Raw genomic sequence first — 54,380 nt, forward strand, 5'->3', positions numbered from 1 at the left:
ACCACGGGCTCACCCCTGAGGGCGTACGTCACCGGGGCCACCAGGGGAGAGGGCCAGGCCGGATCGCCGACCCAGCGGCCCGGCAGCGTCGGGTACACCGTGGCGGGCGGATGGGAGTCGCTGACGTACGAGCGCAGGAGCGGCTCGGACATGATCCCGGTCTCGGTGCCCTTGAGCCAGTGGTCCCACCAGCGCAGCGTCTCCTGGAGGAAGCCGATCGCCGGGCCGGGCGGCAGCCCCCGGTCGGGGTACTGGTGCGACCACGGCCCGACGATCCCCCGTACGCGGTCGGCCGGGAGGTGTTCCGCCAGGCGCAGGACCGTGTCCCGGTACGGGTCGTGCCAGCCGCCGACCGCGAGCACCGCCGCCCGGATCGCCGAGTAGTCCTCGCACACGCTGCCGCGGCGCCAGTGGTCGTCCCTCGTCTGGTGCGCCAGCCAGGTGTGCAGGAACGGATCGACGGTCTCCAGTCGTTTGATCCACAGGTCGTGCCAGACCTCGCCCGCGTACACCGGATCCGGCGGGCGGGAGACGAACGTGAGCATGGTCGCCGCCCACGCGTGCATGTCGACGGCGAGCACGGAACCACCCATGTAGTGCACATCGTTGTCATAGCGGTCGTCCGTCGAGCAGACCGTGACGACCGCCTTGAGCGGCTCGGGCGCGAGGGCCGCGATCTGGAGGGAGTTGAAGCCGCCCCAGGAGATGCCGAACATGCCGACCTTTCCGGAGCACCAGGGCCGGGCGGCGAGCCAGTTGACGACCTCGACCCCGTCGGCCAGCTCCGTCGGCGAGTACTCGTCACCGGGCATGCCCTCGGAGTTGCCGTGCCCCCGGATGTCCACGCGTACGGACGCGTAGCCGTGCCCCGCGTACCAGGGGTGGCGCTGCCAGTCACGCGGGGCCGTCCAGTCGGTCAGGCGGTAGGGCAGGTATTCGAGCAGGGCCGGTACGGGTTCGTCGGTGAGCGGGCGCCACACGCGCGCGTAGAGCTTGGTTCCGTCCGGGAGGGGAACGCGGATGTCCTCGTGAGTCGTCTCGTAGGGGAAGGACGTACGGATGCGCATGGCGGTGACCTCCAGGGCCTGTGGGGTCTCAGTGGACCGGGTGCATCGTGCGGCGCAGCCAGGGCGCGGAGGCGATCACGAGCAGGCCCGCGGCGACGGCGATCGCGCCGTTGACGCCGAAGTAGGCGGGCTTGGAGACGTCGTCGTAGAGCTTCACGGTCTGGGCCTGGATGCCGTTGGCGAGGGCCAGCGAGAGGAACCAGAGGGACATCGTCTGGCTGGCGAAGGCCCGCGGGGCGAGCTTGGTGGTGGCCGACATGCCGGAGGTCTCCAGGAGGATGTCGCCGAGCCCCAGCAGGAAGTACGAGCCGACGATCCACCAGGCCGACATCAGGTAGTCGTCGTTGTCGTGGCCCGAGGTCGGCAGCACCATCAGGAGGAAGGACAGGCCTCCCAGCACCACCCCGAACGCGATCTTGTTGGAGGCGTGCGGCTGGCTGTGCCCCATCCGCACCCACAGCGCGGCCACGACCGGGGCGAGCGCCACCTCGAAGGCGCCCAGGGCGGACGCGTACCAGCCGGCGGGGAAGTCGAAGCCGAGGATCGTCGTCTCGGCGTTCGACGCGGCCAGCAGCATCATCGTCGAGTACGCCTGGAAGAGGATGAAGTTGAAGACCGTGGAGGCCAGGAACAGCACGATGTACGGGCGCAGCCGGCCCCGTTCCCCGGGAGTCACCCGGGGACTCCTGAACATCACCGCGAAGTAGACCACCGGCGCGATCACCGAGATCAGGGTCAGCAGGTCCACGAAGCGGCCCATGGTCAGCCATCCGGCGGCGGCCAGCAGGACCGCGAGGACGGCCACGGCCAGCAGGCCGAGGACGATCAGGCGGACGGCCCTGCGCATGGCCGCCGGCGGCAGCGCGAACTCGGCCGCGTTCCTGCGTCCGGCCAGGTGACGGCGGCCCGCGACGTACTGGATCAGGCCGAAGGTCATACCGACCGCGGCCGCCGAGAAGCCCCAGTGCCAGCCCTGGTGGTCGCCGAGCCAGCCGGTGATCAGCGGACCCGCGAAGGCGCCGATGTTGATCGCCATGTAGTACACGGCGAAACCGGCGTCGCGGCGGTCGTCGTCGGTGCGGTAGAGCTTGCCGACCATGGTGGCGACATTCGGCTTCAGCAGGCCCGTGCCCGCGCTGATCAGGCCGAGTCCCGCCCAGGTCATGGCCGCGGTGGGCACCGCCATCGCGTAGTGGCCGCAGGCGATCAGGACACCACCCCACAGGACCGCCCGGTACGAGCCGAGGATGCGGTCGGCCAGCCAGCCGCCGGCCACCGAGACCAGATAGACCAGCGTCCCGTACGCGGCCGAGACGGACGCGGCCGTTCCGGCGGACATTCCCATGCCGCCGTGGGCCACCGTGTCCGCGAAGTACAGGACGAGGATCGCCTGCATCCCCAGGAACGAGAACCGCTCCCAGACCTCCAGGCCCGAGAGGGTGAGCAGGCCCCTCGGCTGGCCGAAGAAGGCATGGTCGTCGGCGGGGTCCGAGCGAGGGCCACCGGGTTCCGGATCGGGCTCCGGATCGGGGTCGGACTCGATCGTGTCGCGGGACAAGGAGCATCACTTCCTGAAAAATGGCTCGCTTTCAGGACGTACCGCATGTGTCGTCCGTACCGGATGTATCAGTCTTATCGGCAGATCAAGAACATACCTTCCGTGATCGGATACCGCCCGGCTGGGGGCGGGGGGCAAAAGGGGGCAGGTGGAGCGTGTCAGGCAGGGTGGTGGCAGGTGACGGGCGGGCGCTCACTGTGATCGAAAGGCGACCGGATACGCTGACTTGAGTGCCAGCAGCGACACATCGACAAACACCCACAGCATCCGCAGCACCTGTAGTACCCAGCAGGCCCAGCACACTCAGAGCATCCAGACACCGCCGCTGAGAGCGTCAGCAGACAGGAGACCCTCGTGACCGTCGTCGGGCCGTTCGGGCTGAGCGTGCGGGACCAGGCTCTCGAAGCCGATGTCCAGGCCGGATTGGCGGCTGTCGAGGAGGGACTGCTCGAGGCCACCAAGAGCGAGGTCCCGTTCATCACGGAGGCCGCGCAGCACCTCGTGCGCGCGGGCGGCAAGCGGTTCCGGCCGCTGCTCGTGACGCTCGCCGCGCAGTTCGGTGACCCGTACGCGCCGGGTGTCGTGCCCTCGGCCGTGGTCGTCGAGCTGACGCACCTCGCCACGCTGTACCACGACGACGTGATGGACGAGGCGGACGTGCGCCGCGGAGTGCCCAGCGCCAACAGCCGCTGGGGCAACTCGGTCGCGGTCCTCACCGGCGACTTCCTCTTCGCGCGGGCCTCGCACATACTGGCCGACCTCGGCCCCGAGGCCGTACGCATCCAGGCGGAGGCGTTCGAGCGGCTGGTCACCGGCCAGATCCTGGAGACGGCGGGGCCGCGCGACGGGCGTGACCCGATCGACCACTACATGGACGTGCTCAGCGGCAAGACCGGCTCGCTGATCGCCGTGGCCGGACGATTCGGCGCGATGATGTCGGGCGCCGACGAGACGGTCGTCGACGTGCTGACGCAGTACGGCGAGCGGCTCGGTGTCGCCTTCCAGCTCGCCGACGACGTGCTGGACATCGCCAGCGACTCGCGCGAGTCCGGCAAGACGCCGGGCACCGATCTGCGCGAGGGCATCCCGACGATGCCCGTGCTGCGGCTGCGCGAGCGCGTGGAGCGGCTGGGGCTCGCCGAGGACATCGCGCTGTCGGAGCTGCTCGCCTCGGACCTGTCCGACGACGCGCGGCACGCCGAGGCGTTGGCCAGGCTGCGGGTGCACCCGGCCCTGGACCAGGCCCGCCGCGACACCGTGCGGTACGCGGAGGACGCCCGCGCGACGCTGGCCCCGCTCCCTGAGTGCGACGCGAAGGCGGCGCTGGTGGAGCTGTGCGACGCGGTGGTCCACCGAGCGGGCTGACCTGCGCGTCTCCCCGTTTTTCCGCGGGGTCCCCGCGGATTCTTCCCCAAGATCCCTTTTGTGTGTGACGCAGGTCACATCTCTGGAATGAGTCCAATCTAGGATCCGTTCCGTAGTTCATGCACAGAAGCTGATGCAGGGGGCATCAGCGGAACTACGGGGAGAAAAAAGAATCATGGGGACGATTGTTACGTTCGCACAGCGTCGTAAGAGCCTCGTCATGACCGGCGTCGCGGTGGCCACCGCGGCCGGAGTCGCCGCCGCCGTCATCCCGGCGGTCGCCGACAGTGGGAGCTCCGGCAAGGGTTCGAGCGCGAGCGCGGGCCACTCGGGGCACGGGGACCGGTCCATCGAGGTACAGAGCGGCGCTCTCGCCGGCGGCAGTGGCGGCACCATCCTCGCCGCGAGCCTGAACGGTGCCAACGAGGTGCCGGTGCAGGGCGGCCCCGCCGTCGGTGACAAGGACGGCGCGGCGCTCCAGTTCGTCAAGGTCAAGGGGGACAAGGTGTCCGTCGCCGTCAAGTGGCGCGGCACCGGCAAGCCGACTCTGCTCCACATCCACCAGGGCGCCAAGGGGGTAAACGGCGGTATCAAGGTCGACTTCACCAAGCTGCTCGACAACGCCAAGGGCCGCAAGGTCACCGGCACGGTCAAGGTCAAGGACGCCGCACTGCTCGGGCAGCTGAAGGCCGACCCGGGCGGCTTCTACGCCAATCTGCACACCGCCGAGTTCCCGGGCGGAGCCGTCCGCGGCCAGCTCCACAAGGTCACGACGAACTTCGACTTCCGGCACGCGCTGAACAACTTCCAGGCGTCCGTCATCAAGGGCAAGCAGATCTACGAGTGCAAGAAGGCGGCCGACGGCACCACGTCCTTCGCCCAGCGTGACGTGGCCGCCGTGCTCGGCGGTCCCATCGCGCACTCGTTCGTGAAGCCCAACTCGGGTACTCCGCAGTGGATCGCGCCCGACCGCAGCGCGGTCACCGGCGCGCTGATCTCCAAGACCCCGAACGGCGACAAGAACATCCCCGAACTGGACCTCAGGGCCACGCAGTCCGGCAAGCACCGGGGGCTGCTCGCGGGCACCGCGGAGATCCTGCGGCTGAACACCGTGGGCGGGGTGGCTCCGGCCGGGTCCTGCAAGGTGGGCAAGATCGTGGGAGTTCCGTACGGGGCGGACTACGTGTTCGTGAACCGGTGAACAGCCCGCTGACCACCGGCTGATCCGCCGGATCCGAAAGCGCTCCACCCGGATCCGAAAGCGCTCCACCCAGAACCGGCAGCGATCCACCCGGATCTGAAAGGGTTTCACCCGGCTCCGGCGAGATACACGGACGGCGTCTTCCCCGCACGACCCCTACGGGTCGGGGGAGGCGCCGTCCACCCATGTCATACCGCAGGTGTACACGGAGTTGGCTCCGAGGTCTGACGCTTTCCGCCGGCCGATTTGGTCAGATTGGACACACCACTTCACAGGAGTTCGGGTGACAATGGCGGCCAGGGGTGGACGAGTGCATCAGCCGCCGACAACGGAGGTAGGGCACACATGGCACCGTACGAAGCCGACGACAACACGAACGAGGACCTGCGCACCGGCCGACGCAAAGCCGCTCGGTACGTCGTCCCCGTCGCGGTGCTGGGGGTGGCGGCCGCGACCATCGGGCTCGTCCCGGCGTTCGCCGGTTCCGGCGACCCGGACCTGCCGGACATCACCGCCCAGCAGCTCATCGAGAAGATCGCGGCGTCGGACGTACAGCAGCTGTCCGGCACGGTGAAGATCAGCACGGACCTCGGCCTGCCGAACCTCGGCGGTCTGGAGAGCAGCCTCGGCGGCGGGATGGCCGGAGGCGGCGACGACTCGGGTTCCTCCGCGGACCCGTCGTCCAAGCTGCTTGAACTGGCGTCCGGTACGCACACGTTGCGGGTCGCGTCCGACGGCGAGGACAAGCAGAAGCTCTCACTGCTCGACAAGGCCGCCGAGTACAGCGTGATCCACAACGGCGACGAGGTGTGGGCGTACGACAGCGCTTCGAACGAGGCGTACCACATGAAGGACTCCTCCGGCGCCGCCGAGAAGGGGACGAAGGGCAAGTCCGACGATGTGCCGGCCACGCCCAAGGAACTGGCCGACGAGGCACTGAAGGCGGCCGACGACACCACATCCGTGACCGTCGACGGCACGGTGCAGGTCGCGGGCCGTGACGCCTACAAGCTGCTGATCAAGCCCAAGGCGTCCGGTTCGACGGTCGGCGCGATCTCCATCGCGGTGGACTCGAAGACCGGTCTGCCCCTGAAGTTCACGCTGACCCCGGCGAGCGGCGGCGCGGCCGTCATCGACGCGGGCTTCACCAAGGTCGACTTCTCCAAGCCGGCCGCGTCCACCTTCGACTTCAGCCCGCCCAAGGGCACGAAGGTCACCGAGGGCGACGAGGCGAAGTCCGAGGGCCCGGCGGACCGGGCGAAGCCCAACGGCGGCGAGGACCTGGACAAGGAGTTCCAGGGCCTGAACGTCATCGGTGAGGGCTGGAGCTCGATAGCCCAGTTCGACACCGGCGGCGAGGGCATGCCGTCGGAGTCCTCCGGCGCGGGTGACGCGGGCCGCTTCCTCGACTCGCTGGGCGACCACGTGACCGGCAAGTTCGGCTCGGGCACGGTCTTCTCGACCCGCCTGGTCAACGCGCTCATCACGGACGACGGCAAGGTCTACGCGGGCGCGGTCACCAAGGACGCGCTGGTGAAGGCGGCCAACGCGGCGAAGTAGCGCACGCGGTCCCGGAGCCCCATGTGGGAAAGGCGAAGTGAGGGAGTCGATGGCGGAACTGTCCACCGCGGACGGGGACATGGCAGGTGAGCGCGGCACGGCCGACGCGGGTGACACCGCGGAGGCCGGTCACACGGCGAAGGCCGGTGACACGGTGGCGGACGCGGCAGCGACCGCGGACACGGGTGACACCGTGATCGCCACCCGCGCCCTCACCAAGCGCTACCGCGGCGGACAGCTCGCCGTCGACGGCCTCGACCTGGCCGTCCCGGCGGGCAGCGTCTTCGGCTTCCTCGGGCCGAACGGCTCCGGCAAGACGACCACCATCAGAATGCTGATGGGCCTGATCGAGCCGACGTCCGGCACGGCGCGCGTGCTGGGGCAGCCCATGCCGCGCGCCACGAGCACCGTGCTGCCGCACGTCGGCGCGCTCATCGAGGGACCGGCTCTCTACGGCTTCCTCTCCGGCCGCGACAACCTCCTGCGCTACGACTCGGCCGACCCGACCGCCGACCCGCGCACCCGGCGTACGCGCGTCGCGGCCGCGCTCGACCGTGTCGGCCTGACGGCGGCCGCGGGCAAGAAGGCGAAGGCGTACTCCCTGGGGATGAAGCAGCGGCTCGGGCTCGCGGCCGCGCTGCTGCAGCCCCGCCGACTGCTGGTGCTGGACGAGCCGACCAATGGGCTCGACCCGCAGGGGATGCGGGAAATCCGTTCCCTGGTGCGGGAGTTGGCGTCGGACGGCACCACCGTCTTCCTCTCCTCGCATCTGCTGGACGAGATCGAGCAGGTGTGCACGCACGTGGCGGTGATGGCCCAGGGGCGGCTGATCACCCAGGGGCCGGTGGCCGACCTGGCGGCGGGCGCGCGCGGCCGGCTCGTCGTGACGACACCGGATCCGGGCGACGCGGCCCGGGTGCTGAAGGAACAGGGCATGACCGATGTCGTGGTCGCCGAGGACCGGGTGACCGCCGAGCCACCGGACCGCGAGCTCGCCGAGGTGAACGCGGCGCTGGTGAAGGCGGGCGTCCGCGTCCGGGGATTCGGGGTCGAGCGGGCCTCGCTGGAGGACGCGTTCGTGGCACTCACGGGGGAGGGATTCGATGTCGCGGGCTGAGCTCACCGAGCCGCCGGCCCAGGCCGCGAAGGCAGCCCTCGGCGCACGTACGCCGACCCCGCTGTGGACCCTCGGCCTGCTGCGCAACGAACTGGGGACCACACTCCGGCGGTGGCGGACGATCGCGCTGCTCGGTGTGCTGGCCGCGGTGCCGGTGCTGGTCGGGATCGCGGTGAAGATCGAGACGAGTGACGGATCGTCGGCCGGAGGCGGCGGAGGCGAGGGCCCCGCCTTCATCGCGCAGATCACCAACAACGGACTGTTCCTGGTCTTCACCGCACTGGCCGCCACCCTGCCGTTCTTCCTGCCGATGGCGGTCGGCGTCGTCGCGGGAGACGCGATAGCGGGCGAGGCCAACGCGGGGACACTGCGCTATCTGCTGGTCGCCCCGGCCGGCCGGACCCGCCTGCTGATCACCAAGTACGCGACCACGCTGGCCTTCTGTGTCATCGCGACCCTCGTGGTGGCGACCTCGGCGCTCATCGTGGGCGCGCTCCTGTTCCCACTGGGCGAGCTGACGACGATCTCCGGCACGCGGATCAGTTTCGGCGAGGGGCTAGGGCGGGCGCTGCTGATCGCCCTCGCCGTCGCCGCGTCACTGATCGGGATCGCGGCCCTCGGCCTGTTCGTCTCGACCCTGACGAACAGCGGGATCGCGGCGATGGCGACGACCGTCGGCCTGCTCATCACCGTGCAGATCCTGGACCAGATCCCCCAGCTCCACGCGATACAGCCGTACTTCTTCTCGCACTACTGGCTGTCCTTCGCCGACCTCATGCGCGACCCGGTCTACTGGGACGACCTGATACGCAACCTGCAGCTCCAGGGGCTGTACGCGGCGGTGTTCGGCGCGGCCGCGTGGGCGCGGTTCACGGCGAAGGACATCACCGCGTAGGCCACACCGCCGCCCCGGACCTCAGCTGTCGTACGGGAAGCGGGCGAGCGGGGGCTCCTGCGCGAAGAACGTCTTGGCGCGGGTCAGGGCGGCGGAGTCGGTCAGGACGTCACCGGGCTTGCTGCCGTTGCCGAGCAGGACACCTCCGAACCGCATCCCCATGTACGCGGCCGAGTGGTTGAGCGTGCCGATCAGCGGGTCGGCGACCTCTTCCTCCTCGTGCGCGAGGGCGGTGACGCCCCACAGCGTGCGTCCGGCCATCGTCTGCTTGAAGTCGAGCCCGGGGGTGCGCAGCCAGCCCGACCAGTAGTCCAGGTAGCGCTTGGTGTGCGCGGACAGGGAGTACCAGTACAGCGGGGAGGCGATGACGATGTCCGTCGCCGCGAGCGTGGCGTCGAGCAGCAGGGCCGTGTTGTCGCCGGACGGCCGGACATGGTCGCTGTCGTGGCGCAGGTCCTCGAAGTCGGGCACCGGATGTTCGGTGAGACTCAGCCAGCGCTGTGTGACGTCGGCCGGCAGCTGTTCCGCGGCCTTGCGGGCCAGCAGCTCGGTGTTGCCGCTGTCTCGGGCGCTGCCCAGGAGGAAGAGGAAGTGGCGGGTCATGAGCGGCTCCGTCATGGAAGGCGTACGACGACTGCATGCGTACGCAGTATATGCACACGCATGCAGTCATCGGCTACCCCGGAGATCGGGCCGCGGCGGGCCGGAGCCGTCCGGAGCCGTCCGGAGCGGATCCGGCTACTCCGAGAGCTCCCAGACCGCGTACGCCAGTGCGTCGCTGTTCCGGTTCAGGGCGGTGTCGTTGATGTTCGACGTCGTGTCGCACGAGGAGTGGTAGCAGCGGTCGAACGACTGGCCCGCGGTGCCGCCCCACTTGGCGGCCTGGGCCGCGGACTTGGTGTTGCTGGCGCCGGTGAAGAGGCCGCCGACGGGGATGCCCGCGCTCTTGAAGGGGGCGTGGTCCGAGCGGCCGTCGCCCTCGGTCTCGATCTCGGTGGCGACGCCGAGGCCCGCGTAGAAGTCCTTGAAGGTCTTCTCGATGGCCGGGTCGTCGTCGTAGACGAAGTAGCCGGGGTTCGGCGACCCGATCATGTCGAAGTTGAGGTAGCCGCTGATCTTGGCGCGGTTGGCGGTGGAGAGGTTGTTGACGTAGTAGCGCGAGCCGACCAGGCCCAGTTCCTCCGCTCCCCACCAGGCGAACCGCAGATGCTTTGTGGGCTGGTACTGGGCGCGGGACACGGCGAGCGCGGCTTCCAGTACGGCGGCCGAGCCCGAGCCGTTGTCGTTGATGCCGGCCCCCGAGGTGACGCTGTCGAGGTGGGAGCCCGCCATGACGACCTGGTTGGCGTCGCCGCCGGGCCAGTCGGCGATCAGGTTGTAGCCGACGCGGCCGGAGGCGGTGAACTGCTGGATGGTCGTGGTGAATCCGGCCGCGTCCAGCTTGGCCTTCACATAGTCGAGGGAGGCCTTGTAGCCGGCGCGTCCATGGGCGCGGTTGCCGCCGTTGGCGGTGGCGATGGACTGCAGTTGGGTGAGATGTGCCTTGACGTTGGCGACGGGTATGTCCGGTGCGGCGGCCACGCGCGCGGGCGCCGCGTCGGCTATCGCGCTCGTCGTGAGGAGTGCGGCGACGGCTATGACCGCGGCACCCGTGACACGTCCGGGAACAGAGAGCTTCATGTGGGGGGCTCCGAATTCCATACGGGAATGGGTGCCTGATGGTGAAGCTGAGGCTGACGTTCCGTCAAGAGCGCAATCCGGTCAGGGGTGTTCGCATAGCGGATCCCTGGAGTTCACCTGATCGCGGCCGCTCATGACACCCCGGGTGCGTCATGGGAGGGCGACGGAGGGGCGACCGTAGGGCGGCAGCTCCCTGTTGCTGTGCACGGGCGGACAAGCCCGGTTCCGGTGGGGGCCCCGCCTGTCAGTGCACGCAGAACTCGTTGCCCTCCGGATCCGCCATCACGACCCACTCGCCGCCCTGCTCCTTCACCTCCCGGAGCACCTCCGCCCCCAGCCCGATGAGCCGTGCGACCTCCGCCGCCCGTTGCCCGTCCGTGGTGTGCACGTCGATGTGCATCCGGTTCTTCACCGTCTTCGGCTCGGGCACGCGCTGGAAGAGCAGCCGTCGTCCGAGGCCGGTCCCGCTGTCCTTGTCGTACGGATCGTCGGGGTGGCGTACGGCCGCGGCGTCGCGCCAGGCCCGGCGGCCGTGCGACTCGACGGTGACCTCGGGCGGTACGGCGCCGAAGCCGAGCAGGCGCTCGACCAGGGTGCTGTGGTCCTCGACGAGGTAGTGGAGGGTGGCGGCCCAGAAGTCGGCCTGGGCGTGCGGATCGGCGGCGTCAATGACGAGCTTCCAGTGCAGGGGCGCCGGTGCCGACGAGGGTGTCTGGGTCTGGGGCTGGGTCTCTGTCATGGTAACCACTTATAGTGGTTACGTGAGTGAGCGTGCAATGAAATCGCCCGGGATGACTCTCGTGTCGTACGGGGGGAAGTCGTTCCGCTTCGACCCCGGGGCGTTGTGCCTGGAGCTCGTGACGACGGGCGGGCCGGGGGAGTTCGCGCGGTACGAGGTGCTGCACGAGCCCGCGGATCTGGTGCGCTGGGTGGAGCGGAGCCGGTTGCCCGGCGGGCTCGAAGTGACCGTCACGGAAGGGGAGTTGGCGCAAACGCGAGCCCTGCGCGACGCGGTCTTCCTGCTGGCCGCGGACCGGGCGCATGGGCAGCCCCTCCAGGCCCGTCACCTCGACGTTGTCAACGCCGCCGCGGCCGGGGCGCCGCTTGCCGCCCGGGTCGAGGCGGACGGGTCGCGCGGGTGGGCGGCGGGGGCCACGGGGGCGCGGTTGCTGGCCACCGTTGCGCGTGACGCGGTGGAGCTGTTCACCGGGCCGTATGCGGATCGGATCCGGGAGTGCGGGTCCGACAACTGCGCGTTGCTCTTCGTCGACACCTCGCGGCCCGGGCGGCGGCGCTGGTGCGCCATGGAACACTGCGGCAACCGCCAGAAGGCCCGCACACACCGGGCCCGCCGCGCGGAAGAGGGCGACTGAGGTTTCCTTTCGCCCCCGCCGCCCCTACCCATTCCCGTCCCTTACTCAGGGGCTCCGCCCCCGAACCCCAAAAGACCAAAAGACTGCGCAGTTCCCCGCGCCCCCAGGTCTTTAGGGGCGCGGGGAACTGCGCGACAAGCCCCCACCGGCCCGCACCCGACAACACACCCCACGGGGCCTGGGGCGGAGCCCCAGAAAGGGACGGGAATGGGTAGGGGCGGCGGGGGCGAAAACCGCCCCCCTTCAAGCAGAAGCCCCCACCCGCTCGTCATAAGCCTCCCGCGCCGCCGCGATCTCCCCCTGGTGCGCCTCCGTCCAGGCAACCAGCGACCGAATCGTGGAGTGGAGCGTCCCGCCGAGCGGAGTGAGCTCGTACTCCACCCGAGGCGGCACCACAGGATGCACGGTCCGCTTCACGAGCCCGTCCCGCTCCAACTGCCGCAGCGTCACCGTCAGCATCCGCTGACTCACCCCGTCGATCTCCCGCCGCAACTCGGTGAACCGCAACCGCCGGTTGTCGAGGAGGGCGATCACGAGGAGCGACCACTTGTCGGCCACCCGGTCGAGGATCTGCCGCACCTGGCAGCCCTCCCGGGTGTCCCACTGGAAGGGATCGGTGTCCTCGCCGTCCATGGTTACCGCGCACTTACTCGGTGACTCCAAAGTGCCTTCTTCCATGTCCGCCGATGCTGCCGCAGGCTGGCACCGGTTACAAGAGGGAACCGACCCTCATTCGGGTAACCGCCCCTTCCCTCACCCAAGGAGTCGTGATGGGCACCCGTGCCTGGGCCCTGCTGCTCGTCCTCTGCGGAACGATCTTCCTGGAGGGCATCGACGTCGCCATGCTGGCGGTCGCGATCCCCTCCATCAGATCCGACCTCGACCTGCCGACCGACACCGCGGCCTGGGTGATGAGCGCGTACGTACTCGGCTACGCCGGCTTCACCCTGCTCGGCGGCCGCGCGGCCGACCTGCTGGGCCGCCGCCGGATGTTCCTCACCTGGCTGACGGTCTTCCTCGCCTTCTCGGGCCTGGGCGGCTTCGCCACGGAGGGCTGGACGCTGATCGTCGCCCGCTTCGTCACCGGCGTCTCGGCCGCGTTCATGACACCGGCCGCGCTGTCCCTGATCACGACGTCGTACGAGGAGGGCGAGCAGCGCAACAAGGCGTTGCTGGTCTTCGCGGGCACGGCGGCCGGCGGCTTCTCCCTCGGCCTGGTCATCGGCGGCCTGCTCACCCAACTGGGCTGGCGCTGGGTCTTCTTCGCCCCGGTCCTGCTCGCGGCCGCCCTGCTCGTGGCGGCGATACGCCTGATCCCGGCCCAACCACGCGCTGGAGAGCCCGGGAACGAGAAGAGCCCCGGGCGCCCCCGGCGGCGTACCGAAGGCTTCGACATCCTCGGTGCAGGCACCGCCGCGGCCGCCATGCTGCTCGCCGCCTACGCCGTCATCCGGCTCGAACACGGCCTGGACGGCTGGCAGTTGACGGCGGGTGCGGCCGTCGCGGCCACCACCCTGCTCGTCGTCTTCGTCGCCGTCGAACGCCGCACCCCCACACCCCTCGTGCGCCTCGGCATCCTCCGCACCGGCTCCGTCGTACGGGCCGACCTCGGCGCACTCCTCTTCGTGGGCGCCTTCTTCGGCTTCCAGTTCGTCCTCACGCTCTACCTCCAGGAACTGCGCGGCTGGTCCTCCCTGCAGACGGCGATCGCCCTGGTGGTGCTGGGCTGCGACGCGATCCTCGCCCCCACACTCACCCCGCGCCTGGTCACCCGTTTCGGCCACGCCAAGGTGATCCTCGGCGGCTTCGTCCTGGCGGTCGTCGCGTACGGGCTCTTCCTGCCCGTGGGCATGGACTGGTCGTACGCGGCGATGTTCCCGACCCTGATCATCGCGGGCACCGCCTTCGCGCTGGCCTACGGGCCGCTCACGATCGCGGCGACGGACGGTGTGGTGGAGTCCGAACAGGGCCTGGCGAGCGGTCTGTTGCACACGGCCACCCAGTTCGGCTCGGCCATCGGCATCTCGGCGGTGACGGCCGTGTACGGCCTCGTCTCCTCCGGCGCCTCCGCGGGCTCCGACCCGGACGCCACCCTCTCCGCCTTCCGCGCGGCCCTGATCGTCCCGGTGGCGATGGTGACACTGGGCGCGCTGCTGTCCTCCTTCGGCCTCAGAAGCCGTACGAAGCCGCCGACGGCCGGAGGAAAGCCCACCGCACCCGCCAACACGACCGCGGCGGCCACCACTGCCGCCACCACTTCCACGACCGCGGCCACCACCACTGCAACCGCCGTCGCCGCCGCTGCCACGACCACCGCGGCCATCCCCGCCGGACCCGCCGCGCCCGCCAACCCCACCCGGCAGATCCCGAGTTGACGACCGGCCGCCCGTACCGGGTTCGCCATACTGTTCGCATGACCGCAGACGCCCCCGCCCCGTCAGCCGCCGCCCCGTCCGCCGCCCACCCACAGCGCACCCGCGTGGTCATAGTGGGGGCGGGGCCCGCGGGACTCACCCTCGCCAACATCCTCCGCGCCGCCTCGGTCGACTGCGTGGTGCTGGAGAACGAGAGCAGGGAGTTCATCGAACAGCGGCCGCGCGCGGGCTTCCTGGAGGAATGGGCGGTCCGCGCGCTGGAGGGGCGGGGCCTGGCGGACCGGCTCCTGGAGAACACCGTGGCGCACACCGAGTGCGAGTTCCGGTTCGCCGGAGAGCGCCACAGGTTCCCGTACGCCGATGTGTCGGGCCACCGTCACTACGTGTACCCGCAGCCGCTGCTGGTGACGGACCTGGTGCGCGAGTACGCGGACGTCCGGGGCGGTGACATCCGGTTCGGCGTCCGCGATGTCGAGCCGGCCGGGATCGACACGGACCGGCCCTCGGTGGCGTACACGGATCCGGAGACGGGTGAACGGGTGCGCCTGGACTGCGAGTTCATCGCGGGCTGCGACGGCGCTCGCGGGGTGACCCGGGACCGTATGCCCGCGGAGCACGTCACCGTCGCCCGGCACGACTTCGGTGTCGGCTGGCTGGCGCTGCTTGCCGAGGCGCCGCCGTCCTCCGACTGTGTCGTCTTCGGCATCCATCCGCGCGGGTTCGCCGGTCATATGGCCCGGGGCCCGCAGGTCACCCGCTACTACCTGGAGTGCCCGCCCGACGACGACCCGGAGAACTGGTCGCACGAGCGCGTGTGGGCCGAGCTCCACGCCCGCCTCGGGGCGGAGGGGGCCCAGCCGCTCAACGAGGGCAAGCTGATCGAGAAGCGGGTCCTGGCCATGCACAACTACGTGGTGGAGCCGATGGCGTACGGGCGGCTGTATCTGGCCGGAGACGCGGCCCATCTCCTCGCGCCGATCGGTGCGAAGGGCATGAACCTCGCGATCCACGACTCCCTGCTGCTCGGCGACGCGCTCGTCGCGTACTACGGCAAGGGGGACGACAGCGGGCTGCGCGGCTACTCGGCGGCCTGTCTGCGGCGGGTGTGGCAGTACCAGGAGTTCTCGCAGTGGCTCTCCGACGTGTACCACGGCGCCTCGTCGGGCGATCCCTTCAAGGCGGGCACCTCGATGGCCAGGCTGCGGCGGATCCTCGCCTCACCCGCCGCGGCGACCGGCTTCGCGGAACTGTTCCTCGGCAAGGACACGGATTACTGACGCCGTCGAACGCTGACGCCGTCGATGACTGACGCCGTCACCGACTACGTGTTCGTGCTGGTGGCGGTGCCGCCGGCGGTGCTCGGGCTCGCGGCCGCCGCCTCCCGGGCCGCTTCCGCGGCGGCGGTGGCGGCGGTGGCCGCCTCCCGCAACACCGTCCGCGACTTCCGCGCCGTCCGCAGCGCGTCCCACGTCAGCAGCGACAACGCGGCCCACACCAGCGCGAACCCGGCCCACCGCTCGGCGGGCATCGCCTCGTGGAAGTACAGGATGCCGAGCAGGAACTGCAGCACGGGCGCGAGGTACTGGAGCAGTCCCAGCGTCGACAGCGGCACCCGGATCGCCGCCGCCCCGAAACACACGAGCGGCAGCGCGGTCACCACTCCGGTCGCGGCCAGCAGAGCCGCGTGCCCGGCGCCCTCACCGCCGAAGGTCGCGTCGCCCCGGGACGACAGCCACAGCAGATAGCCGAGCGCGGGCAGGAACTGGATCGCGGTCTCCGCGGCCAGGGACTCGATACCGCCGAGGTTGACCTTCTTCTTCACCAGCCCGTACGTCGCGAAGGAGAAGGCGAGACAGAGGGAGATCCACGGCGGCTGGCCGTATCCGACGGTCAGTACGAGCACCGCGGCGAAGCCGATGCCCACCGCCGCCCACTGCGCGGGCCGCAGCCGCTCCTTCAGGAGCAGGACGCCCATCGCGATGGTGACGAGCGGGTTGATGAAGTAGCCGAGGGACGCCTCCACCACATGGCCGGCGTTCACGGCCCAGATGTAGACGCCCCAGTTGACCGTGATGGTGGCCGCGGCGATGGTGATCAGGCCCAGTCTGCGCGGCTGTCGCAGCAGCGGACCGGCCCAGGCCCAGCGTCGCATCACCACGAGCGCGATCAGCACGACGCCCAGCGACCACACCATGCGGTGGGCGAGGATCTCCGCCGCGCCCGCGGGTTGGAGGAGCGGCCAGAACAGGGGCACGAGCCCCCACATGCCGTACGCCGCGAAGCCGTTCAGCAGACCGATCCGCTGTTCGCCCTTGGAATCCAGACCTATGTGCTGTTCGCCCTTGGACTCCACCGGCACGGCCCCTCCCTCTCACCACGCTGCGGACGCGCGGCGTCCGAACCACGCGCAACCTCCAAGAAGGTAGCGCCGAGCACCCCCGCCTGTCATGCCCGTATCGCCATACGGTCATTACAGACGGGGGTGCTTCCCGCGGGTCACGGACGCGGGTGCTTCCCGTGGGTCACGAGCGGGGGTGGTCCGGTGGGCCGGGGGTCAGCCCTTCAGCGCCGCCGCGATCGACTCCGCGATCGGCGTGGTCGGCCGGCCGGTCAGCCGGGACAGGTCACCGGTGGTGACGACCAGCTCGCCCTTCTCGATCGACGCGTCGACGCCGGCCAGGATCGCGGCGAAGGGCGCGGGCAGTCCGGCGCCGGTCAGGATGCCCTCGAACACATCGCCGGGGACGGCGTTGTAGGTGATCTCCTTGCCGGACGCCTTGGCCACCTCGGCCGCGTACTCGGCGAAGCCGAACGCGGTGTCGCCGCCCAGCTCGTACGTCTTGTTCTCGTGGCCCTCGCCGGTCAGCACGGCCACGGCGGCGGCCGCGTAGTCCGCGCGGGAGGCCGTGGAGATCCTGCCCTCACCGGCGGCCTGGACGACGGCGTTGTGCTCCAGGACCGGGGCCAGGTTCTCGGTGTAGTTCTCGTTGTACCAGCCGTTGCGCAGCAGGGCGTACGTCACGCCGGACTCCAGGATCGCCGCCTCGGTGCCGCGGTGGTCGTCGGCCAGCGCGGCGGTCAGGCTGCCGGGGGCGCTGGTGTACGCGAGGAGCGCGACGCCGGCGGCCTTGGCGGCGTCGAGGACGACCTTGTGCTGGGCCACGCGGCCCTTGTCGAACTCGTTGCCCGAGATGAGCAGCACCTTGTCGCCGGCCGAGAAGAGGCCGTCGAAGGTCTCGGGAGCGTTGTAGTCGGCGACCGCGATCCGCACGCCGCGGGCCGCGAAGTCCGCCGCCTTCTCCTCGCTGCGGACGACGGCCGTGATCCGGTCGGCCGGGACCTTCTCCAGCAGGCCCTCGATGACGAAACGGCCGAGGTGTCCGGTGGCTCCGGTGACGACGATGCTCATGGTGGAAACAACTCCTTGTGGGGTGGGTATGGCACTAACCATAGGAGCTGCACTAACTCTGCGAAAGTACCCACTTTGAAGTAAGGTACTGGCATGGCCGTAAGTACTTCAGCAGTCAGTGGATCCGCAGCCGACAAGAGCGCGAGCGCAGCCGCCAAGTACGACACCGGCGAGGCGATGTGTCCGTACCGCTTGGTCCTGGAGCACGTCACCAGCCGCTGGGGCGTCCTCGTACTGATCGAGCTCCTCGACCGGCCCTACCGCTTCAGCGAGCTGCGCCGCGCGATCGGCAGGGTCAGCGAGAAGATGCTCACCCAGACCCTGCAGACCCTGGAGCGCGACGGACTCGTGAACCGGGACGCCAAGCCGGTCATCCCGCCGCGCGTCGACTACTCGCTCACCGACCTGGGCCGCGAGGCCGCCGAGCAGGTGAAGGCGCTCGCGGGCTGGACCGAGGAGCGGATGGACGCCGTACTGAAGGCCCGCCAGGCATACGACGAGGCCCGGTCCTGAGGAAGCGGAACCGGGCCTCGCGGAGTGTCGCCGTTCAGCCGACGACCGTCCAGGTGTCCCCGCCCGCGAGCAGCGCCGACAGGTCGCCCTTGCCGTTCTGTTCGATGGCCGTGTCGAGCTGGTCGGCCATCTGGGTGTCGTAGACCGGGCGGTCGACGGCCCGCAGGACGCCGATCGGCGTGTGGTGCAGCGTGTCCGGGTCGGCGAGCCGGGACAGCGCGAACGCCGTGGTGGGCGAGGTGGCATGCGCGTCGTGGACCAGGATCCGCGGCTCGTTCTCCGGAGTGACGGTGACGACCTTCAGGTCTCCGGTCACCGCATCGCGTACGACGCCCTTGGAGCCGAGGCCGCCGTCGAGCGGTGCCCCGAAGCGGATCTGCTTCCCGTGCTCCAGGCGGATCACCGCCTCCTCGGCCTGTTGCCTGTCCTTGAGGACCTCGAAGGCGCCGTCGTTGAAGATGTTGCAGTTCTGGTAGATCTCGACGAGGGCGGTGCCCGGGTGGGCCGCGGCCTGCCGCAGCACCTCCGTCAGATGCTTGCGGTCGGAGTCCACGGTCCGCGCCACGAACGACGCCTCCGCGCCGATGGCGAGCGACACCGGGTTGAAGGGCGCGTCCAGGGAGCCCATCGGCGTCGACTTGGTGATCTTGCCGACCTCGCTGGTCGGGCTGTACTGGCCCTTCGTGAGCCCGTAGATCCGGTTGTTGAAGAGCAGGATCTTGAGGTTCACGTTCCGGCGGAGGGCGTGGATGAGGTGGTTGCCGCCGATGGACAGCGCGTCCCCGTCACCGGTCACCACCCATACGCTCAGGTCCCGGCGGGAGGAGGCGAGCCCGGTGGCGATGGCGGGGGCGCGGCCGTGGATGGAGTGCATCCCGTACGTGTTCATGTAGTACGGGAAACGGGACGAGCAGCCGATGCCCGAGACGAAGACGACGTTCTCCTTGGCGAGACCCAGTTCGGGCATGAAGCCCTGCACCGCCGCGAGGATCGCGTAGTCACCGCAGCCGGGGCACCAGCGCACTTCCTGATCGGACTTGAAGTCCTTCATGGACTGCCTGGCCTCGGCCTTGGGCACCAGAGTGAGCGCCTCGATCGTGCCCGGACCTTCCGTGGTCGTCTCAGCCATCGATGGCCTCCTTGAGAGCCGTGGCGAGCTGTTCGGCCTTGAACGGCATTCCGTTGACCTGGTTGTACGAGTGGGCGTCGACCAGGTATTTCGCCCGGACCAGGGTGGCGAGCTGGCCGAGGTTCATCTCGGGGATCACCACCTTGTCGTACGCCTTGAGCACCGCGCCCAGATTCCCGGGGAACGGGTTGAGGTGCCGCAGGTGCGCCTGTGCGATCGCCTCCCCGGCCCCGCGCAGGCGGCGGACTGCGGCGGTGATGGGCCCGTAGGTGGAACCCCAGCCCAGGACGAGGGTGGTGGCGCCGTGCGGATCGTCGACCTCGACATTTGGTACGTCGATGCCGTCGATCTTCGCCTGGCGCGTACGGACCATGAAGTCGTGGTTGGCGGGGTCGTAGGAGATGTTGCCGGTGCCGTCCTGCTTCTCGATGCCGCCGATGCGGTGTTCGAGACCCGGCGTGCCCGGGATCGCCCAGGGGCGCGCGAGGGTCTGAGGATCGCGTTTGTACGGCCAGAAGACCTCGGTGCCGTCGTCCAGGGTGTGGTTGGGGCCCTGGGCGAACTGCACGCGCAGGTCGGGGAGTTCGTCGGTCTCCGGGATCCGCCACGGTTCGCTGCCGTTGGCGAGGTAGCCGTCGGACAGCAGCAGGACCGGGGTGCGGTAGGTGAGGGCGATGCGGGCGGCCTCGATGGCTGCGTCGAAGCAGTCGGCGGGGGTCCGGGGGGCCACGATGGGCACCGGTGCCTCGCCGTTGCGGCCGAACATGGCCTGGAGCAGATCGGCCTGTTCGGTTTTGGTGGGCAGGCCGGTGGAGGGGCCGCCGCGCTGGATGTCGATGACCAGCAGCGGCAGTTCCAGCGACACCGCGAGCCCGATCGTCTCCGATTTGAGCGCGACACCCGGTCCGGAGGTGGTGGTCACGGCGAGCGAGCCGCCGAAGGCCGCCCCCAGTGCGGCGCCGATGCCGGCGATCTCGTCCTCGGCCTGGAAGGTCCGTACACCGAAGTTCTTGTGCCGGCTCAGCTCGTGCAGGATGTCCGAGGCCGGGGTGATCGGATACGAGCCCAGGTAGAGGGGCAGGTCCGCCTGGGTCGAGGCCGCGATCAGGCCGTAGGACAGGGCCAGGTTCCCGGAGATGTTGCGGTAGGTGCCGGTCGGGAAGGCCGCGGTGGCCGGCGCGATCTCGTAGGAGACGGCGAAGTCCTCAGTGGTCTCGCCGAAGTTCCAGCCCGCGCGGAACGCGGCGATGTTGGCCGCCGCGATATCGGGCTTCTTGGCGAACTTGGTCGTGAGGAACTTCTCGGTGCCCTCGGTCGGCCGGTGGTACATCCAGCTCAGCAGGCCCAGCGCGAACATGTTCTTGCTGCGCTCGGCCTCCTTGCGGGTGAGGTCGAACTCCTTGAGGGCCTCGACGGTCAGCGTGGTGAGGGGGACGGGGTGGACGCTGTAGCCGTCCAGCGAACCGTCCTCCAGGGGGCTCGTGGCGTAGCCGACCTTCTGCATCGCCCGTTTGGTGAACTCGTCCGTGTTGACGATGATCTCCGCGCCGCGCGGCACGTCGGCGATGTTGGCCTTCAGTGCGGCCGGGTTCATCGCCACGAGGACGTTGGGCGCGTCGCCGGGGGTGAGGATGTCGTGGTCGGCGAAATGCAGCTGGAAAGACGAAACGCCCGGCAGGGTGCCTGCGGGCGCGCGGATCTCGGCGGGGAAGTTCGGCAGTGTCGAAAGGTCGTTTCCGAAGGATGCCGTCTCGGAGGTGAAGCGGTCTCCGGTGAGCTGCATACCGTCACCGGAGTCTCCCGCGAACCGGATGATCACCCGGTCCAGCCGGCGTACATCCTTTGTGCCCGCCGGTTTGCGCTGTTCTCCTACGACGGTTCCGTCGGCATGCTCGGCTGGACTGCTGACCTGACTGGTCACTGAAGTGAACCTCCTTCGAGGCGGCTGTCCGGGATCGGCCCTCCCGCAGGCCATCCCGGGTCCAACCCTACGTCGCTAAGGGTCGCCTTCCCCTGACCGTTCGTACGGTGGACCCCTTTTTGAGACCACCGGACACCCTGATTTGCCATGACTTGTCCGCCCCCCGGCGTTACCTGTGAAGACGCTTGATGCTCATCCTTTGGTTCTCGTGCTCATGCCTGGCTCTCGTGCTTGCGTTGCGGTGATTTCTGACACAGTGTCAGCTCGTCAGGAGTTCAGGTAGGTGAGGACCGCGAGAACACGCCGGTGATCCCCGTCACTCTGGGACAGGCCCAGTTTCATGAAGATGTTGCTCACGTGCTTCTCGACCGCGCCGTCGCTGACCACGAGCTGTCGTGCGATCGCGGAGTTCGTCCGTCCCTCGGCCATGAGTCCCAGGACCTCCCGCTCGCGTGGCGTCAGCCCCGCGAGGACGTCCTGTTTGCGGCTGCGCCCGAGCAGCTGCGCGACGACCTCGGGATCCAGCGCGGTGCCGCCGCGGGCCACGCGGACGACCGCGTCCACGAATTCCCTCACCTCGGCTACCCGGTCCTTCAGCAGATAGCCGACGCCGTGACTGGAACCGGCGAGGAGTTCGGTGGCGTACTGCTCCTCCACGTACTGCGACAGCACGAGTACCCCGAGTCCCGGGTGCTGCTTGCGCAGCTGCACGGCCGCCTTCACGCCCTCGTCCGTGTGCGTCGGGGGCATCCGTACGTCCGCGACCACGACATCCGGCAGCGCGTCCTGCGCCGCGAACTCCGTGATCGTCTTGATCAGAGCTTCCCCGTCCCCCACTCCGGCGATCACGTCGTGCCCACGGTCGGTCAGCAACCGGGTCAGGCCCTCCCTCAGCAGCACTGAATCCTCGGCGATGACCACGCGCACCCTGTCCTCCACGATTGCTCGGCCCCCCACGCTCGTACGTCAACCCCCAGCATTCCAGCATTTGGGACCGACTGAGGGTGGGTGAGGGAATCGTTGTCGGTCCGCGCCCGTAAGGGGCGCGGGGAACGGCGCGATCAGCCGAGAACGAGGCGAGCCGGCGAACGGACAGCAGGTGCAGGGGGAGACAACGGGGGCCCGGGGGCGGAGCCCCCGGTTTCGGGAAGGGGCGGGTCCGGGGGAGGGAACACCTACCCCCGCCAGGGCAGCTCCGCCGTGATGCGAGTCGGCCCGGCGGCGGGGGAGTCCACCACGAGGATCCCGTCGACCGCGTCGAGCCGCTCCGCCAGCCCCGCGAGCCCCGAGCCGGCGGCGACATCCGCACCGCCCACACCGTTGTCGACCACCTGGATCATGAGCCGGCTCTCGATCCGCCAGACATCGACCGAGGCCCGGGTGGCCCCCGAGTGCTTGCTGATGTTCTGCAGCAGCTCCGAGACGGTGAAGTACGCGATCCCCTCGATCGCCGGCGCCGGCCGGGCCGGGAGATCGACCTCGACCTGCACGGGAACCGTGCACCGGGACGCCACCGAGGACAGCGCGGCGTCCAGACCGCGGTCGGTGAGGACAGCGGGATGGATCCCGCGCGCCAGATCCCGCAGTTCCTGAAGCGCCGTCTTCACCTCGCCGTGCGCCTCGCCCACCATCCGCGCCGCCGCCTCCGGATCCTCCGTGAGCTTCTCCTTCGCCAGCCCCAGATCCATCGCGAGGGCCACCAGCCGGGCCTGCGCCCCGTCGTGCAGATCGCGCTCGATGCGCCGCAGGTCGGCCGCCGCCGTGTCGATCACGACGCCCCGGTCCGACTCCAGCTCGACGACCCGCGTGGCCAGCCGCGAAGGCCCGAGCAGCCCGTGCACCAGCAGCCGGTCCACCTGCGTCAGCGCCCGCACGATCCACGGCGTGGCCATCGTGAGCAGCAGGCCCACCAGCGCGGTCACCGTGATCTCGAAGGGGTTGTCCAGGTAGACGCTGTGCCCCTGGTCCCCGTACAGCTGGAGCCCGTCCTGCCCGCCGTAGACCGGGAACAGCCAGAACCAGAGCGGATACGTCAGCATCGCCCAGCCGTACACCCAGAAGGTGATGGCCACGGAGAAGGCGAACACGGCCCAGGGGAAGTGCAGTACCGCGTAGAGCAGGTGCCGCCAGGACGCGCCGCTCTTCAGCATCGCGCCCACCCACGCCATCGCGCCCTGCTTCGTCATCCGCAACGGCTCCGGCGCCGCGACGTCGAGCCCCAGCAGCCCGCGCGCCCGGGCCCGCTCCAGCGCGCCGAGACCGCGGCAGCCCGCGAGGCCGGCGGCGAGTACCGGGATGCCCAGGAACGTGATCAGCAGGCCCGCGCCGAGCGACACCATCGTCACGGCGAAGGTGAACATGATGATGCTGACCGGCAGGCTCAGCATCAGATACCCGAACTCACGCCAGCTGCGCGCCTCGACCGGCGCCCGCAGCGCGGCCGGGAGCCGGTGCCGCCGCTCCTCGGCGCCCTCCCCGCGGAACCCGGGTCCGCCGTCCCACCCGTATCCCTGTCCGTACTCCGTGGCCATGGCCGCCGTCCGTTTCTACTCGTCCGCTGTTGTATCTCCACATTGCTCGGTCCCACGCGGCCGGGACATGGAGCGAGTCGGCGTCTTGGGGCGGGGGTTTTCCCTACCTTCTGGGGGCCGGTGCCGGTGCCGGAGTTGGGGTTGGGGTTCGGGCTGGGGCTGGGGTCGGGGTACGGCTGGGCAGCGGGCGGGACCGACCAGGGCGACCGGCATGAACAGACGTGCGGGAGCGATGGCGGTGACCGGGGCGAATACAGGCGGGCACGTGCGTGCAGGCGGGCGTGCGCGGCCCCGGGCAGGAGGGCGCGAGGTCCATGTCCACGCCCGTCCTGCCGGCTCCGCCCGTCCCGCCTGCTCCGCCCGCGTCATCTGTCCTGCTGTCCCACCTGTCCTGCTGTTCCGCCTACTCGACCTGTTCCGCCTGTTCCACCCGGTCCCGCCATGGGAGTTCCGCCGTGATCGTCGTCGGTCCGCCCACCGGCGAGTCGATGACGAACAAGCCGTCCACCGCGCCGAGCCGGTCGGCCAGTCCCGCCATTCCCGTGCCGCCGTCGAGGGCGGCCCCGCCACGGCCGTCGTCCCAGACCTGTATGAGGAGGCGGTTGTCGGAGCGCCACACGTCGACGGACGCGGACCGCGCCCCGCTGTGCTTGCTGACGTTCTGAAGGAGCTCGGAGACGGTGAAGTACGCGATGCCCTCGATGGCGGCGGCCGGCCGCATCGGCAGATCGGCGGTCACCTTCACCGGCACCGTGCAGCGCGAGGCGACGGAGGACAGCGCGGCGTCCAGACCGCGGTCGGTGAGGACAGCGGGATGGATGCCGCGGGCCAGATCCCGCAGTTCCTGCAGGGCCAGCTTCACCTCGCCGTGCGCCTCGTCGACCATGGCGGCGACGGTCTCGTCGGCCTGGCCCTCCAGCAGCTTCTCCTTCGCCAGGCCGAGGCCCATCGCGAGGTTCACCAGCCGGGCCTGCGCCCCGTCGTGCAGATCGCGCTCGATGCGCCGCAGGTCGGCCGCGGCCGTGTCGACGACCACTCCCCGGTCCGACTCCAGTTCGGCGATCCGCCGCTCCAGTTCGTCCGAGGGCGAGAGCAGGCCGCGCACCATCGCCCTGTCCGCGTTGGTCAGTCCCCGCGCGATGTACGGAAGTACCGGCCAGAGCACGAACAACGAGACCAGAGTGATGGTGAAGGTGAGCACGCCCCACGGCAGCCGCATGAACTCGTACAGCACCGTGCGCCAGCCGACCGGATCCTTCAGCGCCATCCACAACTGTGCGAAGAACCCGCCCCGCCCGCGCAACGGCAGCGGGCTCGGCTCGTCGATCCGCACCCCGAGCAGCCCCCTGGCCCGGCCCCGCTCCAGCTTGCCCAGCTGGCGCGCGCCCAACAGGCCGGCCGCGAGCAGCGGAAACCCGATCACCGTCAGGGTCAGGAAGGCACCCGTGAACAGCACGGTCACCACGTACGTGAACCCGACGAGCGACACCGGCAGGTTGGCCAGGAGATGCGCGATCTCCTTCCAGGTGTGCCGGTCGTACGCGAAGCGCGCGGGTGGTGGCCGGTCGGTGCCGCCGTCCGAAGTGTCGGCGGCCAGGATGCGTTCGGTCATAAACGCCACCCTGCCGGGCCGCGGGCCGCTGCGCCATGAGGTGGGCCGCCCGGATCCCCTGGGGAAAACCCCACCATCCGGGAGCGCTCCCGCGAGGACGGCCGGGAAGACGGCCGGAGGGACGGCGGGGACGACGACCGGAGGACGACCGGAAGTCGGCCGGAAGACGACCGCAAGTCGGCCGGAGGACGGTCGAAAGACGGCCCGAGCGCGGCCCGGGGAAGCCGTCGCGTCATGCCTACCCGTGACGGGCTGCTTACCGTCTCTTTATCAGGCCCTAGACTCCGGTGCGTACAGATCGTCGAACGCGGCGCATCGCACGGCGCGCGCGTAGTCAGTACGGGGTCATACGAGGTCAGGGAGCGAGGGGCGGACGTGCCGGAACCGACCATGGTCGTGGCGACCGGGACCGCTGGGGCCGCCGAGACAGCCGGGACCGTCGTCGCGGCGGACTATTTCGAGTCCTATTCGGTCGTCGGACTGCTCGCGGTGATCGGCGTGCTGTTCGTCGCCGTCGCCTTCGGAGCGGGCCGTCTGCTGCGGCCCGTAGTGCCGACGCCCGAGAAGCTCATGACGTACGAATGTGGCGTCGACCCCGTCGGCGAAGGCTGGGCCCACACCCAGGTCCGCTACTACGTCTACGCCTTCCTCTATGTGATCTTCGCCGTCGACTCGATCTTCCTCTTCCCCTGGGCGACGGTCTTCGCCGCACCGGGCTACGGCGCGGCGACGCTCGTGGAGATGTTCATCTTCCTCGGCTTCCTGGCCGTGGGCCTGCTGTACGCATACAAGAAGGGCGTCCTCACATGGACGTGACCCGTCCGCAGCCGGACGCGACCTCCGAGCCCGTGCTCCTGCCGGAACCGAAGCGCCTGGGCGCGCTCGCCCGCCTGGCCCCCGAGCCGATGAAGGTGGTCCTGAACTGGGGCCGCCGCTACTCGCTCTGGGTCTTCAACTTCGGCCTCGCCTGCTGCGCGATCGAGTTCATCGCCGCGTCGATGGCCCGCCACGACTTCATCCGCCTCGGCGTCATCCCGTTCGCGCCCGGCCCCCGCCAGGCCGACCTGATGGTCGTGTCCGGCACGGTCACCGACAAGATGGCCCCGGCCGTGAAGCGCCTCTACGAGCAGATGCCCGAGCCGAAGTACGTCATCTCCTTCGGCGCCTGCTCCAACTGCGGCGGCCCGTACTGGGACTCGTACTCCGTGACCAAGGGCGTCGACCAGATCATCCCCGTCGACGTGTACGTCCCCGGCTGCCCGCCCCGGCCCGAGGCCCTCCTCCAGGGCATCCTCAAGCTCCAGGAGAAGATCGCCCGGGAGTCGCTGGGGGAGCGCTACGGAACCTCCCGCCCCTCCACGGCCGCCCTCCGGAGCGGCCTCGTACAGCCGCCGTCCGCGCAGCCGTCGACGCACACCCCGTCCACCCGACCGCCGGCCACGGGGGACGCCCGATGACCGGTTGGCTCCCCGCCCCCGTCGAGGAACTCTTCGGCCCGGACACCACGGCCGAGGAGTCGTACGAGGTCCTGACGGTCGACGTGCCTCCGACGTCCTGGCTCGCCTCCCTGGAGGCCGCGCGCGACGTGCTCGGCTGTACGTACTTCGACTGGCTGAGTGCCGTCGACGAACCCGGCACCGGTTTCCGCGTCTCGGCCCACGTCGTCGCCCTCGCTCCGGTCCGCCGCCTCCTCGTACGGACGACCGTCCCGCACGACGCCCCCGAACTCCCCTCCGCCGTCGAGGTCTACGCGGGCGCCGCCTGGCACGAACGCGAGACCCACGAGATGTTCGGCGTCGCCTTCGAGGGCCACCCCGGCCTCGATCCGCTCCTCCTTCCCGAGGGTTTCGAGGGTCACCCCCTCCGCAAGGACTTCGTCCTGGCCGCGCGCGTGGTCAAGGCATGGCCGGGCGCGAAGGAACCGGGTGAGTCGGAACACGGCGGCCCGAAGCGCCGCCAGATGCTCCCGCCGGGCGTTCCCGACCCCAACGAGTGGGGCCCCCTCAAGGGCCAACTCCCCCCGGCCCCGGCCCGCCCGGCCCGAGGCACGGCCCGCCCGCCCGGCGACCGCCCGGTACGCCGTGCCCGCACAACGGGCGAGGGCTCAGCAAGCCAGACGGCTGCGCCGGGCGCGGCTGCTGGGGGTGCCGCGTCCCCGGGTGCGGGTGCGGGTGCGCAGGCTGGGGGTGCCGTGTCCGGCGGTGCGCAGGCTGGCGGTGCCGTGCCCGGCGGTGCGCAGGCTCGCGGCGCCGGCGGTGCGGAGGCTGGTGGTGCCGTCTCCACGGAGGGCAGCGGGGCGGGAGCGGAGGCTCGGCGCACGGCCCGTCGGGCCCGCAGCGTGAGCGAGGGCTCGGCGCCGCAGCGCCGCACCGACTCCTCGGCCACCGAAACTGCGTCATCCTCTGCCGCGGAGGCTGCTCCGGCACCAACACCGGCCGACGGCGCCGAGACCGCACCGGCACCGGCATCAGAACCGGCCCCGGCACCGGCGCCGACGTCCCCGCGCAGAGCGCGCACCGCGGGCGAAGGCTCGGCGTCACAGCGCAAGGCACCTGCCTCGCCTGGCACTCCTGCCGCACCCGCCGACCAATCCGGCAACGACCGGTCGACCGGCCCGGCGCGCGCCCGCAGCTCGGACGCCCCCTGGCACCACGCACGCCCCGCCTTCGACGAGGCCGCCCAGGACTCCACCACGGAGAAGCCGCCACCGACCGAGCAGCCGGCACCGGAACCCGAGGGCGCCCCGGAATCCGAGGCAACCGAGCCCTCGGAAGCCGCTGAAGCCGACTCCACGCCCGCCCCCGACCCAACCCCCACCGACGACGAAAACTCCCCAGGAGGCCGGCAGTGAACGACGTGCTCGACGTCGCCCTGCGACTCCTGATCGTCTTCGTCGTGTTCCTCACCTTCCCGCTGATCGTCGGTCAGACGGAGCACAAGGTGATGGCCCACATGCAGGGCCGCCTCGGCCCCATGTACGCGGGCGGTTTCCACGGCTGGGCCCAACTCGTCGCGGACGGGGTCAAGTTCGCCCAGAAGGAAGACATCGTCCCCGCCGGCGCGGACCGCCGAATCTTCCAGCTCGCCCCCGCCGTCGCCCTCCTCCCGTACCTCCTCGTCCTCCTCGCCATCCCGATCGGCCCGGGCGAGGGCGCGGTCGGCGAGGTCATCGACGCGGGCATCTTCTTCGTACTCGCCGTGATGGGCGTGGGCGTCCTCGGCTCGCTCATGGCGGGCTGGGCCTCGGCCAACAAGTTCTCCCTCCTCGGCGGCCTCCGCACCGCCGCCCAACTCCTCGCCTACGAACTCCCGATGCTGCTGACCGCCGCCTCGGTCGCGATGGCGGCGGGCACGGTCTCCCTCCCCGGCATCGTCGACGCCTTCGAGTGGTGGTGGCTGCCCTGGCAGATCGTCGGCGCGATCGTCTTCTTCGTGGCGGGTCTCGCCGAACTCCAGCGCCCGCCCTTCGACATGCCGGTGGCCGACTCGGAGATCATCTTCGGCGCGTACACCGAGTACACGGGCCTCCGCTTCGCGCTGTTCCTCCTCGCCGAGTACGCCGGAATCGTCGTCCTGTGCGGCCTGACCACCGTGCTCTTCCTGGGTGGCTGGCACGGCCCGTGGGACGCCGACGGCCTCGGCTGGGTCTGGACCCTGCTGAAGACGGCCGCCCTCGCCTTCGTCGTCATCTGGCTGCGCGTCACCTACCCCCGCCTGCGCGAGGACCAGCTCCAGAAACTCTCCTGGACCCTCCTCGTCCCCCTCTCCCTCGCCCAGATCGCCCTGACCGGCGTCGTGAAGGTGGTGATCTCGTAACCATGGCTGAGTCCCTCCCGCCCACCCGTCCCCGCATTCCCGGCTCCGGCCTCGCCAAGGGCCTGGCGGTCACCCTCCGCACGATGACGAAGAAGACCGTCACCGCGCAGTACCCGGACGCCCAGCCCGAACTCCCGCCCCGCACCCGAGGTGTCATCGGCCTCTTCGAGGAGAACTGCACGGTCTGCATGCTGTGCGCCCGTGAGTGCCCGGACTGGTGCATCTACATCGACTCCCACAAGGAGACGGTCCCGCCCGCCGCCCCTGGTGGCCGCGAGCGCAGCCGCAACGTCCTCGACCGCTTCGCCATCGACTTCGCCCTCTGCATGTACTGCGGAATCTGCATCGAGGTCTGCCCCTTCGACGCCCTCTTCTGGTCCCCCGAGTTCGAGTACGCCGAGACCGACATCCACGAACTCACCCACGAGCGCGACAAACTCCGCGACTGGATGTGGACCGTCCCGGCCCCGCCCGCCCTCGACCCCGGCGCCGAGGAGCCCAAGGAGATCGCCGCCGCCCGCAAATCCGCGGAAAAGCTGGCCGCCGCAGCCCAGGCCGAACCCACACCCGAACCCACACCCGAACCCACACCCGAACCCACACCCGAACCCGGAGCCGCGCCCGGGACTGGACCCGGTTCCGCCCCGCAGGCCAGGCCCACCGATCCGCAGGGCGGTGAATCGTGACCCTCGCCGCAGCCACCGTCATGGCGGCCCACGCCACGACCACCTCCGCCGCCTCCGAATCCCAGGGCTTCCTCTCCCCGACCGGCGTCGAGATCGCCTTCCTCCTCGTCGGCCTGGTCACCTTCGGCGCCGCGGTCGTCACGGTCACCACGAAACAGCTGGTGCACGCCGCCCTGTGGCTGGTGGTGGCCCTCGGCGGTCTCGCCGTCGAATACCTCCTTCTCACGGCCGAGTTCATCGCCTGGGTACAGGTCCTCATCTACGTCGGTTCCGTCGTCGTACTCCTCCTCTTCGGTCTGATGCTCACCAGGGCCCCCATCGGCCGCTCCCCAGACGCCGACTCCGGCAACCGCTGGGCAGCCCTGACCGTGGCGATCGCCGCGGCGGCCGCCCTCGTGTGGGTCGTCGTCGACGCCTTCCGGACGACCTGGATCGACCTGGACGGCGCCGCCGCCGGCTCCACCGAGGTCACCGGCGCGAGCCTCTTCCAGAGCTGGGTGCTCCCCTTCGAGGCCCTCTCGGTCCTGCTGCTCGCAGCCCTGGTCGGCGCGATCGTCCTGTCCCGCAAGGCAAAGGCGAACGCGGCGACCACCCCGAGCACCCGGCCCGACGGCACCCGAAACAACGGCACCCGAAACGACGGCACTCGGACCGACGGCCCCGGAAACGACACCCCCCGGAGCGACAAGGAAGGCGCCCGCTGATGCACCTCGCCTATCCCGCCGTGCTCTCCGCCCTCCTCTTCTCCACGGGTCTGTACGGAGTCCTCGCGCGCCGCAACGCGATCCTGGTCCTGATGTCCGTCGAGCTGATGCTCAACGCCGTCAACCTCAACCTCGTCGCCTTCGACGTCTGGCTCAGCAAGACCGCCCAGGACACCCTCCACTCCGGTCAGGCCCTGACCCTGTTCACCATCGCCATCGCCGCCGCCGAGATCGGCATCGGCCTGGCGATCGTCCTCGCCGTCCACCGCAACCGGGGCACCGCGGACATCGACAAACTCCGCGACACCGCCGAGACCGACGACGACTCCGAGCCCGACGACTCCGGCGCCGCCCGTCCCGAACCGGCCGAGAAGGCTGAGGCCACCGCGTGACCACGACCACCCTCGCCGTCCTCGTCCCCCTCCTCCCGTTCCTGGGCGCCGTGGCCGGCCTGCTCCTGGGCCGCACGGCCCCCGGTTTCGTACGCCCTCTCGCCGTGCTGCCCCCGCTCGCGGCCCTCGGGCTCGCCGTCGTCGTCGCCGTACGACAGGGCGGCGACCAGGCGGTGAACGCCGCCACCGAGCTCACCCCCACCGGCTCGGTCCCCATCGAACTCGCCCTGCACATCGACGGCTTCGCCGCCCTCGTCGCCGTGCTGGTCGGCCTGGTCGCCACCTGCGTGCAGATCTACTCGACGGGCTATCTGCGCGACGACCCGCGCTACCCCTCGTACGCCGCTCTCGTCTCCCTCTTCACCTCCGCGATGCTGCTCGTCGTCTACTCCGGCGACCTGATGGTGCTGCTGGTCGGCTGGGAGATCATGGGCATCTGCTCGTACTTCCTCGTCGGCCACTACTGGGAGACCCCGGAGGCCCGCGCTGCCTCCCTCAAGGCCTTCCTGGTCACCAAGCTCGGTGATGTCCCCTTCCTGATCGGCCTGTTCGCGCTCGCCACCGACGCCGGGTCCTTCCGCATCACGAAGATCCTCGGCAACGTCGCGAGCGGCGGACTCGACCACCCGACCCTGATCGCCCTGCTGCTCCTGGCCGGTGTGGCGGGCAAGTCGGCGCAGTTCCCGCTCCACACCTGGCTCCCCGACGCGATGGCGGGCCCCACCCCCGTCTCCGCGCTGATCCACGCCGCGACGATGGTCGCCGCCGGTGTCTACTTCATCGCCCGGCTCCTCCCGGTCTTCGCCGCCTCCTCGGCAGCCCTGGTCGTCCTCGCCGTCATGGCCGCCGTCACGATGGCCGGCTCGGCCCTCGCCGCGCTCGCCCAGGACGACATCAAGCGCGTCCTCGCGTACTCGACGATCGGCCAGCTCGGTTACATGACCGGCGCCCTCGCCGTCGGCGACCGCGGTGCCGCCGTCTTCCACCTCCTCTCGCACGGCGCCTTCAAGGCGCTGCTGTTCCTCGGGGCAGGCGTGATCATCCACGCCGCCGGCACCAACTCCCTGGCCGCCATGTCCCGAATGAAGGACCTGCGCGCCCGCGTCCCCGACGCCTACTGGACGATGACCGTGGCGCTCCTCGCGCTCGCCGCGATCCCGCCCTTCAGCGGCTTCTTCACCAAGGAGGCCGTCCTCGGCGCCGCCGAGCACGTGGCCACCGGCCACGCCGAGGGCATCCCCGGCGCCGTCGGCTGGATCGTCCTCGTCGCCGGCCTGGTCACGGCCCTGCTCACCGCCGCGTACGCGATGCGCCTGTGGCTCCTCGCCTTCCGCGGCCATGGACCGGAGGCCCCCGACCACGGCCGACAGCCCATCGCCATGAACGCGGTCCTCTGGGTGCTCGCCGTCCCGTCGCTGGCCTTCGGACTCGCCACCGGCCCACTGCCCGACTGGTTCGACGGACGCGACCTGACCCCGACCCTCACCACCTCCGTGCTGGGCACGGGCGTGGCTCTGGTCGGCGGCATCATCACGTACGGCGCCTGGCGGCACACCATGGCCATGGCGGCCCGCGTACCGATCGGTGCGGTCGCGGCCCACCCCGAGGGGGACGCCGGACTCGTCGAGGCCGAGGCCATCGCCAGCCACGCGCCCGCCTACGGGGACGTGGCCTCCGCGCCCGACCCGGCGGACCCGGGCCGCCTCCTGCTCGGCCCGCTGCACCGCCACGCGGCCGTCGGCTTCCACCTCGACGCCGTCTACGCGGCCCTCTTCGTCCGCCCGGTCCAGGCCGCAGCCACACTCGTACGGTTCCTCGACCGCGAGGTCGTCGACACCTACGTACGCGGCGCGGGCGCCCTGCCCCGCTGGCTCGGCACGGCCGTCCGGCGCGCCCAGACCGGCAATCTGCAGACCTATGTGAGCGCGCTGCTCGCCGGCACCGTCGTCCTGGTGGTCGCCGCCCTCCTCGTCGCCACCGCGGGAGCGTGAGCAGGCGTGATCGATATCAGTGAATCCGTGATGCAGGTCCTTCTGGCGTTCATCGTCGTCGGCCCGCTCATCGGTGCCGCCGCGGCTCTTCTGCCGGCCCCGCCCGGGCTGAAGGGGAAGTCGCCCGACCAGGCCGTGCTGCGGCACGGCGTGACCGTCACCGGTGCCGTGCTCATCGCCGCGATCGTCCTGACGCTGGGCTTCGACCACGACCATCCGTCGAAGATGCAGGCCACGACGGACATCAGCTGGATCCCCGCACTCGACGTGCGGATCCACCTCGGCATCGACGGCATCTCGCTCCCCCTCCTCGTGCTGACCGCGCTGCTGACCTTCCTCTGCGCGCTGTACTCCTACTTCAAAATGCCGGCGGGCCCGTCCCCGAAGGCATTCGTGGCACTCGTCCTCGTTCTCGAGTCCGGCACGCTCGCGACCTTCGCCGTCCTCGACCTGCTGCTGTTCTTCCTGGCCTTCGAGATGGTGCTCATCCCGATGTACTTCCTCATCGCCCGCTGGGGCGGTGAACAACGGCAGGCCGCCGCTTGGAAGTTCATCCTCTACACACTGCTCGGTTCCGTCGTCATGCTGCTGGGCCTGCTCCTGATCGGAATCAAGGCGGGCACATTCGACATGGTGGCACTCGCCACTGACAATCACCCGGCGCTGACCACATCGGTGCAGGTCATCGCCGTTCTGGCGATCGGGATCGGGCTCGCGGTCAAGACGCCGATGTGGCCGCTCCACAGCTGGCTGCCGGACGCGCACACCGCCGCACCGACCGTCGGCTCGGTCCTGCTGGCCGGCGTCCTGCTGAAGATGGGTACGTACGGATTCGTCCGGATCCTGCTGCCCATCACGCCGGACGGCATGAGCACGTTCGCGCCCTACCTCGCCGCCTTCGCGGTCGTCGGCATCATCTACGGATCCCTCGCCTGCCTCGCCCTCGCCAAGCAGGGCGCGAAGGGCGACCTCAAGCGCCTCATCGCGTACTCCTCCGTCGGCCACATGGGCTTCGTGCTCCTCGGCATCGCGTCGATGACGCCGACCGGCGTGAACGGCGCGCTGTTCGCCAACATCGCCCACGGCCTCATCACCGGCCTGCTCTTCTTCCTGGTCGGCGCGCTCAAGGACCGCACGGGCACGACCGACCTCGACACCCTCGCGCAGCAGACCGGCGCCGCTCTCTACGGCAAGGCCCCCCGGCTCGGCGGCCTGCTCGCCTTCGCAGCCGTCGCCTCGCTCGGTCTGCCGGGTCTGGCCGGGTTCTGGGGCGAGATGCTGGCCCTGTTCGGCGCGTTCGACCCCGCCGACGACCTCAACCGCCCCGCGTTCCTGACCTTCATGACGATCGCCGCGTTCGGCACCCTGCTCACCGCCGCGTACATGCTCGTCGTGGTCCGCCGCGTCTGCATGGGCGCGGTCACGCAGGAAGGGCCGAAGCTCGCCGACGTCCAGTCGTACGAGTTCGCCGCCTGGACCCCGCTCGTCGTCCTGACCGTCATCGCCGGGCTCTGGCCCAAGGCACTCCTCGGCCTGACCGACCCGGCCGTGCAGCAGCTCTTCGCAGGAGGCACCCGATGAGCTCCCAGGCCCAGTCCCTGGTCCAGTCGGTCGACTGGCTCGCGATCGCGCCGCCCACCATCGCGGCGGTCGTCGGACTCGTGGTGCTCGTCGCCGACCTGTTCGTGGGAGACAACAGGAAGGCCCTGCTCGGCTGGGTCTCGGTCGCCGGACTCGCCGCCTCCGCGCTCATGCTGCTGCCCCTCCTGGACGGCGACCGCTCCACCTTCTGCCTGACGGGCGACGCCGCCGTCTGCAGCTACACCGCGGACCGGTTCACGCTGGTCATCCAGTTCCTCGTGCTCGGCGGCGCACTCCTCGCGGCCCTCCTGTCGATGACCGCCCTCAAGGACGCCGACAAGGAACTCCCCGAAGGGGAGTTCTGGTTCCTGCTGCTCTCCTCCGCTGCGGGCGCCGCCCTGCTGCCCGCCTCCCGCGACCTCGCGACCCTGATCGTCGCCCTGGAGGTCGCCTCCCTGCCCGCCTTCGCCCTCGTCGGCATCAAGCACGGCGACAGGAAGTCCTCCGAAGCGGCCCTGAAGTTCTTCCTGTCCTCGGTCACCGCGACCGCCGTGAGCCTCATGGGCATCAGCTTCGTCTACGCGTCGACGGGCACCCTGTACCTCACCGAGATCGCCACCAGGATCGAGAACGTCGACGACCAGCTGCAGACACTCGCCCAGGCGGGCGTCGTCCTCACCCTGGTCGGCTTCGCCTTCAAGACCGCCGCCGTTCCCTTCCACTTCTGGGTACCCGACACCTACGTAGGAGCGCCTCTGCCGGTCGCTGCCTACCTGTCGGTCGTCGGCAAGGCGGTCGGCTTCTCCGGGCTGATCCTCGTCACCGTGATCGCCCTCCCGTCGTACGCCGACGTCTGGGGCCCGGCACTCGCCGCCCTGGCCGCGCTCACCATGACCGTCGGCAACGTCGGCGCCCTCAGACAGCAGTCCACGCGCGCGTACAGCGCGGTCCGCCTGCTCGCCTGGTCCTCCGTCGGCCAGGCCGGCTACCTCCTGGTGCCGATCGCCGCCGCCGCGTACTCCGAGGACGCCGAGAAGGCCATCGGCTCCACCGTCGCGTACGCCCTGATGTACGCCGCGGTGAACCTCGGCGCCTTCGCGGTGGCCGCCCTTGTGGCCCGTACGAAGCCGCTGAACCGCGTCAGCGACTACCGGGGCCTGTACGCCTCACGGCCCCTCGCGGCGCTCGTCCTCGGCTTCTTCCTGCTCTGTCTCGCGGGGCTGCCGCCGGGCATCATCGGCCTCTTCGCGAAGGTCACCGTCTTCTCGGCCGCCGTCGACGCGGGCCTCGGCTGGCTCGCCGTGGTCATGGCCGTCAACGTCGTGATCGCGCTCTTCTACTACCTCCAGTGGACGACCCTCCTGTTCCGCGCCCCGGAGGGCGAGCCCGAGACTCACCGCGTCCCGGCCCCTCTCACGGCCGCGATCGCCCTGACCGCCGTCCTCGGGATTGCCCTCTCCGGAGCACCCCAACTGGTCCTGCGCTTCTCCGACACCGGCCTCTTCTGACCGTCGCCGCCCCAAAGCGTGCTCCACGCGCGCGTGGAGCATCCGAGCCCCACGCGCGCGTGCGATGTCCCCCTTCGTCACCCGGACGGCCCACGCGCGTCGCCGCGCGCACAAGGGAACTAGTGCTTCCCGCCTGGCGTTGACCAGTACGGGAGGGTCCACTGGACCGTGGAGCCACGGACCAGTGACGTCAGAGATCGACAAGCAAAGGGTTCCCCTGCCGCACCACTTGGAGGGCGTACCGTGCACCGCCGGCACAACGGGCTCAGGACCGCCGTACTCCTCGGGGGACTGTCCGCACTCATCATCGGCATCGGCAGTTTCTTCGGGCGTACGGGCCTCGTCGTCGCACTCGTCATCGCGATCGGCACGAACGCGTACGCGTACTGGAACAGCGACAAAATGGCTCTACGCGCGATGCGCGCGCGCCCGGTGAGCGAGTTCGAGGCCCCGGCCCTGTACAAGATGGTCCGCGAGCTCTCCACACAGGCCCGTCAGCCCATGCCCCGGCTGTACATCTCCCCGACGGAGGCGCCGAACGCGTTCGCGACGGGCCGCAATCCGCGCAACGCCGCCGTGTGCTGCACCGAGGGCATCCTGCGCATCCTGAACGAGCGGGAGCTGCGCGGCGTCATCGGCCACGAACTGAGCCACGTCTACAACCGCGACATCCTGATCTCGTCCGTCGCGGGCGCCCTGGCCTCCGTCATCATGTTCCTGGTCAACTTCGCCTGGCTGATCCCGATCGGGCGATCCAACGACGACGACGGCCCCGGCATCCTCGGCATGCTGTTGATCATGATCCTGGGCCCGCTCGCCGCCTCCCTCATCCAGCTCGCCATCAGCCGCTCCAGGGAGTACGAGGCGGACGCTTCGGGCGCCCAGCTCACCGGCGACCCGCTGGCCCTCGCGAGCGCCCTGGGCAAGCTGGAGGCCGGCACGAAACAGCTTCCACTGCCTCCGGAGCCGCGCATCGAGACCGCAAGCCACATGATGATCGCCAACCCCTTCCGTCCGGGCCAGGGACTCTCCAAGATGTTCTCTACGCATCCGCCGATGGCGGAGCGCATCGCCCGGCTCGAGCAGATGGCAGGTCGTAACCAGTGAAGACAATCCTGAACATCATTTGGCTCGTCCTGAGCGGCTTCTGGCTGTTCCTCGGCTACGTGTTCGCGGGCGTGCTGCTGTGCATCACCATCATCGGCATCCCGTTCGGCATCGCGGCCTTCCGTATCGCCGTCTACGCGCTGTGGCCGTTCGGCCGGACGACGGTCGAGCGCCGTGACGCGGGCGCGCCGTCCTTCATCGGCAACATCCTGTGGGTGATCCTCGCCGGCTGGTGGCTCGCCCTCGCCCACATCGTGACGGGCTTCCTCCAGTGCATCACGATCATCGGCATCCCTCTGGGGCTCGCCAACTTCAAGCTGATCCCGGTCTCCCTGTTCCCCCTGGGGCGCGAGATCGTACGTACGGACCAGCCGTTCGCGTCGTCGCGCTGGTAGGGCGGCTCCGGAGGTGGAGCCGCCGAAGTACGCCCTCGCGGCGTACGGCGCCGAGGACGAGGCCGACGAGATCTGGGCCCTGTGCGCGGACGCCGAGAACCTCTTCGGCGATCCGCCGCCTCCCGCGCGCGGGACGTACGAACTGATCGGCTGCACCCCCGAGGGGGAGCTGAGCGAGGCCCTCACGCGCGCGCGTGCCGACGGCTCGGCTCCCCTCGGCACCCTCACCCTGGAGATCCTCGACAAGGAGGGCGCACAGGTCGAGGAGTGGTCCCTGGAGGACGTACGTGTCCTCGGCGACCGTCCGTGCGCGCGTGACCTGTCGCTGCGCGACATCACGATCGAGGCGAGCGAGTCCCCGGACAACCCGTACGACTATCCACAGTGCCCGCCGCTCTCCCCGGGCTACCGGCTGCTCGGTGCACAGAACGAACCATGGGGTGGCTGCCGGGACTTGGCGCACATCCTGGACGGGCAGCCGGATCTCGCCGAGCCGTCCGTACGGGTGCTCGGCTGCGCCCCGCGCGGAGCCCTCCAGGCGGCCCTGGACGCGGGGGAGGAGGACCTCGGACACACCAGGCTGATACGCCTCGACGACTCCGGCCGGACCGTCCAGTCCGCCGTCGAGGGCGAACTCGTCGCATGGATCCCGTCCGCGCGCGGCCGCGGCCTGGTGGACCTCACGCTCGAACCCTGGTCGGAACGGCCCCCGACCGCGGCCGAGGAGGTCTGGGAGCTGTGGGACGGCGGCCGCCCCACCGAGCCCGGTCTCTGGGCCCGGTGCGGCGCGGAGGGGCGCCGCCACTGGCTGAGCATGGCGCTGGACCATCACGAGCCGGACAGGCCCGACGCGGAAGCCGGCGGCACGTTCCACCTTGACGGCCGCAGCGTCATCGACCTGCCGGGATTCTTCTGCGCGCTGGGCGAGGCGGTGAACGGGCCCGGTGGCTATTTCGGTTGGGGGCCGGACGCGCTCGAGGACTGCCTCCGCGGCCGCTGGGGAACCCGGTGGCCCTTCACCCTCGTCTGGCACGACGCGGAGGTCGCCCGTACCTGCCTCGGCCTCGTCCCGCGCACAGGTCAGCGGCCCTGGACGTTTGAGGAACTCCTTGAATTCTTCGGGGAGAAGGGCATCGCCGTCCGCCTCGAATGAGGGTTGTCCACAGGCTGCCCGAATGTCAGTGGCGACCTGCATCATGAATGCATGACCGAGATCGAGCAGCTGCTGGCACGTGTCTCCGCAGAGGCGCGCAACTCCCGGCCGTGGGGCTGGCCTTCGCTCCCCGAGCCCGTGGACGCGGCGACGCTGGCCCGCGCGGAGTCCACCCTGGGCTTCGCGGTCCCGCCGCTGCTCGCCGCCCTCTATCTGCGGATAGGCGACGGAGGATTCGGCCCGGAGTACGGCCTGCTTCCCCTGCTCGACAGCCCGCCGTCCGGCGAGCCCGCCGTCGTCGCGCAGTACCTCGCCCATTGCGAGAGCGGCCGCAAGGACCCCGAATGGCCCTGGCCCGAGGGCGTCCTGCCGATATCCCACTGGGGCTGCGGCATGTACGCCTGCGTGGACTGCCGCACCCCCGACTCCACCGTCCTCCTCTTCGAGCCCAACGCGGACGAGGCCGACCACGCCTGGTACGTGGACGCGCCCACCCTCACGGCCTGGCTCCACACCTGGCTCGACGGCACGGGCTGGTACGACGAGTCCCACGACGGCGCGGATCTGGAGCCGTGGGGAGACTTCCGCATACGCACGGGAGTGGCGCGGGCTCAGTAGAGGGCGCGCCTGTCCCTTCAGGGGCTCAGCCTCAGTGCTCAGCGCGGGACAGCCGTCTCCTCACCCCATACGCGACCGCTCCCAACCCCAACACGCCCATTCCTACGACCACCGACACCCACGGCAACGCGAAAGCCAAGGTCATACACCCCGCCAGCCCCACCACTGGCGCAACCCGGGACACGACCTTCGAACTCAGCGTCCAGGCCGCCGCGTTGGCGATCGCGTAGTACACCAGCACCCCGAAGGAGGAGAAGCCGACAGCACCCCGCACATCCACCGTCGCGGCCACCACCACGACCACCGCTCCGACGGCCAACTCCGCCCGATGAGGCACCTGGAAGCGCGGATGCACGGCGGCCAGCGCGCCCGGGAGATGCCCGTCGCGGGCCATCGCCAGCGTCGTCCGTGACACCCCCAGGATCAGCGCGAGAAGGGAGCCGAGCGCTGCCACGGCGGCGCCCACCCGTACGACCGGGACGAGTTCCGGCACACCCGCGGCGCGCACCGCGTCGGCCAGTGGCGCCGTCGCCCGACCGAGCCCGCCCGACCCCAACACGGAGAGGGCAGCCACCGCGACAGCCGCGTACACCACCAGCGCGATGCCCAGCGCGAGCGGGATCGCGCGCGGAATGGTGCGCGCGGGATCCCGTACCTCCTCGCCCAGCGTCGCGATCCGCGCGTACCCGGCGAAGGCGAAGAACAACAGGCCGGCCGCCTGAAGCACGCCGCCCACACCTCCGGAGACCCCCACGTCCAGTCGCCCGGCGTCGGAGTTCGCTGAGGTGAGAGACACGACGACCACGGAAGCGAGGACACCGAGGACCACCGCCACGATCGCCCGCGTCAGCCACGCGGACTTCTGGACACCGCCGTAGTTCACCGCGGTCAGCACCACCACGGCCCCGACGGCCACGGCATGTGCCTGCTCCGGCCAGACGTACGCGCCCACGGTGAGCGCCATCGCCGCACACGAGGAGGTCTTGCCGACGACGAACGACCAGCCCGCCAAGTACCCCCAGAACTCCCCGAGCCGCTCCCGCCCGTACACGTACGTCCCGCCCGACGCGGGGTAGCGGGCTGCGAGGCGCGCCGACGCCGTCGCGTTGCAGTAGGCGACGACGGCGGCGATGCCAAGGCCGAGGAGAAGCCCGGACCCGGCGGCCCGTGCCGCGGGCCCCAGCGCGGCGAAGATTCCCGCACCGACCATCGAGCCGAGGCCGATGACAACGGCGTCGCCGACGCCGAGCGTCCGCTTCAGCTCCGCCGTGCGCTGCGGCGCTCCGGGCTGGGTCGAACCGGTTCGGCCTGAATCGGGCTGTGCCATGGGTCGCACCCTACTGATCAGTGCAACCGGTCACCGCCGCGCCGACGTCCTTCCCGGCAACAGCAAACGAACAAGCGAGCAAACAAGCGCGCGATCAGCGGCACGAGAGCGGCATGAACACAGCCTGGCCGGAGCAAGATCACAGCACAGGCACAGCACGGAGAGGCAGGTTCACGGCATGGGCATCATCAGCTGGATCATCCTGGGGCTGTTGGCCGGAGCCATCGCCAAATTCCTGCTGCCGGGCCGTGATCCCGGCGGCTTCATCGGCACGACGCTGATAGGCGTCGCGGGCGCGTTCATCGGCGGCTGGATATCGGCCCGTTGGCTGGACCACCCGGTGGCCAAGGACTTCTACGACGGCGCCACCTGGGCCGCCGCGATCGGTGGCTCGCTCGTCCTGCTGATCGCCTACCGCCTCCTGTTCGGCAACTCGCGCAACTGAACGCGCGCCCCCGAGACCGCGGCCAGCAGGCGAGAAGGGTGGGCACCGGCGGTGCCCACCCTTCCTCGTGCCGTCTTACGTACGCGCAACGAGCACGCGGTCACCGGTAGTTGACGTACCGCTTACTTGAGCCTCTGACCTGCACGTGACCCCTGGAAGGGGGGTTGACGTGCGGAAACTACTGTCAGTACTTGCCGCTGTTGCACAGCGTTATTCGGTGCCTTGTGCCCTGACTGTGCCCTCGCGTGCCCGCGGTCCTCCGACTCCGCTCTGTCTGGAATTCCAGACAGAGCGGCGCCGCCCGATGCTCCACACATCGAACGGCGCCTTGATCCAGATCCTTCGGTATCAAGGAGTCCAGACCCATGCGTGACCTTACCGAGCTGGACGGCGTACGCGATCTCCTCGCGGCCGTCCTCGAAGCGCTCGACATCCCCTATCCCGCGACCGTCGGCGACCGCGAGACGCACGACCGGATCCTCAACGACCGCGTGGTCCAGGCGAAGATCGCCCTCCGCAGCGCGCTGGAGGAGCACCCGCTCGGCATCGAGTGGACGACCCAGTACTTGCGCGAGCAGCTGGCCGAGCTTCCGCCCACCGGCTACCAGCACTACGCCGCCAAGGGTGCGGGGGCCGGACGATGACCGAGGCCCGCACCGTCACTCTGCAGACTCTCGACGCCGGTGAGGTCACCCTCCCTGAGCCGTCCTGGTGTGTGGGTCATGCCGACCACCAGCCCGACAACTACCGAGCCGACATCCTCCACCAGGGCGAAGACGTCGTCCTCACCTTCCGCGGCCACTTCATCACGGACGCCGGTCTCGTGCAGTCGCCGTTCGCGACCCACGCGAGCCCGGGGCTCGGCGGCCGTACGACCGGGGTGTCGGTCTCCGTCATCGCCCGGACCCTCGACCCGGCCGGCCTCTACTCGCTGGCGGCCTCGCTCGACGGCTACGCGGACCGGCTGCGCGACATGGCCGACCAGCTCTCCGCGATCCTCGCCGGAGGTGCGGAGTGAAGCGCCGCGATCCTCTCCTCTGGGCTGCCCTGGTGGCGGTCCTCGTCGTTCTCGCCTCGGCCGAGTACCACCTCGCCGTCGCGTGCGGCTTCGGAACCTATGTCGCGGCCGGCGTGCCGGCGGCCCTGGACATCTACGCGATCGCTGCGCTGAGGGCCCGTCGTGACGTCCTGATGGTCGTGGCCGTGCTGATCGCGGTGAACGCGGCGAGCCACCTCGTTGAGGTCGGGCTCCTGCCCGTGAACGTGCCCCTCGTTGTCTCGGTCTCGGCGATCGCCCCGCTCGTCCTGTGGCGCGTCCACCGGCTCAGCGAGAGCAACGCGGACCAGTCCGCATTGCCCGTCCCGGAACCATCCGCGGTCCGGACGGAACTGGGGCCGGAACCGGTTCCGATCGAGGCGGAACCAGCGGAACCGATCACCGTCGAGCGGGCAACCCCGGTCGAGACGGCCGTGGTTGACGCTGCCCCCGTCGGGCCCGTCCTCGGCCCCTGGACGCCCGTGGCGGAACTCGCGGGCGGAACCGGCGGAACCGTCATCGACCTGCGGCTTCCCAAGGGCTACCGGGCGGCTGGGCCCCTCGGCGGAACCGAGGCGGAACCGGCACCGGAACCAGTTCCGCCCGTAGTTCCGCCCACCGGAACCGGCGCCGCGGACATCGAGACGATCGACAGCAGCAACACGACCTTCGCGGCCCGTGTCGGCGTCGTACGCGAGTGGCTCCGCGAGGACCCGGAACTCACCGGAACCGAGATCGGAACCAGGCTCGGCGTATCCGATGGATACGGCAGGCGCCTCCTGCGGACCGCGCGGGACGACTCGTGATCTTCGTGTGCCTCTTCGCCGGCTCCGCGCTCCTCGCGCTGTTCGGCCTCTGCGCCGTCGCGCTCCACGACGTCCCCAAGATCACGGGCACCGTCGCCTTCATCGTCACCCTCGCCGCGCTCGGCGTGGCCATGTACCGCTGAGGACCCACCCATGAACTACATCACCTACGGCGGCGTGACCGTCGGCCTCATGATCCTCGGCTACCAACTCACCATCTGGTACCCCGGCCGCAAGCAGCTCATGAAGGACCCGGTCAAGCACGCGGCCCGGCTGCTCCCGTTCCTCCTCTCATGGGCGTACGGCTGCCTCACCACCCTCGGTGTCGGTGGCGCGGTCGGCTGGGTCTCCGGCGCGGTCCTCGGGCTGTCCAACTGGCTCGGCGACGTCGCCCTCGTCTGGGGTGTCGGCGGGAGCGGCGGGCAGTCGGCCGCGCGCGCCACGTACCTCCCTCTGTCCGGCAACGGTCTCGGCATCGTGCTCATCCTCACCGCCTGCTTCATCGCGGCCGTGAAGAAGTCCGGCGATGACCAGTCCAAGACCCTGAAGCTCGGCGCCTGGTGCGGCATCACCCTCGGCACCTCCGCGGGGGTCGCCGGGTTCGCCGCGGTGCCGCTCGCGCAGGTGGCGAACTGGCTCGGCGACAACACGTACGGACAGATCTGATGGGCGCGAAGAAGCGGCCGGCCGTCGAGCCGGAGGAGCCGTCGAGGGCGGCCGGGGCGTGCGTCCTGGTCGTCCTGGGGGCGGTCGCCGCCGCTGCGGTGTTCGCCGTCTCGCCGACCGCTGGAGTGCTCGCGGTGTGGATGGTCGGGGCGTTCGCGCTGTGGCGGGCCGCGCGCCGTATGTCCGATTCGCGAGCCACTCCCCCACCGAGAGGGGTTGCCCCCGATTCCGATGAAGATGCACGTCGCAGGCGTGCGCAGGCGAGAGGGGCTACGGACCCGAACGGGGTTATGTGCATCGTCCACGAACCTGCCGAGGAGGAGGTGGACGAGACGTGATCGCGCGCCTGTTGGCCGTCCTCCGTATCGACTCCCGCACCTACTACTGCGCGTCCTGCGGGGGCTGGTACCCGATCAGCCACTTCTGCGAGTGACCCGCTTGTGCAACTAGTTGCACTACAGTCGTAGTTGCCCGCCCACGACATACGAACGGCCCCGAGGGTCAGACACTTCGGGGGCCGTTCTGCTGCCCACCTTGAGGATTACACACGCGTTGTGTAATGTCGGTTGTGTAAGCGTTACACAACAGTGCGGGGGCGCCATGCGCATGAACATCTCCGTCCCAGACGAGCTTGCCGAGCGCGTTCGGGCCCGTGACCTGCCGATCTCCTCGATCTGCCAGGACGCCCTACGCAAGGCCGTAGAGCTGGACGAGAAGAAGGAGCGGACTATGCCCGACCTCGAAGCCGTAGTGGAGCGCCTGCGGGGCACGCAATACGGCGAGAAGCAGCGTGCCATTGAAGAGGGTCACCAGCTGGGCATCCTCTGGGCGAAGCAGTGGGCCACTGCGGAAGAGCTGCGCGAGGTTGCCGAGGCCGACCTCATCGGCTTCCAGCAGTTCATGATGCGGCGCGACACGAGCACCGAGGAGTTCTACAAAGAGGTCGATCACACCGCCAGCCGGGAGTACGGGCACGAGCAGCTGGACGGCTTCAAGGCGGGTGCCGAGGAGGTCTGGGAGACGGTGAAGGACCTCCTCTGAAGGCTCCAATAACGGCCCCGACGTCTTCCTGAGGTGGCGTCGGGGCCGTTCTGTTGCGCGAGCGCGGAGACGCGTACGCGAACGCGCGGGACCCGGTCCGGCCGCCTTACGCCTGGGGTGCGCGACCGGACCGGGCGTCTACCGCGGGAGTGCCCGCCATGCTTCCCATATGCCCTGCGCCACGTCGCACCGCCGGTTGCCGTAGTCGCAGTCCGGGCACTGCATGGAGTGATCCATGTAGGCGCGGAACGTCTTCTGCTTCTGCGAGAACTCGGAGTCCGTGGTCCGCGGTGACCCGCTGGACGTGTCGCGCCACTCGGACCGGTCGCCCATCACGAGGCGCCCTCAGTGTGCTTGGGGTGGTTGCGCATCTCGACCTCGCAGGTCGTCGCAGCCTTGACGTTCCCGGCTCGCTCGAACCGGATGCGGTCCCTCTCCAACGTCGCACACACATCACAGCCCGGCGCCGGCCGAGGCGGCCGGGTCGGATCCGGCAGGCTGACGGGCGGTTCCGGCGCGGTCTGCTGGGTGGTCATCACGGCTCCAGGAACAGACGGTGTGGGTACCGTCACATCCTGCCGACCTGGCAAGGCCCCAGCGTTGACAGGCTGGCAACACCCAGAGCCTTGACCAGCAGCGGGCCGCGCGCTACACGCCGCACCAGTTCGCGAACTCCAACAGGTCCCCGGACGCCTTCGCCCGCGCCCGCAGCAGCGTGGCAACCGTCTCGTGCACCCCCGGGTGGTACCGGGTCTGCTGCGGCGCCGCCTTCCTCGCCCGCCCCAGCGAGGCGAACGCGTCCTCATGCCGTGCCGTCCACGTCTCCGCCCGCGCCCGGTCCACCCAGTAGTGCCCGGCCCGGGCCTCCGGGTAGTCCTCCGGCAGCTGGACCTTGCGTGCCTTCTCCAGCGCGCGAGCGTGCTTGTCCCGGTCGGACGACGCGGACATGGCATGGATCACCACGTTCACGGGGCCGAACACCAGCCCGTAGTCCCGGGTCTCCCCGGTCCGTTTCGCGATCTCCTCGGCCTCCCCCAGCCACTCATCCGCGCCGGCCGTGTCCCCCCGACGGCTGGAGAGAATGGCCGCCTTCAAATGCAGCGCGCCCCGCACCGCTCGCGTGGCCTGCTCTCCGTCGTCGTCCAAATCTCGCAGCGCCTGTTGGACGAGGAGCACACCGCGGTCATGGCGGGCGGCGTCCGCCATCAGCTGCGCGCGGTCCCACCGCTCGATGGCAACCTGCCGCGGGTCACCGGACCCGGGGGCGGCGACGGCCATGCGGGCGAGCGCCAGCCGGGCAAGGTCCAGGAAGCCGATCTGGCGGCCGACCACGTACACGGTGCGGCACAGCTCGGCCTGCAGCCACGCCGCCCGCTCCAGGGCGTACCCGGGCGACTGCGTCAGCACGTGGGCGTTCACTTCGGCGAGCAGCGACGGGATTTCGTGGGCGATCTCGATGTACTCGGCTCGCGCGCGCTGCCCGTTCAACGCCGTCACCGTCGCCTCCAGTGTGGCGAGCGGGCGGGGCGGCGGGTCGCCCTGGCCGAGCGGGATGTCCCAGTCGTCGAGGGCGACGCTGATCGGCGTTATCAGCCGGTCGAGCTGGTCGGCCTGCAACTGGTGGATGTAGGGCTGGCCGTGGAGGACGGAGATACTCACGGACAGGGCGCGGGCGACGGCTGAGACGATGGCGGGGCTGGCCTGGCGGTGGCCGTTGATGATGCGGGAGAGCATCGACGGGGATACGTGGGCGCGGCGGGCGAGTTCCCTGAGGGAGTAGCCGCGGAGGGCGCTCACTTCCTCGATGCGCGCCCCGATTCCGCCGGTGTCTAGGCGAGTTGGGTGTGGCATGCTGGCTCCGTTCTGACCTCGACACTCAGAACGGTACGCCGATCGGCCCCCGCAAGTAGTGGGGGCCGTCGTGCTGTTGACGGTCGGGGCATGAGTTGAGGCCCCCTCGAACCTCAACCATGCTTCAGGATCAGCCCTCGACGTCCTCGCGGAGCGGCTCACGGCCCTGCTGCGAACCCCTCGTCTGGGCCGTGGTGTTGCGTGCCTGCGCCCACTCCTCCGGCGTCGCCCGCCACGCATCGGCCAGGCCCGGGATCTTCTCCCCGAGCTGTCGTACGACGCTGTCCGGCATCGGGAGCCGGGCACCCAGGTGCACGGTGTTGGGATCGCCGGACAGCGTGGTCAGCAGGGCCGCGCACGCAAGGTCGATGCTCGACAGGGAGGACACGCTCCCCTGCCCGCGCTCGGGGTCCCGCATGGTGATGTGCCTGCGGTCGCCGCGGGCCCGGTACCGGTCGAACAGGGGCCATGCGCCCGGGTCGTCGAGGGTGCCGGCCGCTTTGGACAGCTCGCCGTTGAGGGCCTCCAGCTTGCTGCCCGCGGAGTCGATGCGGGCATTGCGGGCGTTGACCTCGTCGACGAGCCGGGCGACACCCTCGCGGATGGTTACGACGGCGTCCACGATCGGGGCGGTGTCGTCGGCGTCGAGGAGGCTCCGGGCGTCCTCCACTGCCTTGGTGCAGCGTGCGTGCCGGTCGGCCTTGACCGCGTCGGCCAGCTTCCGCTCGGCCGCGGTGACGCGAAGCGAGGCGAGATCGGCAAGTTGGCGCTGCGCCCCGAGCTGCTCGGCGGTGACGTCCTCGCCTTCGCGTACTCGCTCGGCCAGTTCCTCGATCAGCGCGGCGGCCTCGGCGGCCTCCGTACGGGCCGTCTCCAGCCGCTCTTGGGCCTGCTCGGGGGTGAGGTCAGGCTGCAGCATCGTTGCCCGCCTCCTGCGCCTGACGGGCGACGTGCGCGGCAACCATCTGCCTGCGGTGAGGGCTGAGTGCCTGCCATCCGGCAGTTCCATGCAAGGCGGCGTCGGCTTCGAGCTGCTGCTCGCGTGCCTCGCGCTCCGGGCGGGCCGCTTCGTCGGCGGCGGCCTGCTTGGCGACCCTGTCAGCTTCGATCGCGACGAGCAGGCTCGTCGGTCGGTGTGTGTCCTGGCTCCCCATTGGGCGCCCTCCCGTGCCGGTAGTCGTCGAGGGCGGTGCGCTCGATGACCCAGCCGCCCGGGATGCGTTGCGCGGGGATGCGGCCGGCGTGGCAGAGGCGCCGTACGTATCGGGGGTTGCACCCGAGGACGTCGGCGGCCTCTGCCACCCCCATCACCCTTGCTGTGTCCACGGTGGCGGGAGCGGGAGTTGAGGTGCCGGATACGGCACCTGAGGCGGCCTGGTGGAGGTCGCGGAGGAGGGTGCGGGCTTCGGGTGTGATGGCGCCGCCGTCGGCCCGGGTGCGGTCGGAGAGGTGGAGTACGACCGCGGAGAACACGACCGCGGCGAGGGAGCGCGGGACGACGACCATGCCCTCAGTGGTGCTGAGCCCATCGTCAGCCGTCGCCATCGGCCGGCCCGTCATCCGCAGCGAGGCCGAGCAGCCGCCACTGCAACCGGGCAGTAAGCCGGTCCGCGATCTCAGGGTCACGAGGGTCCCGGCCGGCCGTGAGCCCCCGCAGGGCGAGCGCGGCCAGGCCCACGACGACATCCCCGAGAACGTCGTCGTCGAGGTCTTCGAGGAGCGGGTCAACGTCGGTGACCCGTCCCTCGGCTACGGCCGCCATCAGGGCCCACACGCGGGCCTGGACGTCGCGGCCCGGGGCGGTCACGGCCGCACCCCCGTGACGGCCTGTTTGGCGGCGAGGACGACGGTCTGTCCGATCAGGCCCAGTTCCTTGTCCGGCTCGGCGGTTGCGAGGAGTTCGAGGATCGGTCCGCGGGGCTGCTCGGCGTCGGGGTCGTGGAGCCAGCCGAGGGTGTCGGTGACGATGTGGAAGACGTCGCCGAAGTCGAGGGAGAAGCGGCGGCCCCTGGAGGTGCGGAAGTGCATCCGGTTGGCGTCGTACCGGGCTTCGAGGGCAGCGACGCGGGCCGCGTAGCGGGTGAGGCGGGCCATCAGTGGTGGTCCTGCCGGTCGGCTTCCAATGCGGTGAGACGCTCTTCCAGGTCGAGGGACTCACGCAGCGACAGACATGCGTCGAGGAGAACCTTCGCGGCCTGGACGCGGGCCTGCCCCTTCTCTGTGGTGAGGGCGTCGACGAGGGTGTCCACGGCCTTTGTGGAGGCGGCGGCGAGTCTCCCCACGGCGAGGCGCAGGAGGGCCGTACGGGTCGCGTCGACGTCGTGGCGGAAGTCGTCGTCCTCCAGCCAGCGCAGGACCGTGCGGGCGGATACGCCAGCCTCGGTGGCGGCCTGGCCGTTGGTCTGGCCCTGTGCGAGGGCGAGGACCGCGGCGGGCTTGTTCGTAGTGGTCATGGGGGTGTCCTCCGTGGTGTGCTGGGGGCGGCCGGGCCCGAATCCCGCGGGCCCGGCCTATGTCGTGCGGGTCAGACGTTCACGCCAGCGCCGGCCAGGAACTCGGCCCGCTTGACGGGGTCCTGGAGTTCGCGGGCGGAGGCCACCTGCAACTCGTGCAGCCGCGTGGCGTCGTCCTGGTGGTCCGCGCACAGGGTGACCCGGTAGGTGCTGCTCTCAGTCGGCCGCTGCTGGTCAATGGTGATGCGGACGGCGGTGACACCGGGCTTGCCACAGTCGCCGTGCGAGACGGTGCACTCGCCGGTGGTGACGGGGATGGTCTGGACGGTGAACGTGGTGTCGCGGGCGTCTCCGAGGGCGATGACGGTTTCGATCACGGTGGTGCTCCTTCGGGTTGGCCGGCTGTCGGGTGACGGCCGGAAGTCTGTGGTCCTCGCGGGCGCGCGCGAGACGAGAGCCGCCGCGATCAGACAGGCAGGGCCGCGACCATCCGCATGGCTGCTACCTGCTGGCCGACAATCCGGTCGGGCATGGCGTCGACGTAGTTCTGGAGGCAGATCCGGCATGGCTTGCCAGCAGGCGGGCGCGCTTTCCGGTGTCGGCAGCGTTCGGCGATCAGTTGCTCGAAGCGGCGGGAGGTGGCCTGTCGCTGCTTGCGCTCGTCGTCGGTGACCTCTGCGACGGGGATGCCGAGGGAGGCCGCGAGGGCGGCGCAGGCGGGCGTGACGGGTGGCTTCACTCGGAGTTGTCCGGGGCACTGGCCGCGGACCCAGGTGAGGATGTGGCGGCCGAGGCCGAGACGTCGAACTTCGGGGCGGACGTAGAGGAGTTCAACCGCCTTGTGTCGCGGGTCCGCGGCGCAGAGGGCGACGGGGACGTTCGCCGCGTAGACGAGGAGGGTGCGGAGGTACGGGGCGACGGGGAAGCCGTCGGCGTCGCGTCCTGTGCGCTCGAACTCTTCGTGGAGGTAGCCGCGGAAGAGGTCGGTGACGTGCTGGATGTGGCGGTCGTGGAAGGGGTCGAAGAGTTCGTACCGGAGCCGGTTGGTGGTCATGGCGTCCTCCGTGGCGCCTGCGGCGTGCGCCGTCCACGGGGCCCCTGGGGGCCCGTACCACCCAAGGGCCCCCGTAGGGGTACCACGTGGAACGGTGGAACATCGCAGGTCAGATGGGGTGAGGTCGGCGGGTGGAACGCGAAAACCGTTCCACCTAGCCATTTCTGCAGGTCAGATTGGTGGTACAGGTTGGCGGAACGGTGGAACAGGCCGGTCATGAATCGGTCCCGTCGAGGGCGTCCCACTCGTTGCGGTGCTCATCGATGGCCCGCTGGACAGTGGTCTGTGCAGAGCCCGTCAGCTTGGCCAGTTCCCGCACGGACGGCCTCTCGCCGAGCTGCTGGCAGTAGTCGACGATCCGGGCCCACAGAAGGTCTCGATCGCGGGTGAGAGGCGTCCACGGCCACGCTCCGCCGCGCTGGAGGACTGCGGGCCAGTCGCGTTCGTCGCGCTGTCCGCGCCAGTGTTGGATCTGGCCGGTGTCTCCGAGGTGGAGGCCGAACTCCGGCCACCGCACCCACAGTGAGGCGCCGTACGGACGGAGCGGGCGCTTGCCGCCGTTGGAGGCGTGCGGCTGGTGGGCCTCCAGGAAGACCGCGCACCCGTACTTCGTACGCAGCTTGTCGAGCCAGGAGGCGACGAGGCGGGCCGGGCCTTCCTCGGTCGGGTCGCCGGCCGCCATCTTGTACGAGGGGCCGGTGATCAGGACGTCGGGACGGGCCGCGGCCACCTCGGCTTCGAGGACCTCTCCGTCTCCTTCGGTGAGGTCGAGGCCCTCGGAGCGGACCGCGATGGTCATGTCGCCCTTGTACCGGCTGTCTGCGGCCAGGTAGAGCGGGTGGATCTTGCGGTGGATCTGGCGCTTGGTGTTCTCCAGGTCGAAGAGCAGCACGCGCAGGGGAGGGAACTCCGGCCCGCCGAAGGGGTGGATGCCGGAGGCGAGTTGGACGCCCATCTGACGCAGCAGCGTGGACTTGCCCTTGCCCTCGGCGCCCGTGAGGATCATGCGGTCCTGGCGCTCCAGGAGTCCGGGGACGAGCCAATCAGGTTCCGGCGGGACCTGGTCCAGGAACTCGGACAGCTCCACACCGATGACCCGTGGGCCTTCGGCCGGAGTCGCCGGGTCGCCGTTGGGCAGCACGAGGCCGCTCGACTCGGCAGCGACGTTGGGCAGCCACATGGGCCCGGTCACTCGGTCACCGCCGGGTCCGCGGGGTGCGGGACCGGTGCCCATACCTGTACGAACTCGGCGTCCTTGTGGCCGGCGGCGAAGTGGTCGTACGCGTCCTTGCCGGTCTTGGCCTGGACGACGTAGACCGTGCGGGCGAGCCCCTGGAGGGTCTCGACGACGGCCTTCGCGTGCTTCTGGCCCGGCTCGTCTCGGTCGGCGACGATGGTGACGTCCGCGCCTTCGAAGTACGCGGCGTGCTCCGTCGTCCACTTCCCGGATCCGGCCGCGTTGCAGGTGGCCGGGAGACCGTGCTCGACGAGCGCGTGGACGTCCTTCTCGCCCTCCGCGATCCAGATCACGCGGTCCGCCTGCTTGGCCTCCAGCAGCTCGGGGAGCCGGTACGGGACCGTTCGTACGAGCCGCTTGCCCTGCTCGTCGTTGAGGGACCAGCGGCGGCCGGAGCGGTTGCTGTCGTCGGGCCGCCACTGGGCGAAGCACTTGTGATCGCAGCGGGTCACGCCGTGGACGACGTTGCCCTTCTCGTCGCGGTAGACGTACTGGGCGATGCGCTTGTGCCCGTGTTTCTGGCACGGCACCCAGGTGTCGTCTGCGGGCCGCTCCCGCTCGGGAAGCGGCTCGTCGAAGAGGTCGGCCTCGGTCATGCCGAGCGCGGCGAGGAAGTCGGCGTTCCCCTCGCACTTGTGGCAGTACACGACCGCGCCGCCGTTGTTGCCGCGCCGGATGGCCACGGTTCCTTCGGCGTCCCCGTCGTGGCATACGCCTTGGGCGCGGAGGGCGCCGCCGCTGTACCGGTGTTGGATGCCGAGTTCGGTGACCTTGTCGGCGATCCGGTTGTAGGCGATCACGTGGTGCGGTCCTTGCGGTCGGGGGCGAAGCGGCGCCGGAGCTCCCACAACTGCCAGCCACGGGCGGACAGTCGGCGGACCTCGGCTCTCACCTCGCGCAGGGAAAGGCCGTACGGGTTGTTCAGGAGCGGTGACCGCCTACGGGAGGGCCCCGGCGCCGCGGTGGCGCCGGGGTTCCCGGTGGGGGTGCGGGAGGTCACTCGCCGGCCTCGGCGCGGACCTGGACGAGGCGGGTCTGCAGCTTCTTCAGCTCGGCCAACTGGCCCTCGACCGTGCCGATGAAGGCGGCCAGTGCGTCCGGACCCATCGGGCGGGTCCACAGGCCGTCGACGACCTCGACCTTCACGTGCGGGACGCGCTCGGCCTCACCCAACTCGGAGTCCGGGATGACGCCGAGCTGGGCGGACAGAAGGCGGCGCGGCTCGTACTTCTCGAACTCCTCGGTGGCCTCGATGGTCCGCTCCTGGCCCCACGCCTGGTGGTAGATGTCCGAGGGGGCCGCGGTGAGGTACTGGTCCATCTCGTGGCTGTTCTCGCACCAGGGGGTGCAGGTGACGGAGACCGTGGCGCGGTCGCCCTGGCGGGTGTAGGTCCAGGTGCGGGGCTCGGCCGGTGTGACGGGTTCGTTGCTGGCCATGACCTTGTCGGCCAGGGCGTCGGCCACGTCGAGGAGGCGCCGGAGTTCGGCGGTCTTCGGCCGGATCTCCTCCGGGGCGAAGTCCTCCTCGCCGATGCAGACGACGGGCTCGCTGGCGCCGAGCCGCTCGTCGCTGAACTGGACGAACGCGATGTCGAGGAGACGCCCGCCGCTCTTGTCGAGGACCTCGTGGTCGTGGTTGGAGTGGTCGTAGTGCCCGAGTTCGGTGTCGGCGCAGACGCCGGGCCACACGGTGCACATGCCGGCCGCGCTGCTGGTGGCGTGCGCGCGGGCGCCGTCGTTGAGGAGTCCGGCGATGTGCCGGTCCGCGGACTCGACCGCGAGCCGGTCGGCGTCCGCGGAGAGCTGGCCGACGGCTCCGGAGACGAGGTACGGCACGCGACCGGAAAGCGCGGTGGCGTTCTTGGGAAGGGTGGTCGTACGCTTCACGTGAAGCTCCTTTCGACGGCGGCGCATACGGGTTAGGGCCCGCGCCGCCGTTCGGCTTGTCTGGTCGATTGGGTTGCTTCATGGCCCTCAGCTGGATTGGCGTCCTGCTGAGGGCCGCTTCTATGCGGCGATCGTCTGGGAGTCGAGCCACTGCTCGACGTCCGACCAGCGGGCCCGGAGGTGGCGGCCGACCTTGATGAGCTTCGGGCCGCCTCCGCGGCTGGACCACTGGTAGACGGTGCCGAGCGGGACGCCGCAGAACTCGGCGATCTCCTGCGGCTTTGCGAGCGGGCGGCGAGCGGCCGTGGCGCTCTGAGTTCGGGCAGTGCGAGTCACGAGCACTCCTTGTGCTTCACAGACACTGTTGCTGTCTGTTGAGCAGCATGCCAGAGCTTGCCACTGATGTCTAGCTGTGCGATTCTGTGTCTCGTGAGCACACCCCCGGAGGACATCAAGGGCGTCATGGAAGTGGTCCGTGCACGCGTCAAGGAACTGCGAGGCCGCAAAGGCTGGAGCGGCGCCGACCTGGGCAAGGAGCTATCGGCCCTGGGAGTTCCCTGGAATCGATCCGTGGTCGCCAACTTCGAGAGCGGCCGACGCCCCGCGGTGAGCGTGCAGGAGCTGCTCGCTCTCGCACTCGTCCTGGACGTGTCGCCGAACAGCCTGTTGGTTCCGCTGTATTCGGAGCCCTACCAGGTGACGCCGGAGGGCACTGAGCCTCAGAACTCCGGCGATGTCTGGATGTGGATGAGAGGACAGCAGCCGCTCCCCGGTACGTCAGCGGCCGGCACTCGCCTCTACTTCGCCGAGGTGCCTACGCAGGTAGGGCGCGGTGAGCGCGATCCCGTCACTGGCCTCTACGAGTGGTACGAGAAGATCGATCGGGAGGGCGGGGATGGCTAGCGTCTACGACCGGTGGCACCTCTCTCGCCCGAAGAAGGGCGCCGAGCCGTGCACTGAGCACAGCAGCAAGACCCGCGTCCTCGTGCCCAGCAAGGACCACGGCAAGGGCAAGCGCTGGCAGGTCCGTTGGCGCGACGCGGCGGGGGAGCAGCAGAAGGAGAACTTCGCCAAGCGCAGCCAGGCCGACAACCGCGCGGACACGATCGGGGCCGATCTCGCACGCGGCCTCTACGTCGACCCCGCCGCGGGCAAGGAGAGCTTCCGGGCGGTCGCCGAGCGCTGGCGCACCTCGGCCGTACACCGCGACGGGACCGCGTCCCGCGTCGAGCGGGCCCTACGGCTGCACATCTACCCGACGTTCGCGGACCGGCCGATCGTCACGATCCGACCCTCGGAGGTGCAGGCGTGGGTCAAGGA

The 54,380-nt window shown here is 70.2% G+C and carries 63 protein-coding genes (2 of these 63 only partly in view); 33 read left to right on the forward strand and 30 right to left on the reverse strand.

Going from position 1 to position 54,380, the window contains the following annotated elements; genetic code table 11:
* Together JEQ17_RS27355 and JEQ17_RS27360 are read right to left on the reverse strand one after the other, a co-directional pair.
* Positions 1-1,067 carry the 5' portion of a CocE/NonD family hydrolase gene (locus JEQ17_RS27355; protein ID WP_200397674.1) on the reverse strand. Its footprint begins 928 nt before the window's first position, so only the first 1,067 of its 1,995 coding nucleotides appear in the window; the start codon lies at positions 1,065-1,067; its stop codon lies beyond the left edge, outside the window.
* Between the two features lie 28 nt (positions 1,068-1,095).
* Positions 1,096-2,610, reverse strand: coding sequence for a peptide MFS transporter (locus JEQ17_RS27360; RefSeq protein WP_407700163.1), 1,515 nt, complete (start codon positions 2,608-2,610; stop codon positions 1,096-1,098).
* Positions 2,611-2,979: 369 nt separating this feature from the next.
* Between JEQ17_RS27360 and JEQ17_RS27365 the strand changes: the two genes are divergently transcribed.
* From JEQ17_RS27365 to JEQ17_RS27385, 5 genes are all read left to right on the forward strand, one after another.
* Entirely contained in the window at positions 2,980-3,990 is a 1,011-nt protein-coding gene (locus JEQ17_RS27365) for a polyprenyl synthetase family protein (protein WP_200397676.1), read from the forward strand.
* Positions 3,991-4,165: 175 nt separating this feature from the next.
* A complete protein-coding gene (locus JEQ17_RS27370) occupies positions 4,166-5,191 on the forward strand; it encodes a CHRD domain-containing protein (RefSeq protein ID WP_200397677.1) in 1,026 nt (341 codons plus the stop codon).
* Between the two features lie 345 nt (positions 5,192-5,536).
* Complete coding sequence (locus tag JEQ17_RS27375) at positions 5,537-6,751, forward strand: LolA family protein (protein ID WP_200397678.1); 1,215 nt, start codon at positions 5,537-5,539, stop codon at positions 6,749-6,751.
* A 49-nt stretch (positions 6,752-6,800) separates the two neighbouring features.
* Positions 6,801-7,868 carry an ABC transporter ATP-binding protein gene (locus JEQ17_RS27380; RefSeq protein ID WP_234048387.1) on the forward strand — a complete coding sequence of 356 codons (1,068 nt, stop codon included), beginning with the start codon at positions 6,801-6,803 and terminating at the stop codon, positions 7,866-7,868.
* Positions 7,855-8,763 carry an ABC transporter permease gene (locus JEQ17_RS27385; RefSeq protein ID WP_200397679.1) on the forward strand — a complete coding sequence of 303 codons (909 nt, stop codon included), beginning with the start codon at positions 7,855-7,857 and terminating at the stop codon, positions 8,761-8,763. The genes JEQ17_RS27380 and JEQ17_RS27385 overlap by 14 nt, the downstream gene beginning before the upstream one ends.
* 21 nt (positions 8,764-8,784) lie before the next feature.
* Here JEQ17_RS27385 and JEQ17_RS27390 read toward each other — a convergent pair whose 3' ends face one another.
* The 3 genes from JEQ17_RS27390 to JEQ17_RS27400 all read right to left on the reverse strand — a co-directional run bounded on the left by JEQ17_RS27390 (position 8,785) and on the right by JEQ17_RS27400 (position 11,182).
* Complete coding sequence (locus JEQ17_RS27390; protein WP_200397680.1) at positions 8,785-9,366, reverse strand: flavodoxin family protein; 582 nt, start codon at positions 9,364-9,366, stop codon at positions 8,785-8,787.
* Positions 9,367-9,501: 135 nt separating this feature from the next.
* Entirely contained in the window at positions 9,502-10,443 is a 942-nt protein-coding gene (locus JEQ17_RS27395) for a M28 family metallopeptidase (RefSeq protein ID WP_200397681.1), read from the reverse strand.
* A gap of 244 nt (positions 10,444-10,687) precedes the next feature.
* Positions 10,688-11,182: a VOC family protein gene (locus JEQ17_RS27400; protein WP_200397682.1), complete on the reverse strand. Its 495-nt coding sequence runs from the start codon at positions 11,180-11,182 to the stop codon at positions 10,688-10,690.
* A 52-nt stretch (positions 11,183-11,234) separates the two neighbouring features.
* On the opposite strand from JEQ17_RS27400, the gene JEQ17_RS27405 reads away from it, so the two are divergent.
* A complete protein-coding gene (locus tag JEQ17_RS27405; RefSeq protein ID WP_200401750.1) occupies positions 11,235-11,816 on the forward strand; it encodes a CGNR zinc finger domain-containing protein in 582 nt (193 codons plus the stop codon).
* Between the two features lie 243 nt (positions 11,817-12,059).
* On the opposite strand, the gene JEQ17_RS27410 is transcribed toward JEQ17_RS27405, so the two are convergent.
* On the reverse strand, positions 12,060-12,494 hold the full coding sequence (locus JEQ17_RS27410) for a winged helix-turn-helix transcriptional regulator (protein ID WP_200397683.1): 435 nt from the start codon (positions 12,492-12,494) through the stop codon (positions 12,060-12,062).
* 92 nt (positions 12,495-12,586) lie between these two features.
* On the opposite strand from JEQ17_RS27410, the gene JEQ17_RS27415 reads away from it, so the two are divergent.
* A complete protein-coding gene (locus tag JEQ17_RS27415) occupies positions 12,587-14,191 on the forward strand; it encodes an MFS transporter (protein ID WP_200397684.1) in 1,605 nt (534 codons plus the stop codon).
* Positions 14,192-14,229: 38 nt separating this feature from the next.
* The gene (locus JEQ17_RS27420; protein ID WP_200397685.1) at positions 14,230-15,468 is read left to right on the forward strand and encodes a 4-hydroxybenzoate 3-monooxygenase; all 1,239 of its coding nucleotides are present in this window, start codon (positions 14,230-14,232) and stop codon (positions 15,466-15,468) included.
* A gap of 44 nt (positions 15,469-15,512) precedes the next feature.
* On the opposite strand, the gene rarD is transcribed toward JEQ17_RS27420, so the two are convergent.
* Entirely contained in the window at positions 15,513-16,520 is a 1,008-nt protein-coding gene (rarD, locus tag JEQ17_RS27425; RefSeq protein WP_200401751.1) for an EamA family transporter RarD, read from the reverse strand.
* A gap of 225 nt (positions 16,521-16,745) precedes the next feature.
* Positions 16,746-17,600, reverse strand: a complete 855-nt coding sequence (locus JEQ17_RS27430) for an SDR family oxidoreductase (protein WP_200397686.1) — start codon at positions 17,598-17,600, stop codon at positions 16,746-16,748.
* Between the two features lie 93 nt (positions 17,601-17,693).
* On the opposite strand from JEQ17_RS27430, the gene JEQ17_RS27435 reads away from it, so the two are divergent.
* Positions 17,694-18,113 (forward strand): winged helix-turn-helix transcriptional regulator, encoded by a 420-nt coding sequence (locus JEQ17_RS27435; RefSeq protein ID WP_200397687.1) that lies wholly within the window; start codon positions 17,694-17,696, stop codon positions 18,111-18,113.
* 34 nt (positions 18,114-18,147) lie between these two features.
* On the opposite strand, the gene JEQ17_RS27440 is transcribed toward JEQ17_RS27435, so the two are convergent.
* The 5 genes from JEQ17_RS27440 to JEQ17_RS27460 form a co-directional block, all read right to left on the reverse strand.
* Positions 18,148-19,242, reverse strand: coding sequence for a 2-oxoacid:ferredoxin oxidoreductase subunit beta (locus JEQ17_RS27440; RefSeq protein ID WP_200397688.1), 1,095 nt, complete (start codon positions 19,240-19,242; stop codon positions 18,148-18,150).
* Positions 19,235-21,163: a 2-oxoacid:acceptor oxidoreductase subunit alpha gene (locus tag JEQ17_RS27445; RefSeq protein WP_200397689.1), complete on the reverse strand. Its 1,929-nt coding sequence runs from the start codon at positions 21,161-21,163 to the stop codon at positions 19,235-19,237. The genes JEQ17_RS27440 and JEQ17_RS27445 overlap by 8 nt, the downstream gene beginning before the upstream one ends.
* A 267-nt stretch (positions 21,164-21,430) precedes the next feature.
* Positions 21,431-22,090, reverse strand: a complete 660-nt coding sequence (locus tag JEQ17_RS27450) for a response regulator transcription factor (RefSeq protein WP_281198604.1) — start codon at positions 22,088-22,090, stop codon at positions 21,431-21,433.
* 248 nt (positions 22,091-22,338) lie between these two features.
* Positions 22,339-23,694 (reverse strand): sensor histidine kinase, encoded by a 1,356-nt coding sequence (locus tag JEQ17_RS27455; RefSeq protein ID WP_200397690.1) that lies wholly within the window; start codon positions 23,692-23,694, stop codon positions 22,339-22,341.
* 403 nt (positions 23,695-24,097) lie between these two features.
* Complete coding sequence (locus tag JEQ17_RS27460; RefSeq protein WP_200397691.1) at positions 24,098-25,306, reverse strand: sensor histidine kinase; 1,209 nt, start codon at positions 25,304-25,306, stop codon at positions 24,098-24,100.
* A gap of 375 nt (positions 25,307-25,681) precedes the next feature.
* On the opposite strand from JEQ17_RS27460, the gene JEQ17_RS27465 reads away from it, so the two are divergent.
* The 14 genes from JEQ17_RS27465 (at position 25,682) to JEQ17_RS27530 (ending at position 39,257) form a co-directional block, all read left to right on the forward strand.
* Complete coding sequence (locus JEQ17_RS27465) at positions 25,682-26,122, forward strand: NADH-quinone oxidoreductase subunit A (protein ID WP_383390091.1); 441 nt, start codon at positions 25,682-25,684, stop codon at positions 26,120-26,122.
* Positions 26,113-26,763: an NADH-quinone oxidoreductase subunit B gene (locus tag JEQ17_RS27470; protein WP_200397692.1), complete on the forward strand. Its 651-nt coding sequence runs from the start codon at positions 26,113-26,115 to the stop codon at positions 26,761-26,763. The genes JEQ17_RS27465 and JEQ17_RS27470 overlap by 10 nt, the downstream gene beginning before the upstream one ends.
* Positions 26,760-28,157: an NADH-quinone oxidoreductase subunit C gene (locus JEQ17_RS27475; RefSeq protein ID WP_200397693.1), complete on the forward strand. Its 1,398-nt coding sequence runs from the start codon at positions 26,760-26,762 to the stop codon at positions 28,155-28,157. The genes JEQ17_RS27470 and JEQ17_RS27475 overlap by 4 nt, the downstream gene beginning before the upstream one ends.
* Entirely contained in the window at positions 28,154-29,122 is a 969-nt protein-coding gene (locus tag JEQ17_RS27480; RefSeq protein WP_200397694.1) for a complex I subunit 1/NuoH family protein, read from the forward strand. The genes JEQ17_RS27475 and JEQ17_RS27480 overlap by 4 nt, the downstream gene beginning before the upstream one ends.
* A gap of 2 nt (positions 29,123-29,124) precedes the next feature.
* Positions 29,125-29,808 carry a NuoI/complex I 23 kDa subunit family protein gene (locus JEQ17_RS27485; RefSeq protein ID WP_234048388.1) on the forward strand — a complete coding sequence of 228 codons (684 nt, stop codon included), beginning with the start codon at positions 29,125-29,127 and terminating at the stop codon, positions 29,806-29,808.
* Positions 29,805-30,512, forward strand: a complete 708-nt coding sequence (locus JEQ17_RS27490) for an NADH-quinone oxidoreductase subunit J family protein (RefSeq protein ID WP_234048389.1) — start codon at positions 29,805-29,807, stop codon at positions 30,510-30,512. The genes JEQ17_RS27485 and JEQ17_RS27490 overlap by 4 nt, the downstream gene beginning before the upstream one ends.
* A complete protein-coding gene (gene nuoK / locus JEQ17_RS27495) occupies positions 30,512-30,904 on the forward strand; it encodes an NADH-quinone oxidoreductase subunit NuoK (RefSeq protein ID WP_055614644.1) in 393 nt (130 codons plus the stop codon). Before JEQ17_RS27490 ends, nuoK begins: the two co-directional genes overlap by 1 nt.
* Positions 30,901-32,895 (forward strand): NADH-quinone oxidoreductase subunit 5 family protein, encoded by a 1,995-nt coding sequence (locus JEQ17_RS27500; RefSeq protein ID WP_200397695.1) that lies wholly within the window; start codon positions 30,901-30,903, stop codon positions 32,893-32,895. Before nuoK ends, JEQ17_RS27500 begins: the two co-directional genes overlap by 4 nt.
* Before the next feature lie 6 nt (positions 32,896-32,901).
* Positions 32,902-34,476 (forward strand): complex I subunit 4 family protein, encoded by a 1,575-nt coding sequence (locus JEQ17_RS27505; RefSeq protein WP_200397696.1) that lies wholly within the window; start codon positions 32,902-32,904, stop codon positions 34,474-34,476.
* The gene (locus JEQ17_RS27510) at positions 34,473-35,984 is read left to right on the forward strand and encodes an NADH-quinone oxidoreductase subunit N (protein ID WP_200397697.1); all 1,512 of its coding nucleotides are present in this window, start codon (positions 34,473-34,475) and stop codon (positions 35,982-35,984) included. Before JEQ17_RS27505 ends, JEQ17_RS27510 begins: the two co-directional genes overlap by 4 nt.
* A 243-nt stretch (positions 35,985-36,227) precedes the next feature.
* Entirely contained in the window at positions 36,228-37,091 is an 864-nt protein-coding gene (gene htpX / locus JEQ17_RS27515) for a zinc metalloprotease HtpX (protein WP_200397698.1), read from the forward strand.
* Entirely contained in the window at positions 37,088-37,486 is a 399-nt protein-coding gene (locus tag JEQ17_RS27520; RefSeq protein ID WP_200397699.1) for a YccF domain-containing protein, read from the forward strand. Before htpX ends, JEQ17_RS27520 begins: the two co-directional genes overlap by 4 nt.
* A gap of 13 nt (positions 37,487-37,499) precedes the next feature.
* On the forward strand, positions 37,500-38,639 hold the full coding sequence (locus tag JEQ17_RS27525; RefSeq protein WP_200397700.1) for a barstar family protein: 1,140 nt from the start codon (positions 37,500-37,502) through the stop codon (positions 38,637-38,639).
* 51 nt (positions 38,640-38,690) lie between these two features.
* The gene (locus tag JEQ17_RS27530) at positions 38,691-39,257 is read left to right on the forward strand and encodes an SMI1/KNR4 family protein (protein ID WP_200397701.1); all 567 of its coding nucleotides are present in this window, start codon (positions 38,691-38,693) and stop codon (positions 39,255-39,257) included.
* Between the two features lie 31 nt (positions 39,258-39,288).
* Here JEQ17_RS27530 and JEQ17_RS27535 read toward each other — a convergent pair whose 3' ends face one another.
* The gene (locus JEQ17_RS27535; RefSeq protein WP_200397702.1) at positions 39,289-40,584 is read right to left on the reverse strand and encodes an APC family permease; all 1,296 of its coding nucleotides are present in this window, start codon (positions 40,582-40,584) and stop codon (positions 39,289-39,291) included.
* A gap of 178 nt (positions 40,585-40,762) precedes the next feature.
* On the opposite strand from JEQ17_RS27535, the gene JEQ17_RS27540 reads away from it, so the two are divergent.
* From JEQ17_RS27540 to JEQ17_RS27575, 8 genes are all read left to right on the forward strand, one after another.
* Positions 40,763-41,029, forward strand: a complete 267-nt coding sequence (locus JEQ17_RS27540) for a GlsB/YeaQ/YmgE family stress response membrane protein (RefSeq protein ID WP_189844531.1) — start codon at positions 40,763-40,765, stop codon at positions 41,027-41,029.
* Between the two features lie 365 nt (positions 41,030-41,394).
* The gene (locus JEQ17_RS27545) at positions 41,395-41,673 is read left to right on the forward strand and encodes a hypothetical protein (RefSeq protein ID WP_200397703.1); all 279 of its coding nucleotides are present in this window, start codon (positions 41,395-41,397) and stop codon (positions 41,671-41,673) included.
* Positions 41,670-42,047, forward strand: coding sequence for a DUF6907 domain-containing protein (locus JEQ17_RS27550; protein WP_200397704.1), 378 nt, complete (start codon positions 41,670-41,672; stop codon positions 42,045-42,047). Before JEQ17_RS27545 ends, JEQ17_RS27550 begins: the two co-directional genes overlap by 4 nt.
* A complete protein-coding gene (locus JEQ17_RS27555; RefSeq protein WP_200397705.1) occupies positions 42,044-42,871 on the forward strand; it encodes a hypothetical protein in 828 nt (275 codons plus the stop codon). Before JEQ17_RS27550 ends, JEQ17_RS27555 begins: the two co-directional genes overlap by 4 nt.
* A complete protein-coding gene (locus JEQ17_RS27560) occupies positions 42,868-43,014 on the forward strand; it encodes a hypothetical protein (protein WP_200397706.1) in 147 nt (48 codons plus the stop codon). Before JEQ17_RS27555 ends, JEQ17_RS27560 begins: the two co-directional genes overlap by 4 nt.
* Before the next feature lie 10 nt (positions 43,015-43,024).
* A complete protein-coding gene (locus tag JEQ17_RS27565; RefSeq protein WP_200397707.1) occupies positions 43,025-43,537 on the forward strand; it encodes a hypothetical protein in 513 nt (170 codons plus the stop codon).
* A complete protein-coding gene (locus JEQ17_RS27570) occupies positions 43,537-43,875 on the forward strand; it encodes a hypothetical protein (protein WP_200397708.1) in 339 nt (112 codons plus the stop codon). Before JEQ17_RS27565 ends, JEQ17_RS27570 begins: the two co-directional genes overlap by 1 nt.
* Before the next feature lie 268 nt (positions 43,876-44,143).
* Entirely contained in the window at positions 44,144-44,578 is a 435-nt protein-coding gene (locus JEQ17_RS27575; protein ID WP_200397709.1) for a type II toxin-antitoxin system CcdA family antitoxin, read from the forward strand.
* Between the two features lie 138 nt (positions 44,579-44,716).
* Here the strand turns inward: JEQ17_RS27575 and JEQ17_RS27580 are convergent, their stop codons facing one another.
* The 16 genes from JEQ17_RS27580 to JEQ17_RS27655 all read right to left on the reverse strand — a co-directional run bounded on the left by JEQ17_RS27580 (position 44,717) and on the right by JEQ17_RS27655 (position 53,396).
* Entirely contained in the window at positions 44,717-44,911 is a 195-nt protein-coding gene (locus tag JEQ17_RS27580) for a hypothetical protein (RefSeq protein ID WP_200397710.1), read from the reverse strand.
* Positions 44,911-45,114, reverse strand: coding sequence for a hypothetical protein (locus tag JEQ17_RS27585; protein ID WP_200397711.1), 204 nt, complete (start codon positions 45,112-45,114; stop codon positions 44,911-44,913). Before JEQ17_RS27585 ends, JEQ17_RS27580 begins: the two co-directional genes overlap by 1 nt.
* A gap of 112 nt (positions 45,115-45,226) precedes the next feature.
* Positions 45,227-46,429: a helix-turn-helix domain-containing protein gene (locus JEQ17_RS27590; RefSeq protein ID WP_200397712.1), complete on the reverse strand. Its 1,203-nt coding sequence runs from the start codon at positions 46,427-46,429 to the stop codon at positions 45,227-45,229.
* 130 nt (positions 46,430-46,559) lie between these two features.
* Complete coding sequence (locus JEQ17_RS27595) at positions 46,560-47,348, reverse strand: hypothetical protein (RefSeq protein WP_200397713.1); 789 nt, start codon at positions 47,346-47,348, stop codon at positions 46,560-46,562.
* A complete protein-coding gene (locus JEQ17_RS27600) occupies positions 47,335-47,583 on the reverse strand; it encodes a hypothetical protein (protein ID WP_200397714.1) in 249 nt (82 codons plus the stop codon). Before JEQ17_RS27600 ends, JEQ17_RS27595 begins: the two co-directional genes overlap by 14 nt.
* A complete protein-coding gene (locus tag JEQ17_RS27605) occupies positions 47,528-47,974 on the reverse strand; it encodes a helix-turn-helix domain-containing protein (protein WP_200397715.1) in 447 nt (148 codons plus the stop codon). Before JEQ17_RS27605 ends, JEQ17_RS27600 begins: the two co-directional genes overlap by 56 nt.
* Positions 47,961-48,236 (reverse strand): hypothetical protein, encoded by a 276-nt coding sequence (locus JEQ17_RS27610; RefSeq protein WP_200397716.1) that lies wholly within the window; start codon positions 48,234-48,236, stop codon positions 47,961-47,963. Before JEQ17_RS27610 ends, JEQ17_RS27605 begins: the two co-directional genes overlap by 14 nt.
* Positions 48,233-48,523: a hypothetical protein gene (locus JEQ17_RS27615; RefSeq protein ID WP_200397717.1), complete on the reverse strand. Its 291-nt coding sequence runs from the start codon at positions 48,521-48,523 to the stop codon at positions 48,233-48,235. Before JEQ17_RS27615 ends, JEQ17_RS27610 begins: the two co-directional genes overlap by 4 nt.
* On the reverse strand, positions 48,523-48,882 hold the full coding sequence (locus tag JEQ17_RS27620; RefSeq protein ID WP_200397718.1) for a helix-turn-helix domain-containing protein: 360 nt from the start codon (positions 48,880-48,882) through the stop codon (positions 48,523-48,525). The genes JEQ17_RS27615 and JEQ17_RS27620 overlap by 1 nt, the downstream gene beginning before the upstream one ends.
* 71 nt (positions 48,883-48,953) lie before the next feature.
* On the reverse strand, positions 48,954-49,259 hold the full coding sequence (locus tag JEQ17_RS27625; RefSeq protein ID WP_200397719.1) for a hypothetical protein: 306 nt from the start codon (positions 49,257-49,259) through the stop codon (positions 48,954-48,956).
* Positions 49,260-49,348: 89 nt separating this feature from the next.
* Entirely contained in the window at positions 49,349-49,936 is a 588-nt protein-coding gene (locus JEQ17_RS27630; protein WP_200397720.1) for a hypothetical protein, read from the reverse strand.
* Between the two features lie 214 nt (positions 49,937-50,150).
* Positions 50,151-51,128, reverse strand: a complete 978-nt coding sequence (locus JEQ17_RS27635) for an AAA family ATPase (RefSeq protein WP_200397721.1) — start codon at positions 51,126-51,128, stop codon at positions 50,151-50,153.
* Positions 51,125-51,973, reverse strand: a complete 849-nt coding sequence (locus JEQ17_RS27640; protein WP_200397722.1) for a toprim domain-containing protein — start codon at positions 51,971-51,973, stop codon at positions 51,125-51,127. Before JEQ17_RS27640 ends, JEQ17_RS27635 begins: the two co-directional genes overlap by 4 nt.
* A complete protein-coding gene (locus JEQ17_RS27645; protein ID WP_200397723.1) occupies positions 51,970-52,173 on the reverse strand; it encodes a hypothetical protein in 204 nt (67 codons plus the stop codon). Before JEQ17_RS27645 ends, JEQ17_RS27640 begins: the two co-directional genes overlap by 4 nt.
* The gene (locus JEQ17_RS27650; protein WP_200397724.1) at positions 52,170-53,060 is read right to left on the reverse strand and encodes a DUF6907 domain-containing protein; all 891 of its coding nucleotides are present in this window, start codon (positions 53,058-53,060) and stop codon (positions 52,170-52,172) included. The genes JEQ17_RS27645 and JEQ17_RS27650 overlap by 4 nt, the downstream gene beginning before the upstream one ends.
* 120 nt (positions 53,061-53,180) lie before the next feature.
* Complete coding sequence (locus tag JEQ17_RS27655) at positions 53,181-53,396, reverse strand: helix-turn-helix transcriptional regulator (protein WP_234048390.1); 216 nt, start codon at positions 53,394-53,396, stop codon at positions 53,181-53,183.
* A gap of 93 nt (positions 53,397-53,489) precedes the next feature.
* Here JEQ17_RS27655 and JEQ17_RS27660 point away from each other — a divergent pair, with 93 nt between their 5' ends.
* Both JEQ17_RS27660 and JEQ17_RS27665 read left to right on the forward strand, forming a co-directional pair.
* Entirely contained in the window at positions 53,490-53,963 is a 474-nt protein-coding gene (locus tag JEQ17_RS27660) for a helix-turn-helix domain-containing protein (protein ID WP_200397725.1), read from the forward strand.
* Positions 53,956-54,380 carry the 5' portion of a tyrosine-type recombinase/integrase gene (locus JEQ17_RS27665; RefSeq protein ID WP_200397726.1) on the forward strand. Its footprint extends 934 nt past the window's final position, so 425 of the gene's 1,359 nt are visible here — the first part of the coding sequence; the start codon lies at positions 53,956-53,958; its stop codon lies beyond the right edge, outside the window. Before JEQ17_RS27660 ends, JEQ17_RS27665 begins: the two co-directional genes overlap by 8 nt.

The organism is Streptomyces liliifuscus, from assembly GCF_016598615.1.
Classification (GTDB): Bacteria; Actinomycetota; Actinomycetes; order Streptomycetales; family Streptomycetaceae; genus Streptomyces; species Streptomyces liliifuscus.

Excerpts from the sequence above, each read along its gene's own strand:
- JEQ17_RS27470 (WP_200397692.1), top strand. The coding sequence starts at position 26,113 with ATGGACGTGACCCGTCCGCAGCCGGACGCGACCTCCGAGCCCGTGCTC.
- JEQ17_RS27385 (WP_200397679.1), top strand. The coding sequence starts at position 7,855 with ATGTCGCGGGCTGAGCTCACCGAGCCGCCGGCCCAGGCCGCGAAGGCA.
- JEQ17_RS27540 (WP_189844531.1), top strand. The coding sequence starts at position 40,763 with ATGGGCATCATCAGCTGGATCATCCTGGGGCTGTTGGCCGGAGCCATC.
- JEQ17_RS27620 (WP_200397718.1), bottom strand. The coding sequence starts at position 48,882 with ATGACCACTACGAACAAGCCCGCCGCGGTCCTCGCCCTCGCACAGGGC.
- JEQ17_RS27615 (WP_200397717.1), bottom strand. The coding sequence starts at position 48,523 with ATGGCCCGCCTCACCCGCTACGCGGCCCGCGTCGCTGCCCTCGAAGCC.
- JEQ17_RS27595 (WP_200397713.1), bottom strand. The coding sequence starts at position 47,348 with ATGCTGCAGCCTGACCTCACCCCCGAGCAGGCCCAAGAGCGGCTGGAG.
- JEQ17_RS27550 (WP_200397704.1), top strand. The coding sequence starts at position 41,670 with ATGACCGAGGCCCGCACCGTCACTCTGCAGACTCTCGACGCCGGTGAG.
- JEQ17_RS27600 (WP_200397714.1), bottom strand. The coding sequence starts at position 47,583 with ATGGGGAGCCAGGACACACACCGACCGACGAGCCTGCTCGTCGCGATC.
- JEQ17_RS27510 (WP_200397697.1), top strand. The coding sequence starts at position 34,473 with ATGAGCTCCCAGGCCCAGTCCCTGGTCCAGTCGGTCGACTGGCTCGCG.
- JEQ17_RS27460 (WP_200397691.1), bottom strand. The coding sequence starts at position 25,306 with ATGACCGAACGCATCCTGGCCGCCGACACTTCGGACGGCGGCACCGAC.
- JEQ17_RS27630 (WP_200397720.1), bottom strand. The coding sequence starts at position 49,936 with ATGACCACCAACCGGCTCCGGTACGAACTCTTCGACCCCTTCCACGAC.
- nuoK (WP_055614644.1), top strand. The coding sequence starts at position 30,512 with ATGCACCTCGCCTATCCCGCCGTGCTCTCCGCCCTCCTCTTCTCCACG.
- JEQ17_RS27585 (WP_200397711.1), bottom strand. The coding sequence starts at position 45,114 with ATGACCACCCAGCAGACCGCGCCGGAACCGCCCGTCAGCCTGCCGGAT.
- JEQ17_RS27395 (WP_200397681.1), bottom strand. The coding sequence starts at position 10,443 with ATGAAGCTCTCTGTTCCCGGACGTGTCACGGGTGCCGCGGTCATAGCC.
- JEQ17_RS27575 (WP_200397709.1), top strand. The coding sequence starts at position 44,144 with ATGAACATCTCCGTCCCAGACGAGCTTGCCGAGCGCGTTCGGGCCCGT.
- JEQ17_RS27485 (WP_234048388.1), top strand. The coding sequence starts at position 29,125 with ATGGCTGAGTCCCTCCCGCCCACCCGTCCCCGCATTCCCGGCTCCGGC.
- JEQ17_RS27430 (WP_200397686.1), bottom strand. The coding sequence starts at position 17,600 with ATGAGCATCGTCGTCACCGGAGCCACCGGACACCTCGGCCGTTTCGTC.
- JEQ17_RS27380 (WP_234048387.1), top strand. The coding sequence starts at position 6,801 with ATGGCGGAACTGTCCACCGCGGACGGGGACATGGCAGGTGAGCGCGGC.
- JEQ17_RS27390 (WP_200397680.1), bottom strand. The coding sequence starts at position 9,366 with ATGACCCGCCACTTCCTCTTCCTCCTGGGCAGCGCCCGAGACAGCGGC.
- JEQ17_RS27590 (WP_200397712.1), bottom strand. The coding sequence starts at position 46,429 with ATGCCACACCCAACTCGCCTAGACACCGGCGGAATCGGGGCGCGCATC.
- JEQ17_RS27420 (WP_200397685.1), top strand. The coding sequence starts at position 14,230 with ATGACCGCAGACGCCCCCGCCCCGTCAGCCGCCGCCCCGTCCGCCGCC.
- JEQ17_RS27545 (WP_200397703.1), top strand. The coding sequence starts at position 41,395 with ATGCGTGACCTTACCGAGCTGGACGGCGTACGCGATCTCCTCGCGGCC.
- JEQ17_RS27605 (WP_200397715.1), bottom strand. The coding sequence starts at position 47,974 with ATGGCGACGGCTGACGATGGGCTCAGCACCACTGAGGGCATGGTCGTC.
- JEQ17_RS27475 (WP_200397693.1), top strand. The coding sequence starts at position 26,760 with ATGACCGGTTGGCTCCCCGCCCCCGTCGAGGAACTCTTCGGCCCGGAC.
- JEQ17_RS27440 (WP_200397688.1), bottom strand. The coding sequence starts at position 19,242 with ATGGCTGAGACGACCACGGAAGGTCCGGGCACGATCGAGGCGCTCACT.
- JEQ17_RS27535 (WP_200397702.1), bottom strand. The coding sequence starts at position 40,584 with ATGGCACAGCCCGATTCAGGCCGAACCGGTTCGACCCAGCCCGGAGCG.
- JEQ17_RS27530 (WP_200397701.1), top strand. The coding sequence starts at position 38,691 with ATGACCGAGATCGAGCAGCTGCTGGCACGTGTCTCCGCAGAGGCGCGC.
- JEQ17_RS27570 (WP_200397708.1), top strand. The coding sequence starts at position 43,537 with ATGGGCGCGAAGAAGCGGCCGGCCGTCGAGCCGGAGGAGCCGTCGAGG.
- JEQ17_RS27415 (WP_200397684.1), top strand. The coding sequence starts at position 12,587 with ATGGGCACCCGTGCCTGGGCCCTGCTGCTCGTCCTCTGCGGAACGATC.
- JEQ17_RS27410 (WP_200397683.1), bottom strand. The coding sequence starts at position 12,494 with ATGGAAGAAGGCACTTTGGAGTCACCGAGTAAGTGCGCGGTAACCATG.
- JEQ17_RS27375 (WP_200397678.1), top strand. The coding sequence starts at position 5,537 with ATGGCACCGTACGAAGCCGACGACAACACGAACGAGGACCTGCGCACC.
- JEQ17_RS27580 (WP_200397710.1), bottom strand. The coding sequence starts at position 44,911 with ATGGGCGACCGGTCCGAGTGGCGCGACACGTCCAGCGGGTCACCGCGG.
- JEQ17_RS27405 (WP_200401750.1), top strand. The coding sequence starts at position 11,235 with ATGACTCTCGTGTCGTACGGGGGGAAGTCGTTCCGCTTCGACCCCGGG.
- JEQ17_RS27435 (WP_200397687.1), top strand. The coding sequence starts at position 17,694 with ATGGCCGTAAGTACTTCAGCAGTCAGTGGATCCGCAGCCGACAAGAGC.
- JEQ17_RS27400 (WP_200397682.1), bottom strand. The coding sequence starts at position 11,182 with ATGACAGAGACCCAGCCCCAGACCCAGACACCCTCGTCGGCACCGGCG.
- JEQ17_RS27370 (WP_200397677.1), top strand. The coding sequence starts at position 4,166 with ATGGGGACGATTGTTACGTTCGCACAGCGTCGTAAGAGCCTCGTCATG.
- JEQ17_RS27455 (WP_200397690.1), bottom strand. The coding sequence starts at position 23,694 with ATGGCCACGGAGTACGGACAGGGATACGGGTGGGACGGCGGACCCGGG.
- JEQ17_RS27565 (WP_200397707.1), top strand. The coding sequence starts at position 43,025 with ATGAACTACATCACCTACGGCGGCGTGACCGTCGGCCTCATGATCCTC.